Annotated in this window: 44 protein-coding genes (1 of these 44 running past the window's edge); 27 read left to right on the forward strand and 17 right to left on the reverse strand. The window is 66.4% G+C overall.

Annotation, left to right across the window (positions count from 1 at the left end; all coding sequences use genetic code 11):
• Positions 1–140 precede the first annotated feature (140 nt).
• Entirely contained in the window at positions 141–2,198 is a 2,058-nt protein-coding gene (locus J2X70_RS17660; protein ID WP_025873830.1) for a bifunctional diguanylate cyclase/phosphodiesterase, read from the reverse strand.
• A gap of 148 nt (positions 2,199–2,346) precedes the next feature.
• Here J2X70_RS17660 and radA point away from each other — a divergent pair, with 148 nt between their 5' ends.
• From radA to J2X70_RS17680, 4 genes are all read left to right on the forward strand, one after another.
• Positions 2,347–3,723 (forward strand): DNA repair protein RadA, encoded by a 1,377-nt coding sequence (gene radA, locus J2X70_RS17665; protein WP_025873829.1) that lies wholly within the window; start codon positions 2,347–2,349, stop codon positions 3,721–3,723.
• 133 nt (positions 3,724–3,856) lie between these two features.
• The gene (locus J2X70_RS17670) at positions 3,857–5,713 is read left to right on the forward strand and encodes an ATP-binding protein (protein ID WP_032975991.1); all 1,857 of its coding nucleotides are present in this window, start codon (positions 3,857–3,859) and stop codon (positions 5,711–5,713) included.
• Positions 5,714–5,764: 51 nt separating this feature from the next.
• Complete coding sequence (locus tag J2X70_RS17675; RefSeq protein ID WP_309911448.1) at positions 5,765–8,071, forward strand: hypothetical protein; 2,307 nt, start codon at positions 5,765–5,767, stop codon at positions 8,069–8,071.
• Between the two features lie 106 nt (positions 8,072–8,177).
• Positions 8,178–8,642: a hypothetical protein gene (locus J2X70_RS17680; protein WP_059063500.1), complete on the forward strand. Its 465-nt coding sequence runs from the start codon at positions 8,178–8,180 to the stop codon at positions 8,640–8,642.
• 111 nt (positions 8,643–8,753) lie between these two features.
• Here the strand turns inward: J2X70_RS17680 and ccsA are convergent, their stop codons facing one another.
• Positions 8,754–9,548 (reverse strand): cytochrome c biogenesis protein CcsA, encoded by a 795-nt coding sequence (gene ccsA, locus J2X70_RS17685; protein ID WP_025873825.1) that lies wholly within the window; start codon positions 9,546–9,548, stop codon positions 8,754–8,756.
• A gap of 122 nt (positions 9,549–9,670) precedes the next feature.
• Here ccsA and ffh point away from each other — a divergent pair, with 122 nt between their 5' ends.
• From ffh to J2X70_RS17740, 11 genes are all read left to right on the forward strand, one after another.
• Entirely contained in the window at positions 9,671–11,047 is a 1,377-nt protein-coding gene (gene ffh, locus J2X70_RS17690) for a signal recognition particle protein (RefSeq protein WP_025873824.1), read from the forward strand.
• A gap of 55 nt (positions 11,048–11,102) precedes the next feature.
• Positions 11,103–11,537 carry a hypothetical protein gene (locus J2X70_RS17695; protein WP_025873823.1) on the forward strand — a complete coding sequence of 145 codons (435 nt, stop codon included), beginning with the start codon at positions 11,103–11,105 and terminating at the stop codon, positions 11,535–11,537.
• 88 nt (positions 11,538–11,625) lie between these two features.
• Positions 11,626–12,699, forward strand: a complete 1,074-nt coding sequence (locus J2X70_RS17700) for a nitronate monooxygenase (RefSeq protein ID WP_309911452.1) — start codon at positions 11,626–11,628, stop codon at positions 12,697–12,699.
• Entirely contained in the window at positions 12,699–13,481 is a 783-nt protein-coding gene (locus J2X70_RS17705; RefSeq protein WP_309911454.1) for an aminotransferase class IV family protein, read from the forward strand. The genes J2X70_RS17700 and J2X70_RS17705 overlap by 1 nt, the downstream gene beginning before the upstream one ends.
• A gap of 148 nt (positions 13,482–13,629) precedes the next feature.
• The gene (gene rpsP, locus J2X70_RS17710) at positions 13,630–13,890 is read left to right on the forward strand and encodes a 30S ribosomal protein S16 (protein ID WP_025873821.1); all 261 of its coding nucleotides are present in this window, start codon (positions 13,630–13,632) and stop codon (positions 13,888–13,890) included.
• A gap of 45 nt (positions 13,891–13,935) precedes the next feature.
• Positions 13,936–14,448 carry a ribosome maturation factor RimM gene (rimM, locus tag J2X70_RS17715; RefSeq protein WP_140227529.1) on the forward strand — a complete coding sequence of 171 codons (513 nt, stop codon included), beginning with the start codon at positions 13,936–13,938 and terminating at the stop codon, positions 14,446–14,448.
• Between the two features lie 8 nt (positions 14,449–14,456).
• The gene (trmD, locus tag J2X70_RS17720; RefSeq protein ID WP_025873819.1) at positions 14,457–15,215 is read left to right on the forward strand and encodes a tRNA (guanosine(37)-N1)-methyltransferase TrmD; all 759 of its coding nucleotides are present in this window, start codon (positions 14,457–14,459) and stop codon (positions 15,213–15,215) included.
• Positions 15,216–15,366: 151 nt separating this feature from the next.
• Complete coding sequence (gene rplS, locus J2X70_RS17725) at positions 15,367–15,768, forward strand: 50S ribosomal protein L19 (RefSeq protein ID WP_025873818.1); 402 nt, start codon at positions 15,367–15,369, stop codon at positions 15,766–15,768.
• Between the two features lie 81 nt (positions 15,769–15,849).
• Positions 15,850–16,224 carry a DUF6404 family protein gene (locus J2X70_RS17730; protein WP_025873817.1) on the forward strand — a complete coding sequence of 125 codons (375 nt, stop codon included), beginning with the start codon at positions 15,850–15,852 and terminating at the stop codon, positions 16,222–16,224.
• Between the two features lie 76 nt (positions 16,225–16,300).
• On the forward strand, positions 16,301–16,735 hold the full coding sequence (locus tag J2X70_RS17735) for a DUF1801 domain-containing protein (RefSeq protein WP_025873816.1): 435 nt from the start codon (positions 16,301–16,303) through the stop codon (positions 16,733–16,735).
• Between the two features lie 34 nt (positions 16,736–16,769).
• Positions 16,770–17,177 (forward strand): DUF1801 domain-containing protein, encoded by a 408-nt coding sequence (locus J2X70_RS17740; RefSeq protein WP_309911458.1) that lies wholly within the window; start codon positions 16,770–16,772, stop codon positions 17,175–17,177.
• A gap of 104 nt (positions 17,178–17,281) precedes the next feature.
• Here J2X70_RS17740 and J2X70_RS17745 read toward each other — a convergent pair whose 3' ends face one another.
• Complete coding sequence (locus tag J2X70_RS17745) at positions 17,282–18,754, reverse strand: MATE family efflux transporter (protein WP_025873814.1); 1,473 nt, start codon at positions 18,752–18,754, stop codon at positions 17,282–17,284.
• Positions 18,755–18,816: 62 nt separating this feature from the next.
• Here J2X70_RS17745 and J2X70_RS17750 point away from each other — a divergent pair, with 62 nt between their 5' ends.
• Both J2X70_RS17750 and J2X70_RS17755 read left to right on the forward strand, forming a co-directional pair.
• The gene (locus J2X70_RS17750) at positions 18,817–19,056 is read left to right on the forward strand and encodes a hypothetical protein (protein WP_059063507.1); all 240 of its coding nucleotides are present in this window, start codon (positions 18,817–18,819) and stop codon (positions 19,054–19,056) included.
• 9 nt (positions 19,057–19,065) lie between these two features.
• The gene (locus J2X70_RS17755) at positions 19,066–19,473 is read left to right on the forward strand and encodes an RNA-binding S4 domain-containing protein (RefSeq protein WP_025873812.1); all 408 of its coding nucleotides are present in this window, start codon (positions 19,066–19,068) and stop codon (positions 19,471–19,473) included.
• Between the two features lie 416 nt (positions 19,474–19,889).
• Here the strand turns inward: J2X70_RS17755 and katG are convergent, their stop codons facing one another.
• The 3 genes from katG to mutS form a co-directional block, all read right to left on the reverse strand.
• Positions 19,890–22,130, reverse strand: a complete 2,241-nt coding sequence (gene katG, locus J2X70_RS17760; protein ID WP_279208566.1) for a catalase/peroxidase HPI — start codon at positions 22,128–22,130, stop codon at positions 19,890–19,892.
• Between the two features lie 144 nt (positions 22,131–22,274).
• Complete coding sequence (locus tag J2X70_RS17765; protein ID WP_309911462.1) at positions 22,275–22,898, reverse strand: DUF937 domain-containing protein; 624 nt, start codon at positions 22,896–22,898, stop codon at positions 22,275–22,277.
• Positions 22,899–23,017: 119 nt separating this feature from the next.
• On the reverse strand, positions 23,018–25,609 hold the full coding sequence (gene mutS / locus J2X70_RS17770) for a DNA mismatch repair protein MutS (RefSeq protein ID WP_309911464.1): 2,592 nt from the start codon (positions 25,607–25,609) through the stop codon (positions 23,018–23,020).
• A gap of 323 nt (positions 25,610–25,932) precedes the next feature.
• Between mutS and J2X70_RS17775 the strand changes: the two genes are divergently transcribed.
• The gene (locus tag J2X70_RS17775; RefSeq protein WP_218788972.1) at positions 25,933–26,538 is read left to right on the forward strand and encodes a hypothetical protein; all 606 of its coding nucleotides are present in this window, start codon (positions 25,933–25,935) and stop codon (positions 26,536–26,538) included.
• Between the two features lie 27 nt (positions 26,539–26,565).
• On the opposite strand, the gene J2X70_RS17780 is transcribed toward J2X70_RS17775, so the two are convergent.
• Positions 26,566–26,958 (reverse strand): ribonuclease inhibitor, encoded by a 393-nt coding sequence (locus J2X70_RS17780; protein WP_218788974.1) that lies wholly within the window; start codon positions 26,956–26,958, stop codon positions 26,566–26,568.
• A 369-nt stretch (positions 26,959–27,327) separates the two neighbouring features.
• On the opposite strand from J2X70_RS17780, the gene J2X70_RS17785 reads away from it, so the two are divergent.
• The 8 genes from J2X70_RS17785 (at position 27,328) to J2X70_RS17820 (ending at position 48,454) form a co-directional block, all read left to right on the forward strand.
• On the forward strand, positions 27,328–29,004 hold the full coding sequence (locus J2X70_RS17785; protein ID WP_309911517.1) for a ShlB/FhaC/HecB family hemolysin secretion/activation protein: 1,677 nt from the start codon (positions 27,328–27,330) through the stop codon (positions 29,002–29,004).
• 21 nt (positions 29,005–29,025) lie between these two features.
• Complete coding sequence (locus J2X70_RS17790; protein WP_309911467.1) at positions 29,026–41,553, forward strand: hemagglutinin repeat-containing protein; 12,528 nt, start codon at positions 29,026–29,028, stop codon at positions 41,551–41,553.
• The gene (locus tag J2X70_RS17795) at positions 41,553–42,038 is read left to right on the forward strand and encodes a hypothetical protein (protein WP_309911470.1); all 486 of its coding nucleotides are present in this window, start codon (positions 41,553–41,555) and stop codon (positions 42,036–42,038) included. Before J2X70_RS17790 ends, J2X70_RS17795 begins: the two co-directional genes overlap by 1 nt.
• A gap of 441 nt (positions 42,039–42,479) precedes the next feature.
• Positions 42,480–43,121, forward strand: a complete 642-nt coding sequence (locus J2X70_RS17800; protein ID WP_309911472.1) for a hypothetical protein — start codon at positions 42,480–42,482, stop codon at positions 43,119–43,121.
• A gap of 63 nt (positions 43,122–43,184) precedes the next feature.
• On the forward strand, positions 43,185–44,057 hold the full coding sequence (locus tag J2X70_RS17805) for a DUF2628 domain-containing protein (protein ID WP_309911473.1): 873 nt from the start codon (positions 43,185–43,187) through the stop codon (positions 44,055–44,057).
• Between the two features lie 143 nt (positions 44,058–44,200).
• The gene (locus tag J2X70_RS17810; RefSeq protein ID WP_309911475.1) at positions 44,201–46,423 is read left to right on the forward strand and encodes a methyl-accepting chemotaxis protein; all 2,223 of its coding nucleotides are present in this window, start codon (positions 44,201–44,203) and stop codon (positions 46,421–46,423) included.
• Between the two features lie 155 nt (positions 46,424–46,578).
• Positions 46,579–46,947 carry a glycine zipper 2TM domain-containing protein gene (locus J2X70_RS17815; protein WP_025873797.1) on the forward strand — a complete coding sequence of 123 codons (369 nt, stop codon included), beginning with the start codon at positions 46,579–46,581 and terminating at the stop codon, positions 46,945–46,947.
• A gap of 190 nt (positions 46,948–47,137) precedes the next feature.
• Entirely contained in the window at positions 47,138–48,454 is a 1,317-nt protein-coding gene (locus J2X70_RS17820; protein ID WP_193601116.1) for a hypothetical protein, read from the forward strand.
• Positions 48,455–48,499: 45 nt separating this feature from the next.
• Here the strand turns inward: J2X70_RS17820 and J2X70_RS17825 are convergent, their stop codons facing one another.
• The 5 genes from J2X70_RS17825 to J2X70_RS17845 form a co-directional block, all read right to left on the reverse strand.
• Positions 48,500–49,627 carry an ABC transporter permease gene (locus J2X70_RS17825; protein WP_032976013.1) on the reverse strand — a complete coding sequence of 376 codons (1,128 nt, stop codon included), beginning with the start codon at positions 49,625–49,627 and terminating at the stop codon, positions 48,500–48,502.
• Positions 49,624–50,811 carry an ABC transporter permease gene (locus J2X70_RS17830; protein ID WP_309911480.1) on the reverse strand — a complete coding sequence of 396 codons (1,188 nt, stop codon included), beginning with the start codon at positions 50,809–50,811 and terminating at the stop codon, positions 49,624–49,626. The genes J2X70_RS17825 and J2X70_RS17830 overlap by 4 nt, the downstream gene beginning before the upstream one ends.
• Positions 50,796–51,809, reverse strand: a complete 1,014-nt coding sequence (locus J2X70_RS17835; protein WP_025873793.1) for an efflux RND transporter periplasmic adaptor subunit — start codon at positions 51,807–51,809, stop codon at positions 50,796–50,798. The genes J2X70_RS17830 and J2X70_RS17835 overlap by 16 nt, the downstream gene beginning before the upstream one ends.
• Positions 51,802–53,178 (reverse strand): TolC family protein, encoded by a 1,377-nt coding sequence (locus tag J2X70_RS17840; RefSeq protein WP_301866962.1) that lies wholly within the window; start codon positions 53,176–53,178, stop codon positions 51,802–51,804. The genes J2X70_RS17835 and J2X70_RS17840 overlap by 8 nt, the downstream gene beginning before the upstream one ends.
• 111 nt (positions 53,179–53,289) lie before the next feature.
• Positions 53,290–54,183: a LysR family transcriptional regulator ArgP gene (locus J2X70_RS17845; RefSeq protein WP_218788993.1), complete on the reverse strand. Its 894-nt coding sequence runs from the start codon at positions 54,181–54,183 to the stop codon at positions 53,290–53,292.
• Positions 54,184–54,287: 104 nt separating this feature from the next.
• Here J2X70_RS17845 and J2X70_RS17850 point away from each other — a divergent pair, with 104 nt between their 5' ends.
• Positions 54,288–54,902, forward strand: coding sequence for a LysE/ArgO family amino acid transporter (locus J2X70_RS17850; RefSeq protein ID WP_049465142.1), 615 nt, complete (start codon positions 54,288–54,290; stop codon positions 54,900–54,902).
• Here J2X70_RS17850 and map read toward each other — a convergent pair.
• The 5 genes from map to J2X70_RS17875 all read right to left on the reverse strand — a co-directional run.
• The gene (gene map / locus J2X70_RS17855) at positions 54,899–55,681 is read right to left on the reverse strand and encodes a type I methionyl aminopeptidase (protein ID WP_025873789.1); all 783 of its coding nucleotides are present in this window, start codon (positions 55,679–55,681) and stop codon (positions 54,899–54,901) included. The genes J2X70_RS17850 and map overlap by 4 nt on opposite strands.
• A gap of 10 nt (positions 55,682–55,691) precedes the next feature.
• Positions 55,692–55,904: a ParD-like family protein gene (locus J2X70_RS17860; protein WP_025873788.1), complete on the reverse strand. Its 213-nt coding sequence runs from the start codon at positions 55,902–55,904 to the stop codon at positions 55,692–55,694.
• A 67-nt stretch (positions 55,905–55,971) separates the two neighbouring features.
• Entirely contained in the window at positions 55,972–56,331 is a 360-nt protein-coding gene (locus tag J2X70_RS17865; RefSeq protein ID WP_025873787.1) for a VOC family protein, read from the reverse strand.
• Between the two features lie 186 nt (positions 56,332–56,517).
• Positions 56,518–57,402, reverse strand: a complete 885-nt coding sequence (locus J2X70_RS17870; RefSeq protein WP_309911485.1) for an arginase family protein — start codon at positions 57,400–57,402, stop codon at positions 56,518–56,520.
• A gap of 3 nt (positions 57,403–57,405) precedes the next feature.
• A protein-coding gene (locus tag J2X70_RS17875) for a GNAT family N-acetyltransferase (RefSeq protein ID WP_032976022.1) crosses the window boundary here: on the reverse strand, positions 57,406–57,671 show its end. 799 nt of this gene lie beyond the right edge of the window; the window shows 266 of its 1,065 coding nt (coding positions 800–1,065); its start codon lies off the right edge, out of view — the gene reads right to left on this strand; the stop codon is at positions 57,406–57,408.

Consider the following 57,671-nt stretch of genomic DNA (forward strand, 5'->3'; position numbering starts at 1 on the left):
ATCCACGCCATGCGTGGATGCAGTTGCCGTTCAATGCATCCGGGGTATGCAGTAGATCCACGCCATGCGTGGATGCGGTTGCCGTTCAATGCACCCGGAAGATGCAGTAGATCCACGCCATGCGTGGATGCGGTTGCCGCTCACCCCACCTTGCGCAGGAATTCCTCGGCTTCCATCGGCCGCCCCAGGTGGTAACCCTGCAGCTGGTCGCAGCCCAGCTCGCTCAGGTAGTCGCGCTGGGCCTGGGTCTCCACGCCCTCGGCCACCACCTGCAGCTGCAGGGTACGGCCCAGCGCGATGATCGAGGACACGATGGCGGAATCTTCGTCATTGCGTTCAAGGTCATGCACGAACGCCCGGTCGATCTTCAGCTCGGTGGCCGGCATGCGCTTGAGGTACAGCAGGCTGGAATAGCCGGTACCGAAATCATCGATGGCGATGTGCACGCCCATCGCGGTCAGGTCGTTGAGGATCGCCAGGCTGGCCTCGACATCCTTCATCGCCGTGGTTTCGGTGATCTCCAGGGTCAGCCGCGCCGGGTCGATCCGGTGCCGCTGCAGGACCGAACGCACGCTTTCAAGCAGGGCCGGCGAGGCGAACTGCAGCGGAGACAGGTTCACCGCCATCGTCCAATGGCTGTGTCCGCCGTCATGCCAGGCGCGCAGCTGCGCGCACGCCTGGTCCAGCACCCAGTCGCCGATCGGCAGGATCAGGCCGCTGCGCTCGGCGATGGGAATGAACACGTCCGGCGCCAGCAGGCCCAGTTCCGGGTGCTGCCAGCGCAGCAGTGCCTCGGCGCCGGTGGCCGGTGCATCGGCCGCCGGGAATTTCGGCTGGTAGTGCAGCAGCAGCTCGTTGCGCGCGATCGCCTTGCGCAGGTCCTGCAGCAGCCGCAGCTGGCGGTTGGCGCTGAGCTGCATCGAGGGAATGAAGAAGGTGTAGCCGTTCCGGCCGGTTTCCTTGGTGTGGTACATCGCCGCATCGGCATGTGCCATCAACTCGCGTTCGTCGCTGGCATCGTCCGGATACAGGGCAATGCCCAGGCTGGCAGTGACCTGCAGCTCGGCCGCGTCCAGCACGAACGGTTCACCGGCCGCGGCAATCACCCGCTCGGCGACCACCGCCGCATCATCAGGTGCATCGATGGCCAGCACGATCACGAACTCGTCGCCGCCGAGGCGGGCGAGGGTGTCCTGCGGGCGCAGCTGCGCGCCCAGGCGCTGGGCCACCGCGACCAGCAGGCGGTCACCCAGCTGGTGGCCATAGGCATCGTTGACGGCCTTGAAGCCATCCAGGTCGCAGAACATCACCGCCACCGACTGCTGGCGGCGTTGCGCCTTCTCGATGGCCTGCTCGATGCGATCCTGCAGCAGCATGCGGTTCGGCAGCTGGGTCAGCGGGTCGTGCAGTGCGGCCTGGATCAGCTTGTCGTTGGCGTGCGCCAGGGAATCTGCCAGCAGGCCGGTGCGCACGCGCATCTGGCGGTCGAACAGCGAGGCCACCAGGGCGATGCCGAGCGTGGCCAGGGTGGTCACGATCACCAGCACTGCCAGCCAGCGGGGATCAATGCCGCCGCTGCCGATGGCGCCGCAGACGCTGCCTGGCGGGAAGCGCGCGGCGGCCATGCCGGTGTAGTGCATGCCGACGATGGCCAGGCCCATCACCAGCGACGCCAGCATCCGCAGGCGCACCGTGTTGCGCTGTTCCACGCGCAGCCGGAAGGCAATCCACAGCGCTGCACCGGCAGCAGCGATGGCCACTGCGATCGATGCGGCAAACCAGCCGGGGTGGTAATCGATACCGGGCTGCATGCGCATGGCGGCCATGCCCAGGTAGTGCATGGCGGCGATACCCAGTCCCATCAGCACCGCACCCGCGGCCAGCCGCTGCAACGGCAGGCTGGGGCGCGACACCAGCCACAGCGCATAGGCCGACGCGCCGATCGACACCGCCAGCGAATACAGGGTGATCGCCAGGTCGTAACCGACCGGAACCGGCAGCTTGAAGGCCAGCATCGCGATGAAGTGCATCGACCAGATGCCCAGGCCCATCGCGGCGGCACCGCCGGCCAGCCACCAGCGGGCGACCCGGCCCTGGGCCGTGGCCAGGCGGCCGGCCATATCCAGCGCGGTATACGATGCCAGCATGGCCACCAGCAACGAGATGGCGACCAGGCTCTGACTGTAACTACCAGTCATGTTGAATCCAGAGGAGAAGGGAGGGGCGCCCGCAAGGCGCACGCCCGCCACCGCTATCGGCACCGACGGGTGGGACTTGAGTGGTCGCAGCAGCTGCGACCCGGCTCGGCTATCCTGCCACGCTCGTTGCCCCTGCAGGAAATCTCCGATGGCCAAAGCCCGCACCGCGTATGTCTGCAATGAATGCGGCGCCGAATACAGCAAGTGGCAAGGCCAGTGCACCGAGTGCAATGCCTGGAACTCGCTGTCGGAAATCGTCCTTGAGAGCGCTGCGGCGGCCAAGGCGCCCGCGTCGCGCCGTGCCGGCTGGGCGGGCAAGATCGACCCGCCGAAGATCACCGCACTGAAGGACGTGGCGCAGACCGAACACAACCGGGTCAGCACCGGCATCGGTGAGTTCGACCGCGTGCTCGGCGGCGGCCTGGTCGAGGGCGCGGTGGTGCTGGTCGGTGGTGATCCGGGCATCGGCAAATCCACCCTGCTGCTGCAGGCGGTGGCGAAGATGGCTGCGGTCCTGCCGGTGCTCTACGTCACCGGTGAAGAATCACTGGCCCAGGTCGCCGGCCGCGCGCATCGGCTGGAGCTGCCGCTGGAGGGCGTCAACGCGCTGGCCGAGACCGGTGTCGAATCCATCCTGCAGCACGCCACCAAGAGTGGGCCGCGGCTGATCGTGGCCGATTCGGTACAGACCCTCTGGACCGAGACGCTGACCGCCGCGCCCGGTTCGGTCAGCCAGGTGCGCGAGAGTGCCGCACGGCTGGTGCGCTTCGCCAAGGAAACCGGAACCGCCGTGTTCCTGGTCGGCCATGTGACCAAGGAAGGCGGCATCGCCGGCCCGCGCGTGCTGGAGCACATGGTCGATGCCGTGCTGTATTTCGAAGGCGAGAGCGGCAGCCGCTTCCGCCTGCTGCGCGCGTTCAAGAACCGCTTTGGTGCGGTCAACGAACTGGGCGTGTTCGCGATGGGCGACAAAGGCCTGAAGGAGGTCTCCAATCCGTCGGCGATCTTCCTTTCCGGTGCCAGCACGCACCAGCCGGGCAGCTGCGTGATGGTTACCCGCGAGGGCACCCGGCCGCTGCTGGTGGAAGTGCAGGCGCTGGTCGACGCCTCGCCGCTGTCCAATCCGCGCCGCGTGGCGGTGGGGCTGGAGCAGAACCGCCTGGCCATGCTGCTGGCGGTGCTGCATCGGCATGGCGGCGTGCTGGTCGGCGACCAGGATGTGTTCGTCAACGTGGTCGGCGGCATCCGCGTGCAGGAGACCGCCGCCGACCTGCCGGTGCTGCTGGCGGTGCTGTCCTCGCTGCAGGACCGTCCGCTGGCCGAGAAGACCATCGCGTTCGGCGAAGTCGGCCTGTCCGGTGAAATCCGGCCGGTGCCCAACGGCGAGGACCGCCTGCGCGAGGCGGCGACCCACGGTTTCAAGCGCGCCATCGTGCCCAAGGCCAATGCCCCCAAGGGCGGCTCGGTGAAGGGCATGGAAGTGATCGCGGTCGAACGCCTGTCCGAGGCTATCGACGCGGCGTGACCGGGGTCGGGTCCGTGCTCGGACCTGCAGATGCGGCCGACGGCACAGCAGCGGTCAGCCAGCCTGTGCTAGTTTTCCCGGCTCGACGAAGGCGCCCCCTGGCGCCTTTCCGTGGCAAGGAGTAATCGTTTACATGCAGGACCCGATGTTCAGCACCCCCGCCGCCGAAATCCGCCGCGCCGGGGTCGATCTCAATGGACTGATGACGGTGCTGGGCAAGCACCTGTATTCCACGCCGATGGTGGCGCTGCGTGAGCTTGTGCAGAACGCGCACGATTCGATCATCCGTCGCCGTATCGAGCAGCCCGGCATCCAGAGTGTGTCGCGCATCGATGTGCAGGTCGATGTCGCCGCCGGCGTGCTGCGCATCACCGATACCGGTGCCGGCCTGACCCGGCAGGAAATCCACGATTACCTGGCCACGGTCGGTGTCGGTTACACCCGGGGCCTGCGCCAGGACGGCGAGGACGATGAAGGCCTGATCGGCATGTTCGGCCTGGGTTTCCTGTCGGCCTTCGTATTGGCGCGCCGTGTCAGCGTGCGCACCACCTCGTACCAGGCGCCGCAGCTGGGCCACCTGTACGTGTCCAGCAACGCCGAGCAGTACACCGTCAGCGAAGTGCCGGCGCGCGCGATCGGCACCGAGGTCGAGCTGGAGCTGCATCCGGACTTCCTGCCGCTGGCCAACGAAGCGCGCCTGCACGAGGTGCTGGGCCGCTACTGCGCGCTGCTGTCCGAGCCGATCTTCATCGGTGCGGCGGCCGCCGCGATCAATCCCGAACCGCCGCCGTGGCGCGGGCAGGGTGACGTCGCCCTGCATCCGGTGCAGGCACGCCGCCAGGCGCAGCAGTTCGCGGCCCGTTTCGAACACGATTTCGAGCCCATCGTGACGATGCCGCTGCAGCCCGATGGCAGCAGCGACGCCGTCGGCATGCTCTGGGTGCAGGACGGTGCCACCTACGGCACCAGCGACAACCGCAACCTGTCGGTGTTCGTGCGCGGCATGCTGCTGGACGACGATGCACGCGACCTGCTCCCGCCTTGGGCCGGTTTCATCGGCGGGGTGATCGAATCGTCGAAGCTGACCCCGACCGCCAGCCGCGAGGACCTGCAGCGCGATGACCACTATCGCGCCGTGCAGCACGCCCTGCTGGAAGCGCTGATCGATGGCCTGGCCGACGTCGCCCGGCAGCAGCCCGAAGCCTGGCGCCGCGTGCTCAGCCGCCACAATGAAGCCCTGCTGGGCGCGGCGCTGTGCGATGAGCGCCTGTTCGACCTGCTGCTGGAACACGTGCGGGTGCCGACTTCGCAGGGTGACCTGCCGGCCAGCGCGTTGCCGGCGCGCGGCGCAGTGCATGTGATCCTCGACAACGGTGGTGGCTTCGAGGAAATGCTGTTCCGCGCGATGGGCGTGCCGGTCGCGCATGGTCATCGCTACGCGGTGGTGCCGTTCCTGCGCCGCTGGGCCCAGGCCAAGGGCCTGCGCCTGGTCGAACTGGGTACCGAGCAGGGCAACCGCGCACTGTTCCGCACCGACGACAGCCTTGACGATACGCAGTTGGCCTGGCTGCGCGAACACCTGGGCGACGGCGAACAGCTGCTGCCGGCGCGGTTCAGCCCCGAGGCGTTGCCGGTGGTGGTGGTGCCCGACCGCGAGGCCGAACTGAAGCAGCGCCTGGAAGACGACGAGAACGACAAGCGCGTATCGATGGCGGCACTGCGGCTGGCGCGCCAGTTCACCGCGCGCATCGAGGCGCGTGCGCCGTCGCGGCTGTACCTCAACCTGGACAATCCAGCGGTGCAGGCGTTGCTGCAGGCCCAGCGCGAGGGCCACCCGCAGGCCGGGGCGGCAGCGCGCCTGCTGCGCTCGCTGAAGATCATCGTGTCCGCACAGGGCCGGCCGCTGCAGCAGAGCGCGGCGACGCCGGGCCCCGATCTCAATGGTGCATTTACCGACATTGCCGGTGCCCTGCAGCAGATGCTGCGCTGAGCACCGCTACTCCCTCTCATCCAGCCTTCGCTAGACAGGAGCATTACCCCCATGGATATCTGGAACTGGGTCGAAAAACTGCAGGAAGACCTGCGCCAGGCAGGCCAGGCGCAGAACGCCCACCTGCTGACCCGCCTTGCCGATGAAGTCAGTGAACTGCAGGTCGACCGCGTCGATGCACTGCTGCCCGAAGCGCGCGCGCTGGGCAAGGCGCTGGACAACCCCTGGGTCGACGTCTATGTCGGCCATTGGGCGCTGCGCAACCGCGTCGGCAACCGCGTGGAAGGTGAAAGCGCGCTGGGAGAGTCGGTGGCGCTGTTCGAGCGCGCACACCGTGCCGATACCCTGGACTGCCCGCAGTCGATCTGCGTCACCCAGGATCTTGCCGCCTGCTACGGCAACATCGATGGTCCGGGCTGGGTGCCCGAACGCATCGAGGTCTGCGACGAGACGCTGGGCCGCATCGACCCGAGCTGGGCCTGCTTCCAGTGCCTGAGCTGCGAGAAGGCCGACGCGCTGCTGGACGACGGCCGCGGCCAGGACGCGCTGGATTACCTGCAGGTGCAGGCGGCGGCGATCCAGGCGCGCGGCAAGGAAGTGTTCGACAGCTTCCCTGAAATGCAGATCAAGATCCTGCTGGCCAGCGGCCGTGCGCAGGAAGCGCTGGCGCTGATCGAGAAGCGCGAAGCCGAAGTGGCCGCTGCGGGCGAATACGAGCCTGCCAACTGCACGGTGCCGCGCCGGCTGTCCAAGGCCTGGGCACTGGCCCAGCTGGGGCGCGATGAAGAGGCGCTGCAGCAGCTGGTGCCATGGAGCGAGCTGACGCCGAATCACTGGCGGTTGTGGGCCAATACCGCTTCGACACTGTGCAGCCGCGATGCCGCCCGCAACACCTGGGATCTGGGAACGCGCTTCAACACGATCATCGAGCACTTCGCCGCTGTCGGCGCGCATCGCCTGGTGATCGAGATCGCCGCGTTGAGCCTGGAGCTGGCCCTGCAGCGCGGTGCACGCTGGGTGGCGCAGCGCCAGCTGGGTCTGGCCCGCACCCATCTGGCGCAGCTGCGGCAGGACCGCGGCGCTGCCGCGCTGGTGGCCGGTCTGGCGGCACGCATCGAAGCGCTGCCGCAGATGGCGCCGCTGCCGGTGCCTGCCGCTGAGCTGCTGGCGTGGCTGGAAGCGCAGGGCGAACAGAACCAGTCGCGCGATCCCGAGCGCGAAGCGCAGTGGCTGCTGCAGGCGCACGCCGAGCGGCCGGACGACGGCGCGCTGGCCGAGGTCGCCGCCTCGGCGCTGCATGCCTGTGGCGCGAAGAGCGAAGCGCAGGCGCTGCTGTGGGACTTCGTGCGCGGCCACGCGCAGGAAGACGGCGCGGCGGCCTACACGCTGATGCGTTGGCTGGCCGAGCAGGGCGATGATGATGGCCTGCGCAGGCTGGCCGCGACCTACCGCGACAGCGTGCCGGTGTTCGCGCACTGGTGCGAGGTGCAGCGTGCACGGCGCGCGTCCGACTGGCCTGCACTGGAACAGGCCGCGCTGGCATTGCTGGCGTTGTCGCCAGGCTCGAACGGCGCACGCGGGACGCTTGCCCGCATGTACATGGAGACCGGCCGCTTCAGCGAAGCGCAGGCCTGCTATGCGCAGCTGGTGGAACTGCTGGAAGAGCCCAGTGCCGCGCATTGGGACCATATGAGTGCGGCCAGTGCGGCGCGCGACTGGGATGCGGTGCGCCGCTCGGCGGCAGCGATCGGCATGGAACTGTCCAGCCAGCAGGGCGTGGTCGAAGAGCCCTGGGGCTGGGTGATCATCCGCAGCGAAGAAGGCGGCGAGCCGATGGAGTACTACGCCCGCCGCAGCGGCCCGGTGACCGCGCGCATCGTCGAGAACGCACCGGCCAACCGCGCGCAGCAGGTGGGAGACTGGGTGGTGTTCGACGCCGGCCTGGTACACCCCGCACCAGAGGACGAAGCGGAGCGCGAGCACTTCATTCCGACCTATGCACAGGTGCATGTGCTGGAGCGGGGTGGTTTCGCGCGCAGCTGGCTGGTCGACGGCGCGCATCCGGGCGAGGAGGCATGGAACGCTTTCGTGGAGGCAGCCGAGGCACAGGGCTGGAAGGTGTGGTCGCACAGCCGTGCGGACTACACCGTGACCGATCCGGACGCGGAAGACGGGACGTTGCCGGGCCTGTTGTTCACCGTCGCCCAACCGCAGGACCATGCGCCGCTGGCGCTGCACCGCTTCCTGCAGCAGGCCACGGCGGATTGGGCACATCCACACTGCTGGCTGCGCCTGGCCGAGGCCTGCGACCAGGACCGCCAGCCGCATCTGGACGCGATCGAACGGTACGGGTTGTAATCCCTGCCGCGCTGCGCGTTCGCCGGGCATGGCCCGGCGCTACCGGGCAACACGCATGGGTAGCGCCGGCCATGCCCGGCGTCCTTCCACCGTCAAGGAACTGGATATGCGAAAGACAGGGATGTGGGTGATCATCGGCCTGCTGCTGGCCCCCACCGTGCAGGCCGCGCCGGCCTGCCAGCAACCGGCTGACGTGGCGCGGGCCTTCTTCGAAGCGACCACCGGCAAGGGCGACCTGCTGGAGCCGCCGCAGGCACTGGTCAGTGCGGCGTTTGCCAAGGCGCTGCACGGCGAGCGTGCCTGCCAGGTGCGCGAAGAGGGCATCTGCACGCTCGATTCCGATCCGTGGCTGGACGCGCAGGACGGGGAGATCGACAGCCCGGTGCGCTACAGCTGGAAGCAGGCCTCGGCCACGGCCGGCCAGGTCGAAATGCGCTATCCGGTCTGGGGCAAGGCCTATGTGACCCGCGTGCCGATGGTGCGCAAAGGGGAGGGCTGCTGGCAGGTCGACGACATCCTCACCAACAGTGGTCGCTCGGTGCGCAGGATCCTGGCCCAACCGCTGCCTTGAGCATCCGGGGCATCCACGCATGGCGTGGATCTACCGTGCTCCGATTGCCGGCCGGCGGCCGGCACGACCAGGTGATGTTGGGGTGGGTGCCGGCCGCTGGCCGGCACGCCTCTAGCGCGAATGCCCGAACACCAGCTCGATCACGAACTGGCTGCCGAAGAACGCCAGCAGCAGCAACAGCATCGCCGTCAGCGTCCAATGCACGGCCTTCGTGCCGCGCCAGCCATAGCGGCGGCGGCCGATCAGCAGCACGCCGAACACGATCCACGACAGCACGCTCAGCACCGTCTTGTGCACCAGCTTCTGCGCCAGCAGGTCGTCGACGAACAGCACGCCGGTAACCAGGGTCAGGGTCAGCAGGGCGAAGCCGACGGTGATCACCCTGAACAGCAGCGATTCCAGATCGGCCATCGGCGGCAGCGCACGCAGCCACGGACGGAATTCACGGCGCCGCAGCGCACGCTCCTGCAGCCACAGCATGATCGCCAGCAGCGCGGCGATGCTCAGCGTGGCGTAGGCCAGCAGTGCCAGCCAGGCGTGGCTGGCCAGGCGCCAGCCCAGCACCTTGCTCGGTTCATGGCCGTAGCCGTGGTAGACCACCAGCAGCAGCGCGGCCAGCGGGAACACCACTACGCCCAGAGTGGACATGCGCCCGCGCGCGCCCACCAGCGAGGTCAGCCAGGCCATTCCCAGGCCGACCAGCGACAACGCGGCGAAGAAGTGCATGTCCGGGCCGCCGGTCGTGCGCATCGCCACCAGCACGTGATAACCGCCATGCAGCAGCATCGCCGGCAGCGCAGGCCACAGCCAGGCGGGCGAGGTCACCCCGTCGTTGCGACCAAGGGCGCGCACCAGCAGGGCGCTGGCGGCCAGGTAGAGCAGGACGGCGATGAGAACGATTGTCATCGTTGAAGTTTCGCATACCCCCGCGGTGCTGGCGACGGGCGTGGCGTCGCAGTCCGGGGAGCGCGATGGACCCGTTATACTGTGGGCCTTATTGTCCCCCGCTTTCAGACAGGTTGCGCCGCATGTTCGAGTCCCTGACCCAGCGCCTTTCCGGCACCATCGAGCGCCTGCGCGGCCGTGGCCGCCTGACCGAAGAGAACATCCGCGAGGCGACCCGCGAGGTCCGCATCGCGCTGCTTGAAGCCGACGTCGCGCTGCCGGTGGTGCAGGCCCTGATCGAACGCATCAAGGTGCGTGCGGTCGGCCAGGAAGTGCTGAAGTCGCTGACCCCGGGCCAGGCCCTGATCAAGGTCGTGCGCGACGAGCTGACCGCGGTGATGGGCGCCGAAGCCAGCGACCTGAACCTCAACGTTCCCGCGCCGGCCATCATCCTGATGGCGGGCCTGCAGGGCGCCGGCAAGACCACCACGGTCGGCAAGCTGGCCAAGCACCTGAAGGAAAAGCGCAAGAAGAAGGTGATGGTGGTCTCGGCCGACGTCTACCGTCCGGCGGCGATCGAGCAGCTGAAGACGCTGGCCGACCAGGTGGGCGTGCTGTTCTTCCCGTCCAGCGCCGAGCAGAAGCCGGAGGCCATCGTCCGCGCCGCCATCGATGACGCGCGCAAGTCGTTCGTCGACGTGCTGCTGGTCGATACCGCCGGCCGCCTGGCCATCGACGAAGCGATGATGGCCGAGATCAAGGCCCTGCACGCTGCGGTCAACCCGGCTGAAACGCTGTTCGTGGTCGATGCCATGACCGGCCAGGACGCGGCCAATACCGCCAAGGCCTTCGGTGATGCGCTGCCGCTGACCGGCGTTGTCCTGACCAAGACCGACGGTGACGCCCGTGGCGGCGCCGCGCTGAGTGTGCGCTACATCACCGGCAAGCCGATCAAGTTCGTCGGTGTCAGCGAAAAGCCGGAAGGCCTGGACGTGTTCCACCCGGACCGTATCGCCAGCCGCATCCTCGACATGGGCGACGTGCTGTCGCTGGTCGAGCAGGTCGAGCAGCAGGTCGACAAGGACAAGGCGCAGAAGCTGGCCGAGAAGGTCGCCAAGGGCAAGAAGTTCGATCTGAACGACATGCGCGACCAGCTCGAGCAGATGCAGAACATGGGCGGCATCGGCGGCCTGATGGACAAGCTGCCGGGCCTGGGCCAGATTCCCGAGCACCTCAAGCAGCAGGTCAGCCAGGGCAAGGAAGTGCCGCGCATGATCGCCATCATCGGCTCGATGACCAAGAAGGAACGGCGCAACCCGAACCTGCTCAATGGCTCGCGTCGCGCCCGCATCGCCAAGGGCTCGGGCGTGACCCCGGCCGACGTCAACAAGCTCATGAAGCAGTACATGCAGATGGAAAAGATGATGAGCAAGATGGCCGGTGGCGGCATGAAGGGCATGATGCGCAGCATGAAGGGCATGATGGGCGCCATGGGCGGCCGTGGCATGCCGTTCCGCTGAGCGCGCGCTGTATCGAACGCTTGAACAACCCGCGGAATCAATCAAAGGAATGTGCATGAACAAGTCGATCGTGGTGATGGCGCTGGCCCTAGGCCTGGTTGCCTGCAAGGACGACACCTCCGTGTCGCAGAAGGCCGGTAGTGCCATCAGTGGTACCGCTGCCGATTTCGTCGCCGGGCTGGGCGAGGGCGTGGACAAGCGCATGAACGTGACGCTGCAGGCCGATCCGGGCCTGGCCGCGCAGGGTCTCACCGTCACCCTCGGCAAGAGCCGTGGCATGGGCTCCAAGGACGCGGCGGTGTACGTGGTGGCCGACAAGGCGTTCAAGGGCAAGCTGGTGGCGCGTGCGCTGGATGCCGAGGGCACCGAGATCGGTCGCGCCAGCGCCGAGGAAGAGTTTGCCGCTGATGACGCGCGCTATGTGACGTTCAAGTTCAACGAAGAAATGGACAGCCAGCTGGTCCGCACCTACGCGGTGTCTGCACGCTGAGCCGGGCGGGAGCGGATCGCCCGCGGCGACGCTCCCGTCCACAGTGTCTGGCGTATGCTGGCAGCGACTCCTCCCACAGGTGCGTCGCGTGAACCTTTCGCCGATTCTCGAACGCGCCGACGATTTCTGTCGGCGTTTTTCATTGCAGCTGCCGATCCTGCTGGCACCGATGGCCGGTGCCTGTCCGGTTCCGCTTTCCGCCGCGCTGGCCAACGCCGGCAGCATGGGCGCGATGGGGGCCGTGTTGTCGCCGGCGGCGGATATCGGTCGCTGGATGCAGGACTTCCGTGCAGCGTCCAGCGGGCCGGCGCAGGTGAACCTGTGGTTGCCCGATCCCGCGCCGGTGCGCGATGTGGCCGCCGAGGCCGCCACGCGTGCGTTCCTGGGCCGGTGGGGGCCGGAGGTTGCGGCCAGCGCAGCGGATGCCACGCCTGCCGATTTCGAGGAGCAGTTCAGGGCGCTGCTGGCGGCACGGCCGGCGGTGGCCTCGACCATCATGGGCGTGCTGTCGCCGCGTCATGTGCAGCAGTTGAAGGATGCGGGCATCGCCTGGATTGCCTGCGCTACGACGCTGGCCGAAGCGCGCGCTGCGCAGGACGCGGGTGCTGACGCGGTGGTCGCACAGGGCGCCGAAGCCGGCGGCCATCGCGGCGCCTTCGATCCGATGCGTGCAGAGCAGCAGCTGGTCGGCCTGTTCGCACTGCTGCCGCGGCTGGCGGACAACCTGGATATTCCGGTGATCGCTGCGGGCGGAATCGGCGACGGTCGCGGCATTGCTGCTGCCTTGATGCTCGGGGCCAGCGCCGTGCAGATCGGCACGGCCTTCTTGCGCACACCCGAAGCAGCGGTGGCGCCGGCATGGGCCGATGCGTTGGCCCGCAGCGAACCCGAAGACACCTGGCCGACGCGCGCGTTCAGTGGGCGCCTTGGCCGTGGCCTGGCGACTGCCTACGTGCGTGCAGCTGCTGCCGAGGGCGCACCCGCGCCGCGCCCGTACCCGGTGCAGCGTGGCCTGACCGGACCGATGCGCAAGCAGGCCACGCAGGAAAACCGGCTTGCTGCGATGCAGGCCTGGGCCGGGCAGTCGGCGTGGATGGCACCGGCAGCGCCGGCCGCTGGCGTGCTGCGTGGCATGTGGGAACAGGCGCAGGCGCTGCTGTGATGACGGTGACCTGCAACGGCGCAACGGCGCGGGCCGAAGACCTGCTGCCGGCGCTGACCAACTACGGCCACTTCACCTCGTTGCAGGTGCGCGGCAACGCGGTGCAGGGTCTTGATCTGCATCTGCAGCGGCTGACCAAGGCAACGCAGGAACTGTTCGGCAGCGGGCTCGATATCGCGCAGGTGCAGGCGTGGATGGCGCAGGCGCTGCAACAGGCCGGCCAGGTCGACGCATCGATGCGGGTCACCGTGTTCTCGCGCCGTTTCGATTTCCGCGCGCCGCTGGCAAGCGTGCCGGTGGATGTACTGGTTGCCGTCTCCGCGCCGGTCGCGCTGACCGCGCCGAAACGCGTACGCAGCGCGACATGGCAGCGAGAGCTGCCGCAGATCAAGCATGTCGGTACGTTTGGCCTGTTCGCCCAGCGCCGTGCGGCGCTGGCCGCGGGTTTCGACGATGCGCTGTTCGTCACTGCCGACGGGCAGATCAGCGAGGGCACCACCTGGAACCTGGCCGTGCATGACGGCGAACACCTGATCTGGCCACAGGCGCCTGCGCTGCGGGGAACCGCTGAAGCGCTGCTGCAGGCGGGCTGGGTGGGCCCACAGCAGACCCGGCCGTTGCGGCTGGATGAGCTGGCCGGCATGCGGGCGGCCTTCGCCTGCAACGCCAGCGGGTTGTGGGCGCTGGATGCCATCAATGGTCAGGCGCTGCCGGGTTCGCAGGCCCTGGCCGAACAGGGCAGGGCGGTGTTGGCCCGGGTGCCCTGGCAGTCGCTTTCCTGAATGGAACCGTTGGAGTCAGAACCCTTTTGCTCGGTAAAAGGGATCTGACCCCGGGGTAGACGCCCGGGGTTGGCTCGGCCGGACTCTGCCGCTATAATCGCCCGCTTACCGCGCCATCCTGGCGACTGGGCAATAGGAAAAAACCACCATGGTCAAGATTCGACTGACCCGCGGCGGCGCCAAGAAGCGTCCGTTCTACCACATCATCGTCACCGACGTCCGCAGCGCCCGCGACGGCCGCAACATCGAGCGCGTTGGCTTCTACAACCCGGTTGCACAGGGCGGCGAGAAGCGCATCGAGCTGGACCTGGCCCGCGTTGACCATTGGGTCAAGAACGGCGCCCAGCCGACCGAGAAAGTTCGCAACCTGATCAAGGAAGCGAGCAAGTCCCAGGCCGCTGCGGCCTGATCCTGACGGGCCGCGCCCTGGTGCGGCCCATCTGATTGAACGCAGATGAAAGATAACGAGCGCCGCATCCTGCTTGGCAGGATTGTCGGCGCTTTTGGTGTGCGCGGCGAAATAAAGCTCGAGTCCTGGACCGAGCCGCGTTCCGCTATTTTCCGTTACCAACCGTGGATCCTGCGCAGCCCCAACGGGCAGGAATCGACGCTTGAAGGCGCCCGTGGCCGGGATACCGGCAAGCACTTGGTGGCCCGTTTCCCGGGCATCGAGGATCGCGACACGGTCGAGGCGATGCATGGCACCGAGGTCTTCGTGGCCCGCAGTGCGCTGCCGCCGCCCAATGCCGACGAGTATTACTGGGTCGATCTGGAGGGCCTGGATGTGAAGACCGTCGAAGGCGTTGCCCTCGGCCAGATCTCGCACCTGTTCAGTACCGGCGCCAACGATGTGGTGGTCGTACGCGGTGACCGCGAGCGGATGATTCCGTTCGTCGTGCCGGAGTTCGTCAAATCCGTCGACTTCGAGGCCAATCTGGTCGTGGTCGACTGGGACCCCGAGTTCTGAGTGTGAGCATGCGTTTCGACGTCATCACCCTGTTCCCCGATTTCCTCGCCCAGTCCGCTGGGCTGGGCGTGGTCGGCCGTGCGCAGGAAAAGGGATTGTTCAGCCTGCATGGCTGGAATCCCCGTGACTACGCCGAGGGCAACTACCGCCGGGTGGACGATCGTCCGTTCGGCGGTGGCCCGGGCATGGTGATGCTGATCGAACCGCTGCAGGCCTGCCTGCAGGCGATCCGTGAGGCCGATCCGACGCCTGCGCGGGTGATCCATCTCAGCCCGCAGGGCGCGCCGTTGACCCAGGCCAAGGTGCGGGAACTGGCGGCATTGCCGCGCATGGTCCTGCTCTGCGGCCGCTATGAAGGCATCGACGAGCGTTTCCTGGCCGCCAATGTCGATGAGGAGATTTCCCTCGGCGACTATGTGCTGTCCGGCGGCGAGCTGGGGGCGGCGGTCATCATCGACGCGGTGGCCCGGCTGCAGGAAGGCGCCTTGAATGACGCCGAATCCGCGGCGCAGGACAGTTTCGAGGGCGACCTCGGCCTGCTCGACTGCCCGCATTACAGCCAGCCGGCCCAGCATCCGCTGGGGGACGTGCCGGACGTGCTGCGCTCGGGCAACCATGCCGCCATCGCCGCCTGGCGCCGGCAGCAGTCGTTGATCCGTACCGCACAGCGGCGCCCGGACCTGCTGGATGAACAGGCGCTGGGCAAGGCCGACCGCAAGCTGCTGGCCCTGGCCCGCCAGGTCCCGGCGGAAAAGGGCAAGGTCTAGCGCCAGCCCTGCTTTATCGGCTATCATGGCCAATTACGCCGGCCCCGGCCGGTGCGCAGTACCCAAAACAAACGTGCAGCACAGTCCGGTGACTGCATGAGCCCACGCTGTCGAATGACACGCCCACCCGAACAATGAATCGGTGTAACCCATGAGCAAGCTGAACAAGTCCATCGTCGCGGAATTCGAATCCGCCCAGATCACCCGCGAACTGCCGCAGTTCAGCCAGGGCGACACCATTGTCGTCAACGTGAAGGTGAAGGAAGGTACCCGCGAGCGCGTGCAGGCCTATGAAGGCGTTGTCATCGCGACCAAGAACGGCGGCCTGAACTCCTCGTTCACCGTGCGCAAGATCTCGCACGGCTACGGCGTCGAGCGCGTGTTCCAGACCCACAGCGCCATCATCGACTCGGTCGAAGTGAAGCGTCGTGGTAAGGTCCGCGCCGGCAAGCTGTACTACCTGCGTGGCCTGGAAGGCAAGGCTGCCCGCATCAAGGAAGATCTGGCTGCTGCTGCTGCCGCCAAGGCTGCCCGTCTGGCAACCAAGGGCTGATAAACAACTTCGGTTGTTGCCGCGACGGCCGCCTTCGGGCGGCCGTTTGCGTTTGTGCTGCCGCCTCGTTAGTTTCAGTGGATGGATGAGACCGACCATCGATACCCGGCGGACATCCAGGTGGCGTTGCGCTTCCTGGACCGTTCCGGGGTGCCACGGAGGGAAGCGGCCCCCTTGCTGCACCGCATGCTGTGGCGGCTGGGTGTCGCGCTTCCGCCGCCGATACTGGCCGGTTTCCTGACCAATACGCTGCTGCAGGGCCTGCTGTTTGGCGTGTTCTGGACGGTACTGATGTGGCTGCTGTTGTGGCAGGGCAGGGCCCCGGCGCTGGAACTGCTGTTGCTTGCCGGGGTGGCGGCAGGCGTGATGTTCGGCCTGGTGATGGCCACCCTGATGTGGTTCCTGCGCGGGGCCCGCAAGCTGCCCACCTGGCGGCAGTTCCGCAGCAGCCTCTGAGACCATGGCGCAGTGCGCCGTGACCGCTGCCGGGCGGCGGCGTACGCTCGGGCCTTCGACCCTCATGGCCCCTGCGATGCCCGCCAAGCGACCTGCCAGCAGTGCCGCGCCGAAGCTGCTGTCCGGCGGTAACCCGCAGATCGCCAAGGGTGAGGGGGATGCGCCCGTGCAGGCTTATATCGCTGCCATGCCGGACTGGAAACGGGCCGTTGGTGAGCGTCTGGATGCCCTGATCGAACAGGCCGTGCCCGGTGTGCACAAGGCAGTGAAATGGAACTCGCCGATGTACGGCGTTGCTGCCGGCGAGGGCTGGTTCCTCAGCTTCCATTGCTTCGCCCGCTACATCAAGGTCGCGTTCTTTCGCGGCGCGCTGTTGCAGCCTGTTCCGCCTGAACCGTCCAAGAGCGCCGACACGCGCTACCTGCACATCCTTGAGGACGAGCCGCTGGACGAGACGGGCTTCCTCGACTGGGTGCGACAGGCCAGCCAGCTGCCTGGCGAACGCATGTAATCCCCCAGGTTCTTTCCCCGAACGAGACCACGCGATGGCCACGCAGAAGTCCGATCCCGCAGATGCCGCTCTCCCCGCTGCCGCCCTGATTGACGCCCGCATCGCCGAGCTCGCTGATTGGCGCGGCGACATCCTAGCCCGCGTGCGCGCGCTGATCCACGAGGCGCTGCCGGACGTGGAGGAAACCTGGAAATGGCGCGGCACACCGGTGTGGGAGCACAACGGCATCCTGTGCACCGGCGAAACCTACAAGCAGGCGGTGAAGCTGACCTTCGCCCACGGCGCCGCGTTGCCGGACCCGAAGCGTCTGTTCAATGCCAGCCTGGAAGGCGGCACACGCCGCGCGATCGACATCCACGAAGGCGGCATGCCCAACGGCGCGGCGCTGAAAGCACTGCTGCGCGCCGCCGCCAGGCACAACGCGGAAAATAAAAAACGGTAGTGCCGGCCGCTGGCCGGCAATCCCATGGACTTCCCAGGTATCGCGCGGTTGCCGGCCAGCGGCCGGCACTACCGGTGCATGACCGGTGCATGACCGGTGCATGTTCAACGCGGTGGAATGGTTTCCAACGCCGCATCCGGGTCGGCCACCGGCGAAGGCGGACAGGCGGGAATCTCCGAGGGCGTGGCGAGTTCTTCGGCATGCACCGGTGTACTGATCATCTTCGCCTTGCGCCAGCCACCCCAGCGGTAATACGCCAGCGACAGCAGCATCGACACCAGCGAACCGGCCGGGAAACTCCACCAGATCGCATCGGCACCCCAGTACGGCTGCAGGAATTCGGCGAACGGCACGCGCACGCCCCACAGCGACGCGGCCAGGATCAGCAGCGGCGGCAGCACCGCGCCGGTGGAGCGCACCACGCCGGAGATCACGAAGCTGACGCCGAAGAACAGGAACGAACCGATCACGATGTGGTTCAGGTGCCGCGCGATCTGCAGCGACTCGCTGCCCTGCGGCAGGAACAGGGCCAGCGAATACTGGTCCAGCAGCACCAGCGGCAGGATCAACGCGCCGGTCAGCAGGAAGTTGAACGCGATGCCCTGGCGTGCGGTACCGCGCACGCGATCCCAGCGCTGCGCACCGACATTCTGCGCGGCCATCGACGAACACGCCGCACCGATCGCCATCGCCGGCATCTGCACGTAGTTCCACAGCTGCAGCGATGCACCGTAGGCTGCGCCGGTGTCGGTACCGTACTGGTTGACCATGGTCATCAGCATGATCACCGACAGCGAGATCAGCACCATCTGCAGGCCCATCGGCACGCCCTTGACCACCAGCGCGCGCAGGATGGTCATGTCCAGCTTGAACAGGTGCATGTCGGCGCGGCCCAGCCACAGCGTGTGCCGCTTGTGCCGCATGTACAGCAGCAGGCCGGCCAGCGACAGCGTCTGCGACACCAGCGTGGCCCAGGCCGAGCCGGCGATGCCCAGTTCCGGGAACGGCCCCATGCCGAAGATCAGCACCGGGTTCAGGGCGATGTCCAGCACCACCGAGACCAGCAGGAAGCGGAAGGGCGTGCGCGAATCGCCGGCACCGCGCAGCGCCGCACTGAGGAAGGCGAAGGCGTACAGCGTTGGCATTGCCAGGAAGATGATGCGCAGGTAGGCCTCGGCCAACGGCAGCGAGGCGGCGGGCGTGCCCATCGCCGCCAGCAGCGGGTGGGCCAGGAACCAGCCGGCGATGGCGATGATCACCGACAGGCCGATGAAGAACGTGGCGCTGGTGCCGACCACGCGTCGTGCCTGGGCGATGTCGCGCGCACCGATGGCCTGGCCGATCAGAATGGTCGAGGCCATGCCGAAGCCGAACACCGAACCGATCAGGAAGAACATGATGTTGTTGGCGTTCGCGGTCGCGGTCAGTGCCGCTTCGCCAAGGAAGCGCCCCACCCATACCGCATTCACCGAGCCGTTCAGCGACTGCGCGATGTTGCCTGCCAGGATCGGCAGCGCGAACAGCAGCAGGTTGCGGCCGATCGGGCCGGAGGTCAGGTCAAGCGGCGCTTTGGCCATGGAGTGGTGATCGATTCCCGGGAGGCGCACACTAGCATCAAGCCGGTTTGCAGGATGTGGCAATGCATCAACCACAACAGGCGATGCGGATGATCGTGGCGGCCTTGATCGCAGCGGCACTGGCCGCATGTTCGTCGGGTGACCGGCTGGGCGATGCCCAGGTGCGGCCGACCGACCGCCCTGAGTGCCTGGTCGGCAGCCAGCGCCAGGACCTGGCGGCCGGCACGCCGGCATTGATCGGGGGCAGCGGCTGCCGCACCGACCCCGACAATCCGCGCCCCCTGAACAAGCGAACGGAGTAGTCCCCACCGATGTCCGAGCTTTCCCCGTTGGCGCCCAGCGTCCGTCTGGACATCTGGTTGTGGGCGGCCCGCTTCTTCAAGACCCGCAGCCTGGCCAAACAGGCGATCGAGACCGGCAAGGTATCCGTGGCCGGGCAGCGTCCGAAATCCTCGCGCGCAGTACGCGTTGGAGAGCAGCTGCTGGTCGATCGCGGTGAAGAACACTTCGAGATCCAGGTGCTGGGCCTGAGCGACCAGCGCGGTCCGGCGCCGGTGGCGCAGCAGTTGTATGCCGAGAGCGAAGCCTCCAAGGCCCGCCGCGCCGAACAGCGTGCGCTGCGCATTGCCGCGCGTGATGGCTACCAGGCACCGGAGCACAAGCCGGACAAGCGCGCACGCCGGTTGATCCGCGCACTGGGTGATATCGACGCGCTATGACGGCGCCGCCCGGGCGCTGGTAGTCGCCCACCTCGGTGGGCGTTGCGCCATGTGCCGACCAAGGTCGGCATCCACCGGGTAAAGACCCCGCAGCAGAGTCTGGTAGTCGCCCACCTTGGTGGGCGCCGTGCCATGTGCCGACCAGGGTCGGCATCTACCGGGTAAAGACCCCGCAGCGGGGTCGGGTAGTCGCCCACCTTGGTGGGCGCAGTGCCATGTGCCAACCAGGGTCGGCATCCACCGGGTCAAGGCCCCGTAGCAGAGTCTGGTAGTCGCCCACCTTGGTGGGCGCCGTGCCATGTGCCGACCAAGGCCGGCATCTACCGGGTCAAGGCCCCGCAGCAGTGTTTGGTAGTCGCCCACCTTGGTGGGCGCCGTGCCATGTGCCAACCAAGGTTGGCACATGGCATATCCGGTCAACCGTGCAGGTCGTACCGGTCCAGCTCCATCACCCGGGTCCAGGCGGCGATGAAATCCTGCACGAACTTCTTCTCGCCATCGGCGCTGGCGTAGACCTCGGCCAGGGCGCGCAGCACGGCGTTGGAGCCGAACACCAGGTCGGCACGGGTGCCGGTCCAGCGCGCAGCGCCATCGCTGCGGCCGCGGCCTTCATAGCTTTCGCGACCGGTCGCCTTCCAGGTGGTGCCCATGTCCAGCAGGTTGACGAAGAAGTCGTTGCTCAGCGTGCCGGGACGGCTGGTGAACACGCCGTGCCTGCCACCGTCGGCATTGGCGCCGAGCACGCGCAGGCCACCGACCAGGGCGGTCATTTCCGGTGCCGTGAGGGTCAGCAGCTGAGCCTTGTCGATCAGCAGCGCCTCACCCGGCACGCTGTAAGCGCCCTTGAGGTAGTTGCGGAAACCATCGGCAGCCGGTTCCAGCACCGCGAACGATTCGACGTCGGTCTGTTCCTGGCTTGCATCGGTGCGGCCCGGAGTGAACGGCACGCTCAGGTCATGGCCGCCGGCCTTCGCTGCCTGCTCGATGCCGACGCCACCGGCCAGCACGATCAGGTCGGCCAGCGACACCTGCTTGCTGCCCGCGCCGTTGAACTCGGCCTGGACCTTTTCCAGCGCGGCCAGCACCTTGGCCAGCTGCTGCGGCTGGTTCACCGCCCAGTCCTTCTGCGGTGCCAGGCGCACGCGTGCACCATTGGCGCCACCGCGCTTGTCCGAACCGCGGAAGGTCGAGGCCGAGGCCCACGCCGTGGACACCAGCTCGGCCACGCTCAGGCCGGTCGCTGCGATCTTCTGCTTCAGCGCGGCGATGTCCTTGGCGTCGATCAACGGGTGCCTGGCTTCCGGCACCGGGTCCTGCCAGATGAATTCCTCGGCCGGAATCTCCGGGCCGAGATAGCGCGCACGTGGGCCCATGTCGCGATGGGTCAGCTTGAACCAAGCGCGGGCGAAGGCATCGGCGAACGCCTGCGGATCAGCAAGGAATTTCCGCGAGATCTTTTCGTAGGCCGGGTCCATGCGCAGCGACAGGTCGGTGGTCAGCATGGTCGGGCGGTGCTTTTTCGACGGATCGTGCGCATCGGGAATCACTGCGTCCGCATTCTTGGCGACCCACTGGTGCGCGCCGGCCGGGCTCTTGCTCAGCTCCCATTCGTGGCCGAACAGGATCTCGAAGAAGTCGTGGCTCCACTGCGCGGGGGTGCGGGTCCAGGTGACTTCCAGGCCGCTGGTGATGGTGTCGCCGCCCTTGCCACTGCCGAAGCTGTTGGCCCAGCCCAGGCCCTGGCTTTCCAGGCCCGCTGCTTCCGGTTCCTTGCCGACATTGTCGGCCGGGCCGGCACCATGGGTCTTGCCGAAACTGTGGCCACCGGCGATCAGGGCGACGGTTTCCTCATCGTCCATCGCCATGCGGCCGAAGGTGTCGCGGATGTCATGCGCGGCCAGCACCGGATCGGGATTGCCATCCGGGCCTTCCGGGTTCACATAGATCAGGCCCATCTGTACCGCGGCCAGCGGGTTTTCCAGTTTGCGCGAGTGCACATCGCCATCAGCGTCGTCATCGGACACCAGCACGCCGTGGTCCTCCTGCACGCCCTCCGAGCCGTGCTTGTAGCGCACGTCGCCACCGAGCCAGGTGGTCTCGCGGCCCCAGTACACGTCCTGGTCCGGCTCCCAGGTATCGGGACGGCCACCTGCAAAGCCGAGCGTCTTGAAGCCCATCGACTCCAGTGCGACGTTGCCGGTCAGGATCAGCAGGTCGGCCCAGGAAATGGCCTGGCCATATTTCTGCTTGATCGGCCACAGCAGGCGTCGCGCCTTGTCCAGGCTGACGTTGTCGGGCCAGCTGTTGAGCGGAGCGAAGCGCTGCTGGCCGCGGCCACCACCACCACGGCCGTCATCGATGCGGTAGGTGCCGGCGCTGTGCCAGGCCATGCGGATGAACAGGCCGCCGTAGTGGCCGAAGTCGGCTGGCCACCAGTCCTGCGAGTCGGTCATCAACGCCTTCAGGTCGGCCTTCAGGGCGCTGTAGTCCAGCCCGTTGAAGGCCTTGGCGTAGTCGAAGCCCGCATCAAGGGGATTGGAGCGCGTGGAGTGCTGGTTGAGCAGATCCACGCGCAGCTGGTTCGGCCACCAGTCGCGGTTGGTCGTCGCATCACCGACGACGGCATGGTTGAACGGGCACTTCGCTTCGCTTTTCATGGGTCTCTACCTGTGGGCTGGCGAATGAGGGAATCAGATCGCTTACCCACCATAGGCATCGCCTAATGATGGGTAAATTCGATTGATTCAACCGATGCGATAGTGGCTGCCTATGGCAGGCGGCGCTTGCATCGTTGTGCGCAATCAGCGCTTGAGCAGGCCCGCGCCGAGCTTGAACAGATCGCTGGCGCCGAACTGGCCATCGCCGTCCTGATCGAGCGCACCGCCGAGCAGGCTGCCGATGCCGCCGCCGGATTGCTGTGCTTCCTGCCCCAGGGCCTGGCTGAGCTGGCCGGCGTTGCCGCTCTGGGCAAACCGCTGGGCCAGGAACGACATGACGATGGGGGCCAGGATCGCCAACAGCTGGCTGGACCTGCCGCTGTCCAGGCCGGTCTTCTGGCCCAGCACTTCGGCCGCCTGCGAGGTCTGCCCACCGAATACGTGGCCGAGGATGCCGGCACCGTTGGTGGCGTTGCCGCCGCCACCGCCCATCACCGCGCCGAGGATGCTGCCGATGTCGAAACCGCCGCCAGCACCGCCACCGCCGCCCGAACCGAGGTGGTCGCGCTGCAGGGCATTGAGCAGGGACTGCGCACCCTGCGGCTCGCTGGCGTTCTGGCCCATCGCGCCGAGCAGCAGCGGCAGCGCGCTGCCGACGGCCTGGGTGGCCTGGCTGCTGTCCAGGCCGAGCTGCAGCGAGACCTGCTGCAGGCCTTGGCCTTGCTGCAGCTGCTGGAAGAGGGATGCAGCAAGGGATTCGGTGTTCATGGCGGTCTCCGGTCTGTGAAGGACGAACCGCCCGAGCATAACGCCGTGTACACGACGGCAATGCGAAGGCTTCATGGCGGGCGTCCGCCGGGCAGGGCCGGCGGAACCTGCGGCCTGCCTTACAGCAGCGCCTTCAACCGGTACAGCGCTTCCAGTGCCTGCTTCGGGGTCAGCTCGTCCGGGTCGATCGCGGCCAGCGCCTCCTGCGCCTTGTTCGGCGGGGCGGCGAACAGCCCGAACTGCTGCGGGGCATCCAGCGCCTGCGGGGCGAGTTCGGCGGCATGGCTTTCGCCGCCGCGCTGTTCCAGTTCGGCCAGGCGTCGGCGCGCCTGTGCCACGGTGGCACGCGGCAGACCGGCCAGGGCAGCCACCTGCAGGCCGAAGCTGCGGTTGGCCGGACCGTCCTTCACTGCATGCATGAACACCAGTGCTTCGCCGTGCTCGACGGCATCCAGATGTACGTTGGCGATGCCGCTGCGACCGCCTTCGTGCTGTTCGTCGGCCAACGCGGTCAGTTCGAAGTAATGGGTCGCAAACAGCGTGTAACAGCGGTTTTCGTAGGCGAGGTGGCGCGCTACCGCGTCGGCCAGGGCCAGGCCGTCGTAGGTGGACGTGCCGCGGCCGATCTCGTCCATCAGCACCAGCGAATGCGCGGTGGCGTGATGCAGGATGTAGCTGGTTTCGGCCATCTCGACCATGAAGGTCGACTGCCCGCGGGCAAGGTCATCGCCTGCGCCGATGCGGGTCAGGATGCGGTCGATCGGGCCGATCAGCGCACGGCTGGCCGGCACGAAGCTGCCGATGTGGGCCAGCAGCACGATCAGCGCGTTCTGCCGCATGTAGGTCGATTTACCGCCCATGTTCGGGCCGGTGATGACCAGCATGCGACGGTCCGGGTGCAGGTCCAGGTCGTTGGGCTCGAACGGCTGGTCACGCACCGCTTCCACCACCGGATGGCGGCCGCGCTCGATCTTCAGGCACGGCTCGGCCTGCAGCTCCGGGCGCGCCCAGTCCAGCGCCTGCGCACGTTCGGCGAAGGCGGCCAGCACGTCCAGTTCGCTGAGTGCGGCAGCACACTGCTTGAGCGGCTCCAGCTGGGTGCCCAGCGTGTCCAGCAGCTGCTCGTACAGGTACTTTTCGCGCGACAGCGAACGGTCGCGGGCGGACAGTACCTTGTCTTCGAACGCCTTCAGTTCTTCGGTGATGTAGCGCTCGGCGTTGGTCAGTGTCTGCCGGCGGGTGTAGTGCACCGGCGCACGGTCGGACTGGCCCTTGCTGATTTCGATGTAGTAGCCGTGCACACGGTTGTAGCCGACCTTCAGGGTGGCGATGCCGCTGCTCTCGCGCTCGCGCTGCTCCAGGTCGACCAGGAACTGGTCGGCGTGGGTCGACAGTCGGCGCAGCTCATCCAGCTCGGCGTCGAAGCCATCGGCCAGCACGCCACCATCGCTGAGCTTGAGCGGCGGCATGTCGGCGATCGCGCCGGCCAGCAGGTGGGCGCATTCGTCGTGTTCGCCGAGCGCGGCGTGCAGGGTCTGCAGGCGCGGGGAATCCAGCGGTGCCAGCACCTCGCGTACGGCCGGCAGCAGGCCGAGGCCATCGCGCAGGGTGGAGAAGTCGCGCGGCCGTGCCGAGCGCAGGGCAACGCGGGTGAGGATGCGTTCAAGGTCGCCGAGGCGGCGGAACTGTTCGCGGATATCTGCGTCCGCGCCACGGTCGATCAGTGTTTCCACCGCGTGGTGGCGCTGCACCAGCACCTCGCGCAGGCGCAGCGGCCGATGCAGCCAGCGGCGCAGCAGGCGGCCGCCCATCGGCGTCACCGTGCTGTCGAGCACGCCGAGCAGGGTATTGCGGGTATCGCCGTCGACACGGGTGTCCAGCTCCAGATGGCGCCGCGTTGCCGCGTTCATCGCGATCGCTTCGCCGGCGGTTTCCATCGAGATGGAGGTCAGGTGCGGCAGGCGCTGCTTCTGGGTTTCCTCGACATAGCCGAGCAGGGCGCCGGCAGCGGCCGTGGCGCGCGGCTTGTCGTCGATGCCGAAGCCGCTCAGGTCATGCAGCTTGAAGAAGTTCAGCAGCTGGCGGCGGCCACTGTCGGCGTCGAACAGCCATGGCGCGCGGCGACGCACGCCGCTGCGCTGGCGCAGGAACTCCGGCCAGTTCTCCTCATCCGGCACCAGCAGTTCGGCCGGCTCCAAACGCGCGAGTTCGGCTTCCAGCGCGTCATCGGTGTCCACTTCGTTGACCAGGAAACGGCCGCCGGCCAGGTCGGCCCAGGCCAGGCCATAGCCGTTCTTGTTGCGCGACAGGGCCATCAGCAGGGTGTCGCGACGCTCGTCCAGCAGCGCTTCGTCGGTGACCGTGCCGGGGGTGACGATGCGCATCACCTTGCGTTCGACCAGACCCTTGGCCAGTGCCGGGTCGCCGATCTGTTCGCAGATCGCCACCGATTCGCCCAGCGCGACCAGTCGTGCCAGGTAGCCCTCGTAGGCGTGCACCGGCACGCCGGCCATCGGAATCGGTGCACCACCGGAGCTGCCGCGCTGGGTCAGGGTGATGTCGAGCAGGCGCGCGGCCTTGCGCGCGTCGTCGTAGAACAGCTCGTAGAAGTCGCCCATGCGGAAGAACAGCAGCAGGTCCGGGTAGTCGGACTTGGCTGCGAAGAACTGCTTCATCAGCGGGGTGTGTTCGGCGGACTTGTCTTTGGACATGGGACTCGTGGATCAGGGGCGTCCGCTCGCGCCGGAGGGCAGCGGGGCGGAGCCGGTACAGGGTTGTCCATGGTAACTGGTCGCGGCAGGGGGGACGCTTTTGCCGGGGGCGTGGCACGTGTCGCAGGTGAACAGCTGCGGTGGCGCGTGCGACTTTCAATGGTTGTGCGGGAGGCTCGGGCGATGGGCAATTGCGAGTGAAACGGTCGTTGCCGGCGCCGGCCTGCTGGTGCTGGGTGAATCCGCGTTATGGGTCACAGCTTTCGGAGGGATGTCCGGCGGAGGGTGGATCGCCGCAATCTGGCGGTCAAACGGAGTCATGCATGTTCCTTCGGGTGTTGCTTGCGATATTTCTGGCCTGCACCGCGGGTCTTTCCCTGGCGGCAGAGGCGGCGCCTTCGAATGACCTGCACCACCTTGCGTTGCGGGTGCTGCACGACGGGGGCCCCGCGTTCTCGCCCCGGCTGAGCGTGCGGCAGGGGCGCACGGCGACCGTCGCGCTGGAGGGCAGGCATGGGCAACGCTACAGCCTGGTGGTCGACATTGCCGAAGCGGAGGCCATCGCCGGCGAAGCGGGTGCAGACCTGCAGTGGAGCTTGTGGCAGGACGGGACGCTGCTGCAGGAGGGCGCATTGACGATCTCTCCGGCGATGGTGCAGGCGGCGGCACTGGAGGGGCGGCCGCTGGGTGTCCGCAAGCGTGGGCTGGGCGGGGGACAGGTCGACGTCCAGGTGCTGGACTATTCGGTGGAGGCGTCGCCCTTGGGAGGAGATGGCAGGGAGACTGCCTGTGCCATCGCCTCGCCGATGGCAACCGCTCGCGATAAGGGATGTTGTGCAGCGAAGTGCCAGGATGGCAGCGGACAGTCGCTCAAGTGCTGTGGTGCAAGCTCCTGCTGTGCATGTGGTACCTGTTGCCACGTTCCTTGATGGGCGTCGGCAGCAGGCGTGGCAGCCTCAGGCCTGTACCAGGGTGATGTCCGGGTGGCTGGCGAAGATATCCATCACGATGTCGAAGTAGGTCTGCCCCTCGCCACGTTGCAGGGCGTCCAGCTGGCGGCCGATGGTTTCGGCATTGAACGTACCCGGCTGCCGCAGCTTGTCTTCCAGCCACGCGCGCGTGGCCTCCAATCCCAGTGCCTCTCGGCTGCGGTCGATGTCGCGCCAGACCAGCGTGGCGGTTTCGTGCCCGGCCAGCGCGCCGTAACCGCCGTACAGCAGATCGTCCAGCCCATCGAGACTGGGCCCGAGCTGCCAGGCTTCGCTGGCCATGAATACCCGGTTGATCTCCGCATAGAGGCTGGGGATATCAACAATGGCGGTGCCTTCGATCTGCAGGAATACGGTCATGCGCCGACTGTAGCGTGGGCCGGCGAAAGGCGTTGTGCTGAACGCCGTTGCTTTGCGACGTGGCGCGTGCGTACGCATACTCTGGATCTCTGCCTGCGGTGTTCTGTCCCGTAGTCCTGGGCATTTGAAAATTTTCCTGTAGAAATCCTTCGGGCGGCCGATAGCCTATGCGCCACTTCGCGTCGGGCGCGGTGGCATGCCGTTGCATACCCCCGGCGAACCTCGATTCAAGCCATTGGGTTGGCCCTTCTCCTTTCCGGGAGCAGGACCGCTGACGCGTGGCATCAACACGTGGAATTGATTGTGCAAGCAAGGAAGATGTCTGTGCGCGGTGCGCGCCGCAGTGGTGGAGGGTTGGTGCTTCTGGGCATGGCCTTCAGTGTCGCTGCCCAGCAGGTGGGTGACCCGGGCGCGCAGGAGCTGCTGCGCCAGCAGGAACGAGAACGCGTGCTGCGCGAGCAGCAGGAAAGCCGGCCCGATGTACGCCTGGAGAGCAGCCAGGGTGAGCAGGGTGAGCGCCTGCCGACACAGGAGCAGCCCTGCGTGCGCATCGACCGCATCGTGCTGGACGGCGAGGGTGCCAAGGGCTTCCAGTGGGCATTGGCTGCAGCCGATCCGCGCGAAGATCCCGCCAGCGGCCGCTGCCTGGGCACTGAAGGCATCAACGTGGTGATGAAGCGCGTACAGAACGCGATCATCGCGCGCGGCTATGTCACCACCCGCGTGCTGTCGGCACCGCAGGATCTGAATACCGGCACGCTGACACTGTCGGTGGTGCCCGGGCGATTCCGCGAGGCGGTGTTCACCGAGGCGGATGGGCGGCATCCGGCCATCGCCAATGCGCTGCCGATCCGCAGTGGCGACCTGTTGAACCTGCGCGACATCGAGCAGGGGCTGGAGAACCTGCAGCGCGTGCCCACCGTCACTGCTGACATCAAGATCGCACCTGCAGACGGCGAAGGCGCCGCGCCCGGGCAGAGCGACCTGAACATCGACTGGAAACAGCGTTCGCCGGTGCGTGCCAGCCTGACCCTGGACGATGCAGGCAGCCAGGGCACCGGCAAGCTGCAGGCCAACGCCACGCTGTCGTTGGACAACCCGCTGGGCCTGAACGAGCTGTTCTACGTCAGCGCGGGGCGCGGCGTGTTCAATGGCAAAGGCAAGGAAACCAACAGCTGGACCGCGCACTACGACGTGCCCTACGGCTACTGGCTGTTCGGCGCCACGGCCAGTGCCTACGACTACAGCCAGACCGTGGTGGGCGCGTACGAAAGCTATGACTACAGCGGCCGCAGCGGCAACGCCGAGGCACGCGTGGATCGCCTGCTGCTGCGCAATGCCAAGACCAAGCTGGGCATCTACGGCCGCGGTTGGCAGCGCACGTCGAAGAACTACATCGACGATACCGAGATCGAGGTGCAGCGTCGCCGTACCTCGGGCTGGGAGCTCGGCCTGACCCACAAGCAGTTCATCGGTGCGGCCACGCTTGATGCCACGCTGGCATACCGGCGCGGCACCGGCGCCTTCCATGCACTGCGCTCTCCGGAAGAGATGGCCCAGGCGTGGGATCCGACCCTGCCGTTGGAAGGCACCTCGCGGATGAAGGTGATCACGGCTGACGCGCAGTTCAGCGTGCCGTTCCAGCTGGGCAAGCAGCGCCTGCGCTACACCGCTGCCTGGCGCGCGCAGTGGAACCGCACACCGTTGTCGCCACAGGATCGCTTTGCGATCGGCGGCCGCTACACGGTGCGTGGCTTCGACGGCGAAAGCTCGCTCAGCGGCGAGCGTGGCTGGTCGCTGCGCAACGACCTGTCGCTGGGTATCGGCGGAGGCCAGGAGTTCTACGTCGCCGCCGACTACGGCCGCATCGGCGGGCCATCGGCGCAATGGCAATCCGGCCGGGATCTGGCCGGCATGGCATTGGGCCTGCGCGGCGGCTGGCAGCAGCTTTCCTGGGACGGTTTCGTGGGCTCGGCCCTGCATAAGCCCTCCAACTTCCCGACTGACTACACCACCTTCGGCTTCAGCCTGGCGTGGCGCTACTGATCTGGCACAAGGATTCGTGAAATGAACAGCATCTATCGCCTGGTTTTCAACCGCGCGCTGCGCGTGTGGCAGGTCGCTTCGGAACTGGTGAAAGGCGGTGGCGGCCTGGTCGGCCAGGTCGCCGGCCGGCAGACGGCAGCCGTGTCGCCGCTCGGCTTCGCGCTGATGTGCGCGTTGGGATGGGTCAGCCTGGCGCCCGTAGCTGCAGCGCAATCGGTCGGCCACATCGTGTCCGATCCCAACGCGCCCGGCCGTGAGCGCCCCACCGTGGTCACCGCGCCGAACGGTGTGCCGATGGTCAACATCACCACGCCATCGGCCGGTGGTGTTTCGCGCAACCGTTACTCGCAGTTCGATGTCGGCCGCGAGGGGGTGATCCTCAACAACGCGCGTGGCCAGGTGCAGACGCAGCTGGGTGGCTGGGTGCAGGGCAATCCGTGGCTCGCCACCGGCAGCGCCCGGGTCATCCTCAACGAGGTCAACGGCCCGGCCAGCCGGCTCAATGGCTACGTGGAAGTGGCCGGACAGCGCGCCGAGGTGATCATCGCCAATCCTGCCGGCATCCAGGTCAACGGTGGCGGTTTCCTCAATGCCAGCCGCGTCACGCTCACCACCGGCACGCCGGTGTTCAGCGGCAGCGGTTCGCTGGAAGGTTATCGGGTCAGTGGTGGGGCAATCGAGGTCAACGGCGATGGCCTTGATGCCAGCCGCGCCGACTACACCGACCTGATCACCCGATCGCTGAAGGTCAACGCCGGCATCTGGGCCAACCAGCTGCAGGCGACCCTCGGCAACAACGTGGTCAGTGCCGACCACAGCCAGGTCAACGCTGCGACGGCCAGCGGCGAAGCGCCGACCTTTGCGCTGGACGTGGGCGCGCTGGGCGGCATGTTCGCCAACAAGATCTGGCTGGTCGGCAATGAACACGGCGTGGGCGTGCGCAATGCCGGCAGCATCGGTGCCCAGGCCGGCGAACTCGTGGTCACGGTGGACGGCCGGCTGGAGAACACCGGCGCGCTGCAGTCACTGCAGAACGTGCGCGTGCAGGCGAGCGGCGATCTGGCCAATGCCGGCACCATCGCTGCCACGCATGAAGCTGCGATCACCTCCGGTGGCACGCTGGACAACAGCGGCGGCAAGCTCAATGCACAGCGCCTGCAGCTGCAGGCACAGGCCCTGCGCAACCGTGGCGGTGCCATCGAGCAGACCGGCGTGCAGGCGTTGAGCCTCACCGCAGGCAGCGTGAGCAATCGCAGCGAAGGCCTGATCGGTGCGCTGGATGCGGTGGCGTCGGGCGGCTCCGGCGGTACCCCCAGTGGCACCTCGCCGGGAAGCGGCGGAACGCCAGGGACCGGTGCACCCGGAACCGGCACGCCCGGCACGGGTACCCCGGGTACACCGGGTACCGGCACTGGCGGCGGTACGCCGGTGACGCCGGCTGTTCCGTTGGCCGCCGGTGTGCTGGACATCGCCGGCACGCTCGACAACGACGGCGGCGGCATCAGCAACGGCGGTCGTGTATCGCTGGTTGCGGGCAATGGCCTGGACAACAGCGGAGGCCGCCTTGGTGTGGCCTCGCTGCGCGCCACGGGCGATCTGAACAACGATGGCGGCACACTGCAGGTGCACGGTGACGCAGCGCTGCAGCTGGGCACGCTGTCCAACCAGAAGGGCGCGCTGAGTGTGGCCGGTGCGCTGCAGCTGCAGACACAGTCGCTGGACAACCGGGCAGGCGAGCTGCGCCATGCCGGCAGTGCCGAGTCGGCATGGACAGTGCAAGGCGCGTTCAACAACGAGGGCGGCCTGCTGGCGACCAATGCCGAGCGCCTGACGCTGGGGGCAGGTCGGGTCTTCAACGCCGGTGGCCGCATCGAGCATGCCGGTAACGGCGGCCTGTTGCTGACCACGGGCGACTGGACCGGTGCCGGCGGTCGCCTGAGCACGCTCGGTCGCCTGGACTGGACGGTGGGCAATGCGGACGTGCGCAATGGCACGCTCACTGCAGCGCAGTTCCAGATCGTCGCCGGCACGCTGGACAACCGCGGCGGCAGCCTGCTGTCGCTGGGCAACCAGGGCAGCATGCTGCGCGCCGGTACGCTGGACAACAGTGCTGGTGGCACCGTGGCCGGCAATGGCGAGCTGACCGTCTCGGCGGGGACGCTGGACAACAGCAAGGGCCTGCTGCAGCAGGCCGGCAACGGCGCGTTGCGTGTACACGCCGATACGCTGCGTGGCAGCGAGGGCCGCCTGCTCAGCAACGGTGACCTGTCGCTGACCGGTGGCCAGCTGGATGTGAGTGGCGGCACCACCTCGGCGCAGAGCGTGCAGATCCAGGCCGACGGCCTGCGCAACGCCGGTGGCCAGATCGTGTCGCTCGGCAATTCCGAGTTGGCGCTGGATGTACGTGGCACCTTCGACAACCAAGGCGGGCAGGTGCTTGGCAACGCGGGCCTGCGCATCGATGCGGGCCGCATCGACAACCAGAAGGGCACGCTGCAGTCGGCCGGTAGCCAGGGCGCGACACTGACCGTGCGCGACGAACTGGACAACAGCGCCGGTGCGATCTCTGGCAACGGCCAGTTGCAGCTGCACGTCGGCAGCCTGCTCAACCAGGGCGGCAAGGTGCTTGCGGCGGGTAACAGCCTGTTGCAGGTGCAGGCCCGCGAACTGCTGGACAACAGCAACGGCGGCCGCCTGGCCGGCACGGGCGACGTGCTGCTGCAGGCGGCGCGGCTGGACAACCGTAGCGGTGCAATCGAGCACGCGGGCAGTGGCACGCTGCAGATCCGTGCCGATGCGCTGCAGGGCGCGGCGGGCCGGATTCTCAGCCAGTCGGCGCTGACGCTTGAGGGCGGCGAGCTGGTGCTGGGTGCCGGCAGCACCACCCAGGCCGAGCGCGTCGCGATCAATGCCGAACGCCTGGACAACGCCGGCGGCAACCTGAGCGCCACCGGCAGCGATGCACTGCAGCTGCGCGTGGCGCAGGCCGTGGACAACAGCGGCGGCACGATCGCTGGCAACGGCGCGCTGGACGTGCAGGCCGGTGAACTGCTCAACCGCAAGGGCACGCTCAGTGCTGCCGGTGCAGCCGGCAGCACGTTGCAGGTCGACGGTACGCTGGACAACCATGAAGGCACCATCGCCAGCAATGCCAACCGGCTGACCCTCACTGCCGCACAGCTGGACAATACCGCCGGTGCCATCCGCCAGGCCGGCAACCAGGGCCTGGATATCACCACGGCCCGCCTGGATGGCAGCAAGGGCACGCTGGTCTCTGCGGCTACGCTGACCCTGCGCGCGGATGAGGTAGACCATCGCGACGCAACGCTGGGGGCTGACCGCTTCGACCTCGAGGCCGGAACGCTGGACAACACCGGCGGCCGCATCATCGCAAGTGGCGAGGGTGCCAGCCGCATCCATGCCACCACGCTGGGCAATGCCGGCGGTACGCTGGCCAGCAATGGTGACCTGACGCTGCAGGCGCAGACGCTGGACAACAGCGCAGGCAAGATCCAGCACGCCGGCAGCGGCCAGTTGCAGGTGCTCGCACAGACCCTGCTGGGTGCGGGTGGCAGCGTGCTCAGCAATGGCACGTTGGTGCTGGAGGGCAAAACGCTTGACCTGTCGAAGGCGACCACCTCGGCGCGCCGCATCGACGTCACTGCCGACAGCCTGACCACCGCCGGCGGTGCGCTCACTGCCACCGGCGAAGAAGCACTGCGCCTGCGGGTGCAGGGGCTGCTGGACAATCGCGGCGGCTCGCTGGCCAGCAATGGTGTGCTCGACGTTTCCGCGCGGCAGCTGATCAATGCGCAGGGCACCCTGCAGGGCGCCGGCAGCGGCCGTTCCACCCTGGCCATCGGCGAGGCACTGGACAACCAGAGCGGGCGCATCCTGCTGGGTGGCGCGGGCACGATCAATGCCGCCAGCCTCGACAACCTCGGCGGTACCGTCCACGCCGGTGGCAGCGAGCTGGTACTGGGCATCGACGGTCGCCTCGACAACGGCAGCCAGGGCCTGCTGTCCAGCACTGGTTCGATGACGCTGGACGCTGCCAGCCTCGACAACCGGCATGGCACGGTGGTGGCAGGTAAAGACCTGCTGCTGACCACGGTTGCAGGCGTGGACAACAGCGATGGCGCGATGCAGGCCGGCGAGCTGCTGCAGCTGCAGGCCACTGGCCTCGACAACCAGCGCGGCACACTGCTGGGTGGGCAGCTGACCGTCGATACCCGCGGCCAGCGGCTGGACAACAGCGCAGGTACGCTGGGTACGCAGAAGGGTGCGCTGACGGTGCACAGTGGCGCGCTGCTCAACCAGGGTGGCCGGGTGCAGTCGGCCGCCGATCTCCGCATCGATACCGCAGGGCAGACCATCGACAACCGGGACACCGCCAGCAGTGGTGGCCTGTTGGCGGCGGGCACACTGCAGCTGGACGCTGGTGCGCTGGACAACCGAGGTGGCACGCTGAACGCACAGGGCGATGCGCGGCTGGTGCTGGCCAGTGCCGACAACAGCGCCGGCGGTACGCTTGCCAGCGCGGCGGGCCTGTCGCTGCAGGCGACGACGCTGGCCAACGGCGCCGGGCGCCTGCAGGCCGGGCGCAATCTCGACCTGACCCTGAGCGGGCACCTGGACAACACTGCCGGCGCGATCGCCGCCGGCCAGTTGCTGACCCTCACCGCAGCCAGCGTCGACAACCGCAACACCCGCGGCGGCGATGGCACCCGCGGCCTGCAGGCAGGCCAGCTGCAGTTCGGAACGCAGTGGCTGGACAACAGCCAGGGACAGATCGTCACCGATGGCGGCGCGCGGTTGCAGGTCAACGGCCAGCTGCAGAACAACGGGGGGGTCATCACCACCGGCGGCAACCTCGACAGCAGTGCCGACAGCGTTGCCAACAGTGGCGGCCTGCTGCGGGCCGATGGCAGCCAGACCCTGGTGGCACGCGCGCTCAGCGAGGACGGCCAGGTACACGCCCAGCGCGACTTGAGCCTGACCCTGCAGCAGGGCCTGAGCAACCGCGGTGAATGGGTGGCCAACGGCACGCTGGCCCTGCATCTGTCCGGCGACCTGGACAACCAGGGCGTACTGCGTGGCGGCAACCTCGATCTCAACGCGCAGAACATCACCAACGCGGCCAACGGCGAGATCTCCAGCGAAGGCATCACCCATCTCAATGCACGCGGCCAGCTGACCAATCGCGGCCTGATCGACGGCAAGGTGACCCACCTCGAAGCCGACGTGCTGGACAACCTTGGCACCGGCCGCATCTATGGCGACCACGTGGCGATCTCGGCCGGCGTGCTGAAGAACCATGCCGAGGATGCCAACGGTGCCACCCGCGTCGGCACCATGGCCGCGCGCGAGCGCCTGGACCTGGGCGTGCGCGAACTGCAGAACACCGGCAAGGGCCTGATCTACAGCGGCGGCGACGCGGCCATCGGTGGATCGCTGGGGGCTGATCGCATTGCTGCGGGCACGGCCGGCAGGATCGACAACATCGGTTCGATCATTGATGTGAGTGGCAACCTGGCGATCGATGCGGGCGCGATCAACAACATCCGTGAGAACGTGGTCATCACCCAGACCACCACGGTGAACGCGCCGGTGCGCATGGATCGTCCTGCATGGTGGCGCAACGGCAAGAACGGCACCGAGAACATCCGCAGTACCAGCCACTACATCGCCCAGGAGGTCTATTACCTCAACCCGGCCGATATCCTGGAAGATACGCCGCACATCACCCCCGACGGCTTCACCGTACACCGGGCGGTGGTGCGCCTTACCGCGCAGACCAGCGCGTACTTCTTTGGACGTGGCGGCCTGTATGCCGCGCTGGGTGAGCGTTCGCGCCTCAACCTGCAGGATGGCACCGTGGTGCTGTACTACGTAGGGCGCCAGGACAACCAGGCCAACCCGGACCAGGCCGGCAGTGGCGCCGACGATCCCTTTGCCGAGCTGACCCATCTGCACCCGGATTCGCCGGCATTCCGCTATGTCGATGACAAGCTGACCTATTCACCGGCCTATGGCACCTGCACCACCAACTGCGTGCAGCTGTGGACCTACAAGGACTATGCCCCGGATCAGCACCTGACCAATCCGCGCGGCTCCGGCGGCAACAACGTCAGCAGTAACGAGCAGTACCGCATCGCCACGCAGACGGTGACCGAGGATACTCTGGGGCCAGGCGTAGGCGCCGATGCGGTCATCCGCTCCGGTGGTGCAATGCGATTGCGTACCGATGATCTGCGCAATCACTACGGCAGCATCGCCGCCGGCGGCAATCTCGACATCGTTGGCCTGGGTGGCACCGCCAAGGTGGAGAACCTGGCTGCGACGCTGTATCGCACCCATGCTTTCAACAACGTGGGGCATACCTTCTCCGGCGACCTCGTCACCTGGAGCAACCCGGCGATCTCCGAAGTGACCGGGAAGATCGGCGGCAGCATCACCAGCGGCGGCACCCTGACCATCGACGTTGGCGATCTCAGCAACCTCAACCAGGGGCGCAACGCACCCAACGTGCAGGATGGCGCGGCAATGGCCAACCTCAACGCGCAGGGGCCGAAGACGCTGCCGGACGGCCCTGGCCATAACGGTGCGCAGGGACCGGGCCATAGCGGAGGGACGGGGGCGGAACGCGTGCTGGCGCAGGCGGCCGATGCCGCCGGCACGCAGCAGGGCGGCACGGTCGGGGGCATCGCCGGCAATGGCGCCGCATCCGGTTCGCGCGTGGTCGCCGCCGCCGGCGGCTCGCCGGACCGCATCGCGATGGGCGCGCCGGACACCCGCGCACCCACGGCCAGCCTGTTCAACGTCAACCGCAACGGTGGCAACTATCTGGTTGAAACCGATCCGCGCTTCACCGACCACAAGACGTGGCTGAGCTCGGACCACCTGCTGGGGCAGATGGGCTACTCGCCCGATACCGTGCAGAAGCGGCTGGGTGACGGCTACTACGAACAGAAGCTGGTGCGCGAGCAGATCGGCGAGCTGACCGGCCGCCGCTTCCTGGACGGCTACGCCAGCGATGAGGCGCAGTACCGCGCGCTGCTGGAAGCCGGCGCTACCGTGGCCAGCGAATGGGGCCTGCGCCCGGGCGTGGCGCTAACCGAGGCGCAGATGGCGCAGCTGACCAGTGACATTGTCTGGCTCGTCGAGCAGACCGTGACCTTGGCCGACGGCAGTACCACCACCGCACTGGTGCCGCAGGTCTACCTGCGCCTGCGTCCCGGTGACCTGGATGGGCAGGGCGCACTGCTGGCCGGTGCCAATGTCGATATCAAACTGGCCAATGGCCTGGTCAACACCGGTGACATCGCTGGCCGCAAGCTGGTGACCATCGATGCCGGCAACATCGAACACCTGGGCGGCAGCATCTCCGGCCAATACGTCGGGTTGGCGTCGGACAAGGACATCCGCATTGCCGGTGCATCCGTGACGGCGACCGATGCGCTGTCGGTGCAGGCGGCGGGAAATGTCACGGTGGCCTCCACGGTGGAAACACAGCGGGGCGGTGGTACCTACCAATACGAGACCAACCGCATCGATCGCGTCGCCGGCCTGTATGTGACCAACCCCAGCGGCGACGGCATGTTGTCGGTGGTGGCCGGCGGTGACATCAGCCTGCAGGCCGCGCAGATCCGCAATGCCGGCATCGATGGTCTTACCCAGTTGGCGGCAGGGGGGAATCTGGATGTCGGCGCTATTGCGCTGGACGAGCGCCGCGATGCCACCTTCGATGACCGCAACCACCAGCGCAGCAACAAGACAACGCACGCTACCACGTCGGTACAGGGTGGTGGCGATGTAGTGCTGGCTGCTGGCAAGGACATCAACCTGGCCGCCGCGCAGATCAAGGCCGGTGGTGGACTGGCGCTGCAGGCCGGTGGTGACATCAACAGCCAGGCATTGGTGGACAGTGAGAGCCGCGACTTCGCCAATGCGGGCAAGCGCAGCTCGCTGCAGGTCAGTCAGAGTGATGAAACGGTGCGGGGCAGCACGCTGCAGGCAGGGGACAATCTACTGCTGAGCGCTGGCCGCGACGTGAACCTGACCGCCGCACTGGTCGACAGCAGCGATGGCGCAGTCAGCGTAGTCGCTGGCCGCGACGTGAATCTGCTCTCGGCCAACGAGACGCACGACTACAGTCTGGACAGCTACGAGAAGAAAAAGAAGACGCTCTCCAGCACCACCACCACGCGCAGCGTCGACAACAGCGACAGCTATGCCATCGGCACGGCGATCCAGGGCGAGAGCATCAACATCACTGCCGGTCGCGATCTGACCGCAGTCGGTGCGGTGGTCGATGCCACTGGCAACGTTATTCTTGGAGCGGGCAACAATGTACTGATCACCGCCGCAGAGGACCATCACAGCAGTGAGTCCAGCGAGAGCAAAAAGAAATCCGGCATTACCGGAGGTTTTGGCAACGGCGTGGCGTCGGTGGGCTACAGCAGCGCGAAGAACAGCAGCACCAACGCCGAGCAGTCCACCACTCAGGTCGGCTCGGCCATCGCCTCACGCGAAGGTAATGTGCTGATCAATGCCGGCAACCAGCTGACCATTGCCGCTTCGGACGTCGCCGCTGGCGAGAACCTGACGCTGGTGGGCAAGGACATCGCGCTGCTGGCGCGGCAGGACACCACGGACAGCCAATCCAGCCAGGCGAGCAAGTCCAGCGGCTTCTCGGTGGGCGTGACCTACGACCCGACCAAGGCCTACCGCAGCGCCCGCGACTCGACCACCGACGGCATGGCCGACAGTGGCTCGGCGATGGGGCGGATCACCCGCACCGCTGAAGGTGCGGCGTCCGGCCTGCGTGCGGCCACCACGTCGACCGTGGTGACCGCCGGCAGCCAGCGGTCCAACAGCGAGCAGAGCCATTCGACCAGTGACGCGCGTGTCAGCCAGCTGGCTGCCGGTGGCGACCTAACGCTGATTGCCAACGGGGGCTCGATCCTCAGCCAGGGCACGCAGATGTCGGCCGAGGGCAATGCCGTGCTGCTGGCCACCAAGGACATCGTGTTCGACGTGGCCCACAACACCGAGCGCAGCGACAGCAGCAGCCGCGGCAAGGGCTGGGGCCTGGCCAACAACACCAGTGGCCTGCCGTTCGGTACCAACAACTCGCAGAGCGACGGCAGCGGCAGCAGCGACACCATCACCGGCACTCAGTTGTCGGTGGGAGGTGGCGTGCGCATGGCCACCACCGAGGGCGACATCAGCCTGACCGCGGCCAACATCGCCGCCGAGAAGGACGTGAACATCCGTGCGGCTGGCGATCTGCTGGTGCGCAGCGGGCAGGACACGGTCAGCAACGCCAATACGTCGGACAGCAAGGCGATCGGTTCGGTACAGATTTCCGATACCGAAAAGTTCTCCGGCTGGCACCGCGAGCAGCACCAGGACGACAGCGCGCAGGTGTCACAGGTGGCCAGCAGCATCGGCAGCCTGGGCGGCAACGTGAACCTGACGGCTGGCGGCAAGTACACGCAGACGGCCAGCAACGTGGTGGCCGCCAAGGACGTGAACATCACTGCCGCCGAGATCGAGCTGCTGACCGCCGATGAAAGCGGTCATTACTCGCAGAGCGACAAGGACCTGAAGATCGGCGTGTTCGCACGGGTGAAGTCGCCGCTGATCGACCTGATCAACAACGTGGACGCGGCCCGTCAGTCCGATGACCGCCTGCAGAAGATGCAGGGCATGGCCGCCGGCGCCAACGCGTATCAAGCGGCCAGTGCGATCAGGGGGCTCGCCAGCGATGGCGTGACGGGCAGCGGCGAGCTGTTCCGTGCCGAGGCTGGCATCGGCTTCAAGACGGCCAACAGCAGTGCCGATGGCAGCAGCACGGTCTCGCGCGGCTCGACCATCCAGGGCGGCGGCAACGTCAACCTGACCAGCACCACGGGCGACATCCACGTGGTGCAGGGCAACCTGAGCGCGGGCAACACGCTCAGCCTGGATTCGGCCGGCGACATCCTGCTGGAAGCGGGCAAGGCACACGTGGCAGACCGCAGCAAGAGCAGCAATGCCGGCGCCGAAGTGGGCGTTGGCGTTGTCGTGGGCGCGCAGACAGGCGTGTATGTGTATGCCGAAGCCAGCGTGGGCAGCAGCAAGGCGAACTCGGACAGCAATACCTGGCAGAACACCAGGCTGACCGGCCAGAACATCTCGCTGAAGGCTGAGGGTGATACCACCTTGCGTGGCGCGACCGCCACGGCCGATCGCATCGACGTCAAGACCGGCGGCACGCTGATGATCGAATCGCTGCAGGACATTGCCGAGAGCATGTCCAAGAACGGCCAGGTGGGTGGGCGCGTGCAGGTGGCCTTCGGTAATGCGTGGAATGCCGATGGCTACGCCAGCGCAGGCAAGGCAGAGGGCAGCTACCAGGGCGTGGGCCAGCAGAGTGGCTTGTTTGCCGGCAACGGTGGCTATCACGTGGATGCTGGGCACGTGAACCTGATTGGCGGTGCGATTGCCAGTACCAACGCGGCCAACAGTGAACTGACCGCACAGACGCTGACCTTCAGCGATCTGCAGAACCAGATGGACTACTCGGCCAGCTCCGGCAGCATCAGCGGTGGCGCAGGCGGGCAGATGAAGGGTTGGGACCCGAAGGCGGGCACTGCCGCCCCCCGAGGTGGCCCAGGCATGTCGATGACGGAGAACGGCAGCGACAGCAGTTCAACGCTTGCGACGCTGACCGAAGGCAACATCACCATCGGTGGCAAGCAGACCACGGCGGCGGAGCTGGGTATCAACACCGATGCCAGTGCGGCGCATCGTGCGCTGGAGGCGATGCCTGATGCCACCAAGCTGCTGGCGGACCAGCAGGCGATGGCGGCTGCGGCGGGGACGGTGCTTTCCACAAGCCAGCAGATCGCCAACGACATTGGCAGTGCTGGAGCGAACAAGATCACCGACAAGTATCGGGAAGGGCTGAGCGTCGAAGAAAGACGGGTATTTGATGACCTTCCTTGGGACGAGCAGTTCAAGCGCCTGCTGGCGTTCGATGCATCCTACGCGGATGCGCTGGTGACCCAGCAAAAGTGGGCCCCTGATGGTGTCTATGGCCGCGCATTGGGGGCTGTCACCACCGCACTGGTCGGAGGCATGTCCGGGCAGGGACTAGGTCAGCTGGGTTCCAATGCGCTGGCACCGTATGCGGCTGAACTGATTGGCAAGACGTTCGACCCGAACAAGCAGAGTGCTGTGCCCAGCGAGGCCATGCAGATGCTGTCGCATGCGCTGCTGGGCGCGTTGTTGGCTGAGGCCAATGGTGGCTATGCGGGGAGTGGGGCGCTTGCGTCCGGTGGTGGTGAGCTTGCTGCCAAGTTCCTGACGGACAAGTTGTTCGGCGGGGATCCTTCGAGCCTGAGCCCACAGGAAAGGGAAGCAGTTCTGGCGCTGTCGCAGGCGGTGGGTGCACTGGCGGGTGGGTTGTCGGGACAGGATCTGGCCGGAATCGCATTGAATGCTGGGATTGCCAAGAATTCTGTTGAGAATAATTTCCTCGGGAAGAACGATCAGCAGCGGCTGGCAGATCTACGTGAGAAGTCTAAGAAGGGAAAACTGACGCCACAGGAATCCGCGGAGCTTATTTATCTCGACGGTGGGGATCATATGAGTGATGGTCTGCTGAATATGCTTGCCGGCGGCCAGCCTCTTTCTGTCGTGCAGCAGCACAATCTGGAGCTTTATCTGGGGGCATATGCGCAGCAGAACGGCACGGATGCGGCGATTGCCCTCGTCAGTGGGGGTATTCGCGAGGCAAGCGAATTCCCTTACTCGGGACTTTCGCGTGATAAGCAGAAGTTCACTGATGAGAACTTTTCGTTCTTCGAAAAGAACATTTGGAGAGCTGATAGCGAAAACGAGGCAATCTTCAACAAGGCTGTCATCAGGTCCGGCTTGGAGGTATGGCGCTCTGAAGATCTCCTGCCAACGGTGATGAGGCAGCGGCGTGATTTTGCGCTGATGGATGCCTTGGTCGGTAGCCCTCTGGCGAGCGGAAGCTACCTGTTCGGCAGCCTTGTAGGGCTGAGCGACGATGATCGATATGCGCTCACCATGACTGCGGGGAACATCGCGCTGATTGCCGGGGCAACGGCTGCGGGAAAGACGGGTTTGCTGCCTGTGACGGGCCGCTTGGGAATTAACCCAGTTGGTGAGGGCGGCCAGAAGAGCAGCGCTTCGAGCAGAAGGCGCGTGGGGGAGTCGCCTAGAAGCGATAGTGTTTCCGTCTCCACCAATAGTGGAACAATCAAGGCCAGCGAAACGATCGGTCAGCCTGTAGAGGCTGTCATAAACGGTCGTAAAAGGATGCTTCGGGTCGATATCGAGCCGAATGGTAAGCTTCAGATCCAGTCAGGAGGCGGAAAGGACTCGTTCGTAGACTTCCGTCCGGATCTATCATTGCCCTTGGCTCCTCAGATAGACAAGGCGTTCAGGCGATTGCCAAAATCTGCAAGGGATCAGCTTGTCAGAAACGCTGAGAAGGGGCTAAGACGCCTGCAAGAAACAGGAAATATGTGATGGGAACCAAATTTATTGTTGTTTTGAAGGGTGGCATGAAGTTGCCCGAGAGAAAGTTCTTGATTGATCAGGCATGGGGTGATTTTCCCGTGTCCTACTTTCAGGATGATGAGAGTCTTGATGAATGTAATTTTCTTGATCTTAAAGTTAATAAGTGGGAAATTAATAGCGAGTGGAGTTTGGTGCAAGGGGACGCGCCTTGGATCAGGGTTGAAATATTGCGGGGCGCTCCTCTCGAGGAGTATTTAAAAGGTCAAGGGGTCTTTCCGCTGATAAAGGGGTCTGGTGAGCTGCTGCTTGTTTTTGAGTTGGATGATGGCGGTAACGATTTGGATGAAAATCTTCTGCTTCGGCTTGTGATGGTTTTTTGGGGTAGTGGAATAATATATCGATGGGATGATGGTTTTCATGTCGTCGATGAAGATGCTATTGCTTCTTTACCAGGGCTCGAAGTAGTTCGGAGTCGCTTGCTTAGATGTGAGTAGCTGAATTCTGCTTGCCTGAGCGCTTTCCTGCCAGGTGGCAGTAAAGTGGGTTGAATGTAGTCGTGAGTGATCGGTTGTGGCGGATCGGAATGATCCTGATTGGGTCGTATTTACATGTTTGGATTGGATCTATGGGCTGGTGTGTTCGTGCAGATGCTGAAGTGTCTGACGAAACGTTGTGGATTTGGGCCTGATGATGTTGACTGTAGTTTCCCGAATTTGAACAGCTTTTACGCGGATGATCACTTCTGTGGCGTAGGGTTTTCATATGGAATTCTGTGCGAACCCGACGTGGTTATTGTCAGCGATGAAGATTTTTCTACATATTTGTCTATGGCGTTCTCCAGGTATGTTGAGGGGAATCCTGAATCTGCTGATCAAGTGCTTTCAATGATGTATGTCAAAGGGTGTGTCTGAATTGTTTGCCAGTGGAGGGTTCAAGTGTCCAGTAACGCGCTCAACCATCGCGGCCATGCTCGGCGTGCTTTCTGCAGTAACTTGACGCTGGCGACAACTCTCGCCATAGCGAGTCTGGCACTCACTTCACATCCCTCGCTGGCTGCCGAATCCGGCTTCGAGGGCGTCGCCTGGGGCGCAACCCAGGCCCGGCTGAAAGAAGCACTGGGCGAGCGCTTGGCTACGCGAGCCTGCCCCGAGGAACAGCAGGAAGAGCCGGAACTGAAGCGATACGCGAGAGCCTGCGGCCCTTACATCGAGGATTACACCATCGACGGAATCTCCTTCGTGGCGTTCTTCGGTCTTCGCGGAATCGAGGGGCCGCTGAGCGCTGTCTATCTCGATCGCGCCGCGACGGTAACCAACGAGCAGATCAAGGCAGGTAAAGGTGCGGAATTCAGGTGCAACCGGGTGAAGAAGGTGCTGGCAGAACGGCATGGCCGGCCTGAAAGGGTAAGCGAAACGTCTGCGCGTCCGCGCGACAAGCCTGCGGTGCTGCTGACCGAATGGGTGAGTGGTGATACGACGATAACCCTCACTGAGACAATTGTCTCCGAGGCCCCCGGTCAGCAGTACTACGTCAGTGTCGTCTACGCGCCGAAAACCGAAGTGCCGGAAGTTCGCTGACCTTCCTCAGCCTTTCGAGCGATTATCAATGGTGTCTTGTTTTTGGATGAAGAATCAGTGCGAATGAAGATCGAGCCCACTTTCGGTAGCGCCGAAGGTGGCGCGGAGCGAGGCGCAGACTCGGCCTCTGACGAGCCAAGTGAAAAGAGTGCGCTGGCGATTGTGGTTGGGGACCGGTTCTCCACCTATTGCCATTTCTGGAGGCTGGACGACGCAGCCGGCAGGGCGCCGAGACGGTGGCATTGGCCGGCGTTCCTGTTTTCATCATTGTGGTTCTTCTTCCGACGCATGCCTGTATGGGGCACGATCTGGTTCATCGTTCCGCCTTTGGCGATGACCACGTTCACTCAGATGGGTCTGCCATGGTTCGCGGTAGTCGTCTTCGTGGTCTGCCGCGTGCTTGCTGGAATCCTGGCGAATTCCCTGTATCTGTCTCATTGCCGGAGGATTGCCCGCAAGGTGCTTGCCGGGCATGGAGGCGCGCATCGGCGGCGTGCCGAACTGCAGAAGGCCGGTGGTGTCAGCTACACCGCTCTGGTGATCGCCTTGGCGGTAACGGCCTCACAGAACACCCTGATCAATCTGGCAGTTCGTTCGATGCCCAAGGCAGCGCCCAGGCAGTCTTCACTGCACCTGCCGGCGAACCGGCCGGACCCGGATCTCGAATATGCGGAGAGGGAGGTGTACCAGGAGGAGCTGCGTGCGATCGCGATGACGGCGTGGCCGGCGGGTGTTCCAATGGACAACAATGTCTGCATTGTCGAGCTACGTCTGACGCCACCGGGTACCGTGCTGGATGCCAATGTTCTGGAGCCTTGCACGCTGGACGAAGCACAGCGTGAGATGATGTTGGGCGAAATCAGGCGCACGGACTTTACGATCGAGGGGAAGATGCGGTTCTTCACCCGCCATACCGTCATCGGCTTGCGTGGCTGATTCCCCGCCACGGGCCTGAGTTCCTCACGGTGAGATTCTGCTTGAACGCGTTTATGTTAACGCGGCGTTGTTTCAATAACTGTTCTTAAAGTTTCCCCGGGTCGTGCCGCCACCGATATAGGGCCACGATCAAGGGAATTGAGATGCTCGCCTTACGCAACCTCCGTGTGGGATCCCGGCTTTCCGCCGGCTTCGGTCTGCTGTTGCTGTTCATCCTGGCCATCGTCGGCCTGGTGTTGTACGGAAACCATTTGAAGTCCGCCCAGTTCGAGAAAGTGGTGGGCGTGAACATGGTCAAGATGCGGTTGTTGAACGACATGCTCGATACCAACAACGCGGTGCTGATGCATCGCCGCCTGATGGTGATCAAGCGCGGCGAGGAGTTCGACAAGGATTACCAGCGGGCGCAGGAACTGAGCCGCACCTACGACAGCATCTGGGACAAGTACGTCAAAATTCCCCGCGATGCCACCGGCGATACGCTGGTGGCGCAGATCGCGGCGGCACGCAAGGCCACCGACGTCTCCACTCAACAATTGCACGAGCGGATGAAGGCGGGCGACTACGATGGTGCAGCCACCGAGCTGCTGGCCGAGCACGGTCTGGCCACGGCCTGGAATGGAGCGATTTCCAGCCTGCTGCGGCACCAGGAAACTCTGACCGAACGCAGCCGTGAGGAATACCGCGCCACGGAAGCGTGGACGGGAACCCTGTCCATCGCCTTCGGTGTGCTCAGCCTGATTCTCGGCGCACTGGCCGCGTGGGCGATCACCCGCAGCCTGACCCGCCCCTTGGCGGGCGCGGTGAAGCTGGCCGATGGCATCGCCAACGGTCGCTTGGACAACGTCATCGATGCCTCGGGCAACGACGAGGTGACCCAGTTGCTGAAGTCCATGCAGCGCATGCAGGGGCAGCTGCAGGCGGTGATGGCCGCGCAGGGCGAGATGGCGCGGCAGCACGATGATGGCAGCCTGGGTTATCGCATGGACGAGAGCGCCTTCCCCGGCGACTACGGGCGCATGGTGCATGACACCAACGCGCTGGTGGGCTCGCACGTGCAGGTGCAGAACCGCTTGATCGAGGTGATGAAGCACTACGCACGCGGCGACCTGTCGGTGGACATGGATCGCCTGCCGGGCGAGAAGGCGGCGATCACCCAGGCCATGGACGAGACCAAATCGAGTCTGTCGGCCATCAACGGCGAGATCCGCAGGCTGGCCACGGCCGCGGCCGCGGGCGACTTCAGCCTGCGTGGCGACGAAACACGCTTCGAGCATGATTTCGGCGACATGGTGACCGGGCTGAACCGGTTGATGCAGACCACGGACGAGAACCTGGTGCAGGTGTCGAGCCTGCTGCAGGCGATCTCGCGCGGCGATCTGACCGTACGCATGCAGGGCGACTTCCACGGCGTGTTCGCCCGCATGCGCGACGACTGCAACGCGACCGTCGAGCAGCTGACCCACATCGTCGGCCGTATCCAGGCCAGTGCATCCAGCATCAATCTGGCAGCGGGGGAGATTGCCTCCGGCAATACCGATCTGTCGCGGCGTACCGAGCAGCAGGCGGCCAACCTGGAAGAAACGGCAGCGTCGATGGAGGAGCTGACCTCCACGGTGAAGCAGAACGCCGAACACGCGCGCCAGGCCAACCAGCTGGCGATCGGTGCACATGGGGTGGCCTCACAGGGCGGCGAGGTGGTCGGCCAGGTGGTGACCACCATGAGCGCCATCGAAGCGTCGTCGAAGAAGATCGCCGAGATCATCAGCGTGATCGATGGCATCGCTTTCCAGACCAACATCCTGGCGCTCAACGCCGCCGTGGAAGCGGCACGTGCGGGTGAGCAGGGCAGGGGTTTTGCGGTGGTGGCCAGCGAGGTGCGCACCTTGGCACAGCGCTCGGCGGGTGCGGCCAAGGAGATCAAGGGCCTGATCGAGGAGTCGGTGGGCAAGGTGTCCGACGGCTCGGCGCTGGTGCGTCAGGCCGGCACGACGATGGGCGAGATTGTCGCCTCGGTGCAGCGGGTGACCGACATCATGGCGGAGATCTCTGCAGCCTCGCAGGAGCAGAGCTCGGGCATCGAGCAGGTCAACCAGACGGTGATGCAGATGGACGAAACCACTCAGCAGAACGCCGCGCTGGTGGAAGAGGCCAGCGCCGCTGCGCGGTCGATGGAAGAACAGGCCAACCTGCTGGCCGAGGCGGTGTCGGTGTTCCGCACCGGCGCTTCGGTGGCGGCGGCAGCGGTCCGTCCGATGTTGGCAGCGGTCGCTGCAAGCGTGCCGCCGGTGCGTCGCGCGACCGGCCTGCCGCCGCGAAATGCCCCGTCGCTCGCTGCCAACACGGGTGGGTGGGAAGAGTTCTAAGCCGGGTGGGAGACGGCGCCCATCGCGATGGCTGGTCGCGATGGGCGCATTTTTGTTTCCTGAACCGATGATGGCCGCTGAGCGCCTGGAGACGTGGATTTCACCTGCAGTTGCCACGTGCAGGCAGACACTTGCGCCATACCGGAGCACAGGAGATGGCCATGAAGACCTCGACCCGATTGATGGTGCTGGGCACCCTGCTGGCGGCCTCGTCCGTTGCTGGCGCACAGAATTACGGCCCGCGTGATGAAGGGCGCAAGTTCAACGATGGCAGCCGCGTGGTCTGCAAGAACGTGGAAGTACAGCGCAATACCCGCGATCCCAACCGCATCACCGGTACCGCTACGGGCGCCGTGGTCGGCGGCCTGTTGGGCAACCAGGTAGGCGGCGGCAATGGCAAGAAGCTGGCGACCGTCGCCGGTGCCGTGGCAGGCGGTGCAGCTGGGCGGCAGATCCAGGGCAACCATCAGCAGAAGACTGGCGACCGCGTGGTCGAGCGCCGTTGTGAGCGCGTCTATCGCTGATACCTCCATGCGATAGCCCCTTCCACACTGCTGTACCCCGAACGCCGGCCCTGTGCCGGCGTTCTCCGTTTCCGGACCGGTTCCGTGGGGCAGGGCGCATGCCTATACTGCGCCGACCTCCAGGGATGAATCGCCAGTGAACAAGTCGAGCGCTGTAGACCGTCGGGAACCGTCAGATGTTGCTGATGCAATGCCTCGCACGACAGCCAGCTACTCCCGCGTGCGTGACCGCACCGACGAGCTGGAGCTGTTCATTTCCGGCCTGCTCGCCTTCGCACTGCTCGCTGTGCCGGGCTACCTGTTCGATGCGTGGGCGCGCAGCAGCCTGCATACCGAAGGTGTCTATTTCCAGGCGCTGTGGTTCGCCTTCAGCATCGGCGTCGGCATGTGCTACGTGCTGGCGGTGGCCTTGATCATCCACTTGGCCGTGCGCGGCTACTGGATCGGCCTGATCGGCCTGAAATCGCACTTCCCCAACGGTATCGACTGGGATCGGTTGACGATGCTGGGGCCGTTCTCACGCGCGTTCCTGCAGCAGCGCGACGGCGGCCTCGACGGCACCATTGAACGCGCGGACCGGCTTGCCACCATGCTGTTCTCGACCACGCTGTTGTGCGTGCAGACCCTGGCCGGCACGCTGGTGGTGGCCATTGTCTCGCTTGGCGTGGCGATGGCCATCGGCGCCGCCTTCGGCGATGTCGATCGCATCACGCTGGGAATCGTTGCGGTGTTGATGCTCTGTCTGCTCGGTTTGGCGATGGTGCCGATGCTGCTGGAAAAGTCGATCGCGCGGCGTCGCGCGCGGGGCCTGGACACGGCACGGCAGGAGAAGCGACTGCAGTCGGTGCTTGCTGGCCTGCAGCGGGTACCCATGCTGCGCCTGCTGCAGACCATGCAGTGGACCCTGCAGAGCAACCTGCGCGGCCGCTCGTTCACGGTGATCTATATTTCGGCGGTGATGCTGGCGATGGTGCTCGCCGCCCTGCAGGTCTATGGCTCGATGACGTTCTCGCTGTTCAACCGCTACAGCGTGCTGACCGAGGAGGCAGTGAACCACGGCATGCTGGGCGCGCACTACGAATCGCTGCGCTCGGCGCACGACCAGTTGCTGCCTTATCCGATGATTCCGGCCGATACCATCAGTGCATCGCGGTTGCGCCTGTTCATTCCCCATCGCCCGCAGCGTGACAACCCGGTGGCGCGACAGCGCTGCGCCGGTGGTGCGCGCAACGAAGCGCAGGGCGCACTGGCCGCGACAGCAGCGGTGAACTGCATGGCCACGCTGTGGACGGTGCAGCTCGACGGCGGCAAGGTCGACCTGCACGATTTCGTGCCGATGGAACGCCGCGACTTGGACATGCGCGGGCTGGTGGGCTATCTGCCGATGGCGGACCTGAAGCCGGGCCGGCATGACCTGCGACTGGTCTGGAACGTGGACGGCGGCGAACGCGGCCCCAGCCGTCGTCGCGAGTACAGCATCCCGTTCTGGTACGCGCCAGACCCGTAAAAGGGGACGGAGGGCATTAAGTCGATTTCTCCCTCTCCGTGCCAGCTACGACTTAATCCCCTTCGTCCCCTTTGGGCTGTGCAGACGCCAGAGGGCGAGGGCGCCGTACAGCACCAGCAGCACGGCCAGGGTGATCAGTTCGCGGCTGACCTCGGCCAGGCTGGCGTCCATCTGGTTCAGGCGCACCATCAGGTTGATGCCGGAGGTGGTCGGCAGCAGCTGCGCCAGCCACACCAGCGGGCGCGGGGTCATCACCGCCGGCCACGACAGGCTGGCCAGGAAGAACAGCGGGATCGAGGTGGCGATGATGTACTGGAAGGCGCGTTCGCGCGTGCGGAAGAAACTGCCGACGAACAGCCCGAACGCCACCGTGGCAGCGATGAACAGGGTGCCGCCGAGCAGCTGGCCGAGCGGGTTGCCGCCACGCGGATAGTCCTGCACCCAGGCGGTGAAGCCGGCGTACCAGAACAGCCCGAACAGCCCGATCAGGCCGAAGCCAAGGGCCATGCCGGTCAGGGTGGGCAGGTCGAACTGCAGGCGCCGGCCCAGCACCAGCCGGCGACCGCCGAGCAGCACGCCGATGCCCATCAGCAGCGTCTGGTGCACGATCAGTTCGGCCACGCCGGGGACGATCGCGCTGCCATAGCCTTCCTGCGTGTTGAACAAGGGTCGTTGCACGAGGGTGACCGGTGGTGCCTGTGGCGCGCCCATGAACGCGGCCTGGGTGACAGCCGCTTCACGGCCGAACGCACCCAGCGCATCGGCCACGCTGCCCAGTACCCAGCTGGCGCGGCCAAGATAGGCGCCGTTGCCGAGCAGCACCAGTTTGGCCGGATGCCCGCGCAGGATGTCGCGTTCCAGGTTGGCCGGGATAAGCACGATGCCTTCGGCATGGCCGGCCTCCAGCTGTGCGCGCGCTTCCTGCAGGTCGGCCGGTTGCCCGACCACATGGGCCACGCGCAGCGAATCGAGCTTGCGCAGCAGCTCGCGGCTGGTCGCGCTGTGGTCTTCATCGACCACCAGCACGGGCAGGTTGCCGGCCACCTGATGGCGATAGGCGGCGGGGTAGAAGAACGAGTACAGAATCACCGCGCCGACCATCACCACGATCGCGTAGCGATCGCAGAGCACGGCCAACAGGGTCTGTCGCAGGCTGTGCCAGATCCGGCTCATGCGCCTGCCCCGGCCGGTTGCGCGGCCTGCGGCGTGCGCGCGAACGCCAGCAGGCGCCAGCCGCCGATGCCGCCAGCAACCGCGATCATCAGCAGCAGCGTGGCCAGCGGCCATAGCGATACCGCTAGTGGCGAGCCGATGAACTGCTGCTGGGTCTGCAGCTTGATGTAGGCGCTGAGCGGCAGCAGCAGGTGCCAGACGCGGGTGAACAACGGTGCGTCGATCACCGGGAACGTGGCGCTGGAGAACGCCAGCGCGGTGCCGATGCTCAGGCCCACGGCGGACAGGGCGGTGCCCATGTCGCGGGTAACGCCAACGAAGAACAGGGCATAGGCCGCGGTGGCCAGGTAGAACAGCGGCTGTGCGAGCAGCAGCAGAAGCACGCTGCCAGCGATGCCATCGCCACGCAGCCAGGCCAGGTAGGCCGCGCCCAGCGCGCCGTACAACGAGAACAGCAGCACGTAGGGCAGCACCTTGCCGGCAATGGCCGACCATGGTGCATGGCCCAGCCAGGCGGGCAGGGTACCGTCGCGGATCTCACGGCCGAGGCTGCCGGCCACGGCCAGCGCCAGTACCAGCGACAGTACCGCCGGGAAGATCAGTGGCAGCAGGAACAGCTCGTAGCTGCGCGCCGGGTTGAACAGGATGTCCGACTGCACCGCGATGGGCGCGGCACGCAGCTTGCCCGGCCCGACCTGCAGGCCGATGCGTTCGCGCAGCAACCGCGCGTTCCACGCAGAGACCGCGTCGCCGATATCCCGCGCGGTGGACTGGCCGGTGGTCATGTAGGTGGCGTTGTAATAGGAAAACACCGTGCCCTGCCGGCCGCGCAGCGCCTGGCGGGTCACATCGCGCGGCACCAGCACCACCGCGAACACCTCCAGCCGACGCAGCTGCGCGCGCGCCTCATCCATATCGACCGGTTGGCTTGCGATGCGCACGCCGGGGCTGGCGTCGAGCATGCGCAGCAGCAGGCGGCTGTCGCTGCTGTGGTCAAGGTCGACCACCGCAATCGGCACATCGCGCATCACCGATGCGGAGAACATCCAGGCCATCACCACCAGCATCAACAGTGGCAGCACGGTGACCAGCGCCAGGTCCGCACGGCTGCTGCGCAACCGGCGCAGTTCGCGCTGCCATGAGCTGCCGAAGCTGCTGCGGCTGGTGTTCAGTGCTGCGGCCATGCGAACAGCACGCTCATGCCGGGGCGGAAGCCCTCGATGCGGCGTACCGGGCGCACCCGCACTTCGAAGCTGCGCACGTCATAGCCCGATGACTGGCGGGTGGTGCGCCAGGTGGCGTAGTCGCCTGCGGGATTGATGAAGTAGACCTCGAACTCACCGTCCTTGCCGAGTGCCGGCACGCTGCCCTGCAGCTTGCTGCCGACCTTCAGGCCCTGCATCTGCGATTCGCGCAGGTTCATCGACACCCACATGCGGTCGATGTCGACCAGGGTGAACACCGGATAGCCGGCTGGTACCAGTTCGCCCGGGTCGGCCATGCGCTTGTTGATCTCGCCGGCCACCGGCGCGCGGCCTTCCACTTCAACGCGCGCGGCGTTGACTTCCGCCACCGCACCCTGGGCCTGCTGCACCTGGCCCTGCGCGGCACGCTTGTCCTGTTCGCGCGCGCCGGTCAACGCCATGTCGTACTGGGCGCGTGCGGCGCGGGCCAGTTCGCGCGAGCTGGTGGCCTGGGCCGCCGCTTCATCGCGCTTCTGCCGGGTCATCACCCCTTCGTTGAACAGGTTCTGCACGCGCCGGTAGGTGGCATCGGCAAGCGTGGCACCGGCTTCGGCGCGCTTCCAGTTGGCTTCGGCCGCGCGGATGTCTTCGCTGCGTGCGCCTTCGGCAGCCTTGTCGGCCACCGCCTGCGCCGCAGCCAGTGCGCCGTGCGCCTGCTGTTCCTTGGCTGCTACTTCGGGGCTGTCGAGCAGGAACAGCACCTGCCCGGCCTGCACGCGATCGCCCTCGCGGACCTTCAGTTCGGCCACGCGCGCGGTGATCTTGGCGGACACGTTGAGGGTGTCGGCGTCGGCCATGCCCTGGATCTGGTCGGCGGGGCTGCGCCAGGCCAGCCACAGGCCCAGCACCACCGCCACCAGCAGCACCACCAGCAGAATCGGCCCCAGCCGGCGCTTGCCCGGGGGCGTCGTTGCTTCGTCGTGCAACACATCACTCATGATCAATTACCTCGTCTGCACGCCGCCGATGGTCTTCGAAGCGGTCCATCTGTCCACTCACCTCGAGCAGTTGTGCCAAGGCGATATCGTATTGGTAGGCGGCCTGCGCACGTTCGACGCGGGCACCGCCAAGACCGAGCCGTGCGTCGATCACGTCCAGCGAGGTGGCCTGGCCTTCGCGGAAGGCCAGCTCCTGCAGGCGCAGGTTCTCGTCAGCCTGGGCGATGCTGCTGTCCAGCAGCACGAACTGCTGGCGTGCGGTTTCCAGCTCGTTCCAGGCCTTGCGCACACCCAGCGCGACCTGGTTCTCGGCCTCGCGCAGGCCGGCCTCGGCCTGTTCCTGCTGCGCGCGTGCCGCACTGATCTGTGCCGGCCGTGAGTTCGGCGACAGGAACGTGTACTTCAGGCCGATGCCGAACGCCCAGTCCGGATCGGTCAGCATTTCGTCGCGGCGGCGGAAGTCGTACTGGCCGAACAGGAATACCGTTGGCTTCAGCTTGGCCTGCTGCACGCGCACGCCCTGTTCGGCCTGCGCCACGATCGCCCGCAGGCGGGCGATCTGCGGCTGCCGTGCCTGCGCGGTACGCTCGAAGCTGGCGACCGGTTCCAGCGGCGCGCGCTGCACGAACAGCGGCGACAGCGGCTGCACATCGCCGCCACTGCGCAACAGCGTGGCCAGCGCAGCCTTCAGCGTGGCCAGATCATTGAGCGTCTTCTGGTACTCGCGCTCGGCCTTATCGCGGGCGACGGTGGCCTGCAGGCGCTGCGCACGCGTGGCGAAGCCTTCGCGTTCCAGCTTCTCCGCATCGGACAGGTGGCGGTTCAAACCATCGCGCACGTCGCGGCGCACGACCACTGCCTGTTCGGCCAAGCGCTGACCGAAGTAGGCCTGGGCCAGTTGCACGGTCAGCGACTGCCGCTGCGCTTCGCGCTCGGCGCTGGCCTGTTCGCTGGCCGCGCCGGCAGCACGCTGCGCGGCCGGAATCAGGCCGCCGGTGTACAGCGGCAGCACCGCAGTGACCACCGGCCGTGTGCGCCAGTCGCGCTCGGTGAACGACAGCGGTGAGTCGATGCCAAAGGCTTCGGCCACCGGCGCCAGCGAGCCCAGCGGCAGGGTCAGGGTCTTCTGGAACTGCAGCCGCCGCACTTCGCCGGTGATCTCCGGCAGGCGCAGCAGGCGGGTGGCCTCGTGCAGGTCTTCCTTGTTGCGCACGCCGGCATCAGCAGCGGCCAGCGCGTCGGAGACCTGTTCCAGACGCTGCCGCGCCTGTTCCCATTCCAGTGCGGGAGGCGCGCTGGTCTGTGCCGCTGCAGCCAGCGGCAGGCTGGCCAGCAAGGCCAGGCCGGCAGCGGCGAGCGCGCGATGCATCCTTGTCCGTGGGCAGCTCAGGCGCATGCCGTTCCTGTAGTGAAGAAGTGGGCAAACGGTAGTGGTCCGCGCGTGAAGCCGGGGTCTGCGGTGGTCTGGATCATGCTCTTTTCAACGTAGGGTATTGCCCGCGGCGGTACGCAGCGCGTGGGTGATGTGTTGCAACGTGCTCGAACGCACGGCGGCATGCTGCCAGAACAAGGGTACGTCGAGCCAGCGACGCGGTTCCAGCACCACTATCTGCCCGGCCTCTGCCGCTGGCGTGACCAGGGCCTCCGGCGCCAGGCACCAGCCCAGCCCACGCGCGGCAGCATCGACGAAGCCGGTGGAGGAGGGCAGGTAGTGTACGGGCGGTTGCATTCGCGCGCGGGTGAGCCTGCGCAGGAAACGCCATTGCAGTTCATCCTTGCGGTTGAACACGATCATCGGCGCCGAGGCCAATGCTTCGGCCTGCATGCCCGCGCTGAAGTGGCGGCGCGCAAATGCCGGTGAGGCGATGGCGCGGTAGCGCATCGCGCCCAGCGGATGCACGTTGCAGCCCTTCAGCGGCCTGCGCTCGGCGGTGACCGCGCCAAGCACGCTGCCGGTGCGCAGCAGTTCCAGGGTGTGGTCCTGGTCGTCCATGCGCAGGTCGAACAGGTAGCCGTGGCGCTGGTGCAGCTCGGCGATGGCGGCGACGAACCAGGTGTCCAGCGAATCGTCGTTGACCGCCAGCGGAATCGGCGTACGGGTGGCATCGCTGCCGCGTTCCGGCAGCAGTTCGGCAAGCGCTTCGGTCTGCAGTGCCTGCATCGGCCGCACCCGCCGCAGCAGCACTTCGCCGGCAGCAGTAGGCCGGCACGGAGCCTGGCGCACCACCAGCACCTGGCCCAGCCGGTCCTCAAGCGCCTTGATCCGTTGCGACAACGCCGACGGGCTGATCGACAGGCGGCGTGCGGCGGCCTCGAAGCTGCCTTCTTCGAGCACGGCGGTGAAGGCGCTCAACTGCGGATGTACCAGGTCCACGCGGTGCCTCTTCAGTTTTTCTGCACAGGATAAAGAAGAACCAGCTGGCCTTAACCGATCCGTTGGTCGCACCCTGCGCCTCTTTTCAAGGTGGAGAGCGTCGGATGTGGATTGCTGCGGCCCTGGCCGGCCTGTTTGCGGGTGCCGGTCTGATCATCGCCATCGGCGCGCAGAACGCCTTCGTGCTGCGCCAGGGGCTGCAGCGCCGCTACGTGGGCATGGTGGTGCTGGCCTGCATGGGCGCGGACATCGCGCTGATCCTGGCCGGGGTGGGCGGCATGGGGGCGCTGGTGCTGCAGTGGCCGTTGCTGCTGCAGGTGCTGCGCTTCGGCGGGGCCGCCTTCCTGCTGTGCTATGGGCTGCAGGCCGGGCTGCGCGCGTGGCGCGGTGGCAGCGCGCTGGCCGCGGCCGATGCCAGTGGTGGCAGCCGGCGGCAGGTACTGCTGGCCTGCCTGGCGTTCACCCTGCTCAACCCGCACGTGTACCTGGATACGATGGTGCTGCTGGGCAGCCTGTCCACGCGCTACCCGGGTGACCTGCGCTGGGCGTTCGCAGCGGGCGCCTGCGTGGCCAGCGTGCTCTGGTTCTGCGGGCTGGGGTTCGGCGCACGGTTGCTGCAGCCGGTGTTCCGCAACGCGGCAGCATGGCGGTTGCTGGATGCTGGCGTGGCGGCCTTCATGCTGTGCCTTGCACTGCTGTTGCTGCTGCGCCCGCTCTAGGCCGCATCCACCGCGCACAACGGGGTTTCACCAGGGCGCAGGGTCAGCACGCGCACGCCGCTGCCGGTCACGGCCACCGTGTGCTCGAACTGCGCCGACAGCTTGCCGTCGCGGGTATACACCGGCCATTCGTCCGGCTGCTGGCGGATGGCAGGCTTGCCCTGGTTGAGCATCGGCTCGATGGTGAACACCATGCCTTCCTGCAGCTCCATGCCGGTGCCGGCATGGCCGTAATGCAGGATCTGCGGCTCCTCGTGCATCTCCTGGCCGATACCGTGGCCGCAGTACTCCTTGACCACGCTATAGCCGTGGCTGCGCGCGTGGCGGGCGATGGCGTGGCCGATATCGCCCAGGCGCGCGCCGGGCCGCACGGCGGCGATGCCTTTCCACATGGCCTGGTAGGTCACCTGCACCAGCTTGCGCGCGGCGTAGTCGGCATCACCCACAACATACGTGGTGCTGGAGTCGGCAATGTAGCCGTTCTTCTCCAGCGTGATGTCGAGGTTGACGATCTGGCCATTGCGCAGCACGTCATCGGCCGACGGCATGCCGTGGCAGATGACGTTGTCGATCGAGGCGTTGAGCACGTACGGGAAGCCGTACTGCCCCTTGCTGGCGGGCCGTGCCTGCAGCTCGTCGACGATCATGCGTTCGACGATGTCGTTGATCTCCAGCGTGCTGCGGCCCTGCAGCGGCAGCGCGTCGAGCATGGCGAAGACCTGAGCCAGCAGTCGCCCGGACTCGGCCAGGCGGTCGATCTCGTCGGGGCGCTTGATCATGGCCATCGGCTCAGGCCCGCCCGGGGGCAAGCAGCTGCGGCTGCACACCGGCGGCGCGCAGTTCACTGGCGACGACGTCCTGGAAGCTCAGGGTCGGGTTCATCTCGCACAGCATGCCGACCCGGATCCAGAACGTGGCCTGGGCGTTGATCGAGCGGTTGGAGACGGTGCAGGCACGGCGCAGCTGGTCGTGCAGGGTGTCATCGATGTTGACGATGCCCATGGGCGTTCTCGATTGGGAATATATGAAGCGTATACGAAGCGTATATTCCCGTTCAAGCGCGTGGCATTCAGCCAGCGTCGGTGGCGAAGCGCAGGCGGTTGCCATCCGGGTCGACGATCAGCATCTCGCGGCTTCCCCAGTCGGTATCGTGTGGCGGCTGCTCGATGGGTACTCCCGCAGCGCTGAACGCGCGGTGCAGGCCATCGACGTCGGTGACGATGAAATACACCGCACCGCCGACCTCGCAGTCGCCGGTGTGTTCGGTCAGGAAGATCGTCTGGCCTTCGCGGGTGAGCTGGGCGAACAGCGGGAAGCCGGGTTCGAAGCGGTGCTCCCAGTCGACGATGAAGCCCAGTCCCTGCACGTAGAAGGGCAGGCTGGTATCGGCATGGCGCATGCGCAGCTGCGGGATGACGGTCTGGGGCATGGCGGCGGCTCCGGGGGCAGACGTCCAGTGTAGTGCCGGCCGCTGGCCGGCATCCTCGTGAGCCCGGGAACAATGAGGTTGCCGGCCAGCGGCCGGCACTACCGACTCTGCCTGGGTCTGGTAGGTGCCAACCTTGGTTGGCACATCGTGGTACAGCTACCGGCCAGCGGCCGGCACTACCCCCGCTCAGCAGGCCGTCGGAACGGCGGCCATCGCCGCCAACAGTTCGCGGTTCACCTGCTGGTGCTGCTGCTGCCATGCCGGAAGATCATCGGCGCTGACGTCGGGCTGCCCATCCAGCGATGACAACCAGCGCTTGAAACGGCTCTGGTAGTTGGCAAGTGACACCTCGCCGGTGATGTCGCTGCCCACCAGTCCACCGGTGCGCAGGGCCTCGATCACCATCAGCGCGTGTTCAAGCTGGAAGCGGCCCTGGTCCCAGTTGCTTCGCGCGACATCTTCAGCGAACACGTCCTTGTCGATCGACAGGTAGGTTGGCTGAGGGGCCTGCGCCTGTTCGGCGGCGAACGCGGCGACCAGGGCCTCGGGATGGTCGAAGCGGCGGAAGGCAGCTGTCATGCCCACGCGGCTGGCCCAGCCCACATCCACATCCATGCACCAGTAGGTCAGCCGCCGCCCCAGCAGCGGCCGCCAGTGGTTCTCCCACGCATGGCCCAGGCCGATATCGGCGGAGGTGATGCCCAGCACATGCACATGCGATACCTGTGGCAATGCGGCGGCAGCATTGACCCAGGAACCGCAGTGCATGCCGAAGGGAAAGCGCATGTTGTCCGGATGGTTGTCCAGCACCACCAGCTGGAACGGGGCACGCGTGTGCAGGTGCTGCAGCAGCGGCAGGCTGAGATGGTGGAAGTCGCCGCTGCCGAGCATGACCGTGCCGAGCTGTGCCGGCAGCGGCCGAAGAACTTCAGTGGCGAAGCGTGACAGCGTGGCGTTGCGGCAGGCAAAGCGCAGCGGGTCATGCCAGTGCTGCAGCGCAAGCGTGCGTGCCTGTGGCAATGGCAGTACGCCACCATCGAGGTCGAGGATCAGCGGCGGACGCAGTTGCATCGGTCAGCCTCCTCCATCCGGCTCAGCCTGCAGGTGCGGGGCCAGCCTGCGCAGGACGGCGCGCAGCAGCGGCGAACGCGCATGCACCGCGTGTACGGTGGAGGTGAAGCGGGCACCCAGTTCGGCCTTGATGCGTGAATCGGTCCAGCCGGCAACGTAGTGGCTGAGGCCGTGCTGCAACGCGTATTCCAGGTTGTGCATCCAGCTGACCGAGTACAGGTTGTGGTCGCGCGACTGCGGATAGGACAGGCCGATGTACTTGTCCACCA

The sequence above is a fragment of the Stenotrophomonas sp. 1337 genome, assembly GCF_031455455.1.
GTDB lineage: Bacteria > Pseudomonadota > Gammaproteobacteria > Xanthomonadales > Xanthomonadaceae > Stenotrophomonas > Stenotrophomonas indicatrix.

Excerpts from the sequence above, each read along its gene's own strand:
- J2X70_RS17660 (WP_025873830.1), bottom strand. The coding sequence starts at position 2,198 with ATGACTGGTAGTTACAGTCAGAGCCTGGTCGCCATCTCGTTGCTGGTG.
- radA (WP_025873829.1), top strand. The coding sequence starts at position 2,347 with ATGGCCAAAGCCCGCACCGCGTATGTCTGCAATGAATGCGGCGCCGAA.
- J2X70_RS17670 (WP_032975991.1), top strand. The coding sequence starts at position 3,857 with ATGCAGGACCCGATGTTCAGCACCCCCGCCGCCGAAATCCGCCGCGCC.
- J2X70_RS17675 (WP_309911448.1), top strand. The coding sequence starts at position 5,765 with ATGGATATCTGGAACTGGGTCGAAAAACTGCAGGAAGACCTGCGCCAG.
- J2X70_RS17680 (WP_059063500.1), top strand. The coding sequence starts at position 8,178 with ATGCGAAAGACAGGGATGTGGGTGATCATCGGCCTGCTGCTGGCCCCC.
- ccsA (WP_025873825.1), bottom strand. The coding sequence starts at position 9,548 with ATGACAATCGTTCTCATCGCCGTCCTGCTCTACCTGGCCGCCAGCGCC.
- ffh (WP_025873824.1), top strand. The coding sequence starts at position 9,671 with ATGTTCGAGTCCCTGACCCAGCGCCTTTCCGGCACCATCGAGCGCCTG.
- J2X70_RS17695 (WP_025873823.1), top strand. The coding sequence starts at position 11,103 with ATGAACAAGTCGATCGTGGTGATGGCGCTGGCCCTAGGCCTGGTTGCC.
- J2X70_RS17705 (WP_309911454.1), top strand. The coding sequence starts at position 12,699 with ATGACGGTGACCTGCAACGGCGCAACGGCGCGGGCCGAAGACCTGCTG.
- rpsP (WP_025873821.1), top strand. The coding sequence starts at position 13,630 with ATGGTCAAGATTCGACTGACCCGCGGCGGCGCCAAGAAGCGTCCGTTC.
- rimM (WP_140227529.1), top strand. The coding sequence starts at position 13,936 with ATGAAAGATAACGAGCGCCGCATCCTGCTTGGCAGGATTGTCGGCGCT.
- trmD (WP_025873819.1), top strand. The coding sequence starts at position 14,457 with ATGCGTTTCGACGTCATCACCCTGTTCCCCGATTTCCTCGCCCAGTCC.
- rplS (WP_025873818.1), top strand. The coding sequence starts at position 15,367 with ATGAGCAAGCTGAACAAGTCCATCGTCGCGGAATTCGAATCCGCCCAG.
- J2X70_RS17730 (WP_025873817.1), top strand. The coding sequence starts at position 15,850 with ATGGATGAGACCGACCATCGATACCCGGCGGACATCCAGGTGGCGTTG.
- J2X70_RS17735 (WP_025873816.1), top strand. The coding sequence starts at position 16,301 with ATGCCCGCCAAGCGACCTGCCAGCAGTGCCGCGCCGAAGCTGCTGTCC.
- J2X70_RS17740 (WP_309911458.1), top strand. The coding sequence starts at position 16,770 with ATGGCCACGCAGAAGTCCGATCCCGCAGATGCCGCTCTCCCCGCTGCC.
- J2X70_RS17745 (WP_025873814.1), bottom strand. The coding sequence starts at position 18,754 with ATGGCCAAAGCGCCGCTTGACCTGACCTCCGGCCCGATCGGCCGCAAC.
- J2X70_RS17750 (WP_059063507.1), top strand. The coding sequence starts at position 18,817 with ATGCATCAACCACAACAGGCGATGCGGATGATCGTGGCGGCCTTGATC.
- J2X70_RS17755 (WP_025873812.1), top strand. The coding sequence starts at position 19,066 with ATGTCCGAGCTTTCCCCGTTGGCGCCCAGCGTCCGTCTGGACATCTGG.
- katG (WP_279208566.1), bottom strand. The coding sequence starts at position 22,130 with ATGAAAAGCGAAGCGAAGTGCCCGTTCAACCATGCCGTCGTCGGTGAT.
- J2X70_RS17765 (WP_309911462.1), bottom strand. The coding sequence starts at position 22,898 with ATGAACACCGAATCCCTTGCTGCATCCCTCTTCCAGCAGCTGCAGCAA.
- mutS (WP_309911464.1), bottom strand. The coding sequence starts at position 25,609 with ATGTCCAAAGACAAGTCCGCCGAACACACCCCGCTGATGAAGCAGTTC.
- J2X70_RS17775 (WP_218788972.1), top strand. The coding sequence starts at position 25,933 with ATGTTCCTTCGGGTGTTGCTTGCGATATTTCTGGCCTGCACCGCGGGT.
- J2X70_RS17780 (WP_218788974.1), bottom strand. The coding sequence starts at position 26,958 with ATGACCGTATTCCTGCAGATCGAAGGCACCGCCATTGTTGATATCCCC.
- J2X70_RS17785 (WP_309911517.1), top strand. The coding sequence starts at position 27,328 with ATGGCCTTCAGTGTCGCTGCCCAGCAGGTGGGTGACCCGGGCGCGCAG.
- J2X70_RS17790 (WP_309911467.1), top strand. The coding sequence starts at position 29,026 with ATGAACAGCATCTATCGCCTGGTTTTCAACCGCGCGCTGCGCGTGTGG.
- J2X70_RS17795 (WP_309911470.1), top strand. The coding sequence starts at position 41,553 with ATGGGAACCAAATTTATTGTTGTTTTGAAGGGTGGCATGAAGTTGCCC.
- J2X70_RS17805 (WP_309911473.1), top strand. The coding sequence starts at position 43,185 with ATGAAGATCGAGCCCACTTTCGGTAGCGCCGAAGGTGGCGCGGAGCGA.
- J2X70_RS17810 (WP_309911475.1), top strand. The coding sequence starts at position 44,201 with ATGCTCGCCTTACGCAACCTCCGTGTGGGATCCCGGCTTTCCGCCGGC.
- J2X70_RS17815 (WP_025873797.1), top strand. The coding sequence starts at position 46,579 with ATGGCCATGAAGACCTCGACCCGATTGATGGTGCTGGGCACCCTGCTG.
- J2X70_RS17820 (WP_193601116.1), top strand. The coding sequence starts at position 47,138 with ATGCCTCGCACGACAGCCAGCTACTCCCGCGTGCGTGACCGCACCGAC.
- J2X70_RS17825 (WP_032976013.1), bottom strand. The coding sequence starts at position 49,627 with ATGAGCCGGATCTGGCACAGCCTGCGACAGACCCTGTTGGCCGTGCTC.
- J2X70_RS17830 (WP_309911480.1), bottom strand. The coding sequence starts at position 50,811 with ATGGCCGCAGCACTGAACACCAGCCGCAGCAGCTTCGGCAGCTCATGG.
- J2X70_RS17835 (WP_025873793.1), bottom strand. The coding sequence starts at position 51,809 with ATGAGTGATGTGTTGCACGACGAAGCAACGACGCCCCCGGGCAAGCGC.
- J2X70_RS17840 (WP_301866962.1), bottom strand. The coding sequence starts at position 53,178 with ATGCATCGCGCGCTCGCCGCTGCCGGCCTGGCCTTGCTGGCCAGCCTG.
- J2X70_RS17850 (WP_049465142.1), top strand. The coding sequence starts at position 54,288 with ATGTGGATTGCTGCGGCCCTGGCCGGCCTGTTTGCGGGTGCCGGTCTG.
- map (WP_025873789.1), bottom strand. The coding sequence starts at position 55,681 with ATGATCAAGCGCCCCGACGAGATCGACCGCCTGGCCGAGTCCGGGCGA.
- J2X70_RS17860 (WP_025873788.1), bottom strand. The coding sequence starts at position 55,904 with ATGGGCATCGTCAACATCGATGACACCCTGCACGACCAGCTGCGCCGT.
- J2X70_RS17865 (WP_025873787.1), bottom strand. The coding sequence starts at position 56,331 with ATGCCCCAGACCGTCATCCCGCAGCTGCGCATGCGCCATGCCGATACC.
- J2X70_RS17870 (WP_309911485.1), bottom strand. The coding sequence starts at position 57,402 with ATGCAACTGCGTCCGCCGCTGATCCTCGACCTCGATGGTGGCGTACTG.